The organism is Ruegeria sp. H9 (genome assembly GCF_056532915.1).
The window spans coordinates 168,704-226,374 of the sequence record NZ_JBQFNX010000005.1 but is presented as its reverse complement, the minus strand read 5'-3'; the positions used below and the strand labels follow the sequence as shown (position 1 = coordinate 226,374).

General features: G+C 55.3%; 52 protein-coding genes and 1 tRNA gene (2 of these 53 running past the window's edge). 12 read left to right on the top strand and 41 right to left on the bottom strand.

Going from position 1 to position 57,671, the window contains the following annotated elements; translation table 11 throughout:
• The 5 genes from ACR0CZ_RS18775 to ACR0CZ_RS18755 all read right to left on the bottom strand — a co-directional run.
• Positions 1 to 1,913, bottom strand: partial view of an arsenate reductase (azurin) large subunit gene (locus ACR0CZ_RS18775; protein ID WP_170466556.1) — the 5' portion only. It extends 769 nt beyond the left edge of the window; only the first 1,913 of its 2,682 coding nucleotides appear in the window; it begins with the start codon at positions 1,911 to 1,913; its stop codon lies off the left edge, out of view.
• 13 nt (positions 1,914 to 1,926) lie between these two features.
• Positions 1,927 to 2,496, bottom strand: a complete 570-nt coding sequence (locus tag ACR0CZ_RS18770; RefSeq protein ID WP_480537270.1) for an arsenate reductase (azurin) small subunit — start codon at positions 2,494 to 2,496, stop codon at positions 1,927 to 1,929.
• Between the two features lie 5 nt (positions 2,497 to 2,501).
• Entirely contained in the window at positions 2,502 to 3,686 is a 1,185-nt protein-coding gene (locus tag ACR0CZ_RS18765) for a cytochrome-c peroxidase (protein ID WP_480504086.1), read from the bottom strand.
• An 11-nt stretch (positions 3,687 to 3,697) separates the two neighbouring features.
• A complete protein-coding gene (locus tag ACR0CZ_RS18760) occupies positions 3,698 to 4,801 on the bottom strand; it encodes a cytochrome c peroxidase (RefSeq protein ID WP_170398482.1) in 1,104 nt (367 codons plus the stop codon).
• Between the two features lie 162 nt (positions 4,802 to 4,963).
• The gene (locus tag ACR0CZ_RS18755; protein WP_170398480.1) at positions 4,964 to 5,218 is read right to left on the bottom strand and encodes a BolA family protein; all 255 of its coding nucleotides are present in this window, start codon (positions 5,216 to 5,218) and stop codon (positions 4,964 to 4,966) included.
• Positions 5,219 to 5,325: 107 nt separating this feature from the next.
• Here ACR0CZ_RS18755 and ACR0CZ_RS18750 point away from each other — a divergent pair, with 107 nt between their 5' ends.
• The gene (locus tag ACR0CZ_RS18750) at positions 5,326 to 5,949 is read left to right on the top strand and encodes a DnaJ domain-containing protein (RefSeq protein WP_170398478.1); all 624 of its coding nucleotides are present in this window, start codon (positions 5,326 to 5,328) and stop codon (positions 5,947 to 5,949) included.
• Between the two features lie 33 nt (positions 5,950 to 5,982).
• On the opposite strand, the gene dld is transcribed toward ACR0CZ_RS18750, so the two are convergent.
• The 3 genes from dld to ACR0CZ_RS18735 form a co-directional block, all read right to left on the bottom strand.
• Positions 5,983 to 7,665 (bottom strand): D-lactate dehydrogenase, encoded by a 1,683-nt coding sequence (gene dld, locus ACR0CZ_RS18745; RefSeq protein ID WP_170398477.1) that lies wholly within the window; start codon positions 7,663 to 7,665, stop codon positions 5,983 to 5,985.
• Between the two features lie 14 nt (positions 7,666 to 7,679).
• Positions 7,680 to 9,746 carry a TRAP transporter large permease subunit gene (locus tag ACR0CZ_RS18740; RefSeq protein WP_170398475.1) on the bottom strand — a complete coding sequence of 689 codons (2,067 nt, stop codon included), beginning with the start codon at positions 9,744 to 9,746 and terminating at the stop codon, positions 7,680 to 7,682.
• Between the two features lie 128 nt (positions 9,747 to 9,874).
• The gene (locus ACR0CZ_RS18735; RefSeq protein ID WP_170398473.1) at positions 9,875 to 10,927 is read right to left on the bottom strand and encodes a TRAP transporter substrate-binding protein; all 1,053 of its coding nucleotides are present in this window, start codon (positions 10,925 to 10,927) and stop codon (positions 9,875 to 9,877) included.
• A 330-nt stretch (positions 10,928 to 11,257) separates the two neighbouring features.
• Here ACR0CZ_RS18735 and ACR0CZ_RS18730 point away from each other — a divergent pair, with 330 nt between their 5' ends.
• Positions 11,258 to 12,031: a FadR/GntR family transcriptional regulator gene (locus tag ACR0CZ_RS18730; RefSeq protein ID WP_480537269.1), complete on the top strand. Its 774-nt coding sequence runs from the start codon at positions 11,258 to 11,260 to the stop codon at positions 12,029 to 12,031.
• Positions 12,032 to 12,099: 68 nt separating this feature from the next.
• On the opposite strand, the gene ACR0CZ_RS18725 is transcribed toward ACR0CZ_RS18730, so the two are convergent.
• The 10 genes from ACR0CZ_RS18725 to ACR0CZ_RS18680 all read right to left on the bottom strand — a co-directional run bounded on the left by ACR0CZ_RS18725 (position 12,100) and on the right by ACR0CZ_RS18680 (position 18,798).
• A complete protein-coding gene (locus ACR0CZ_RS18725; protein ID WP_170398468.1) occupies positions 12,100 to 12,849 on the bottom strand; it encodes a hypothetical protein in 750 nt (249 codons plus the stop codon).
• 144 nt (positions 12,850 to 12,993) lie between these two features.
• Entirely contained in the window at positions 12,994 to 13,587 is a 594-nt protein-coding gene (locus tag ACR0CZ_RS18720; protein WP_170398465.1) for a GNAT family N-acetyltransferase, read from the bottom strand.
• Positions 13,580 to 13,978, bottom strand: coding sequence for a ketosteroid isomerase-related protein (locus ACR0CZ_RS18715; RefSeq protein WP_170398462.1), 399 nt, complete (start codon positions 13,976 to 13,978; stop codon positions 13,580 to 13,582). Before ACR0CZ_RS18715 ends, ACR0CZ_RS18720 begins: the two co-directional genes overlap by 8 nt.
• A 2-nt stretch (positions 13,979 to 13,980) precedes the next feature.
• Complete coding sequence (locus ACR0CZ_RS18710) at positions 13,981 to 14,433, bottom strand: arsenate-mycothiol transferase ArsC (protein ID WP_170398460.1); 453 nt, start codon at positions 14,431 to 14,433, stop codon at positions 13,981 to 13,983.
• A 3-nt stretch (positions 14,434 to 14,436) separates the two neighbouring features.
• Complete coding sequence (locus tag ACR0CZ_RS18705; RefSeq protein ID WP_170398457.1) at positions 14,437 to 14,916, bottom strand: UPF0262 family protein; 480 nt, start codon at positions 14,914 to 14,916, stop codon at positions 14,437 to 14,439.
• Between the two features lie 98 nt (positions 14,917 to 15,014).
• The gene (hisD, locus tag ACR0CZ_RS18700; protein WP_170398454.1) at positions 15,015 to 16,316 is read right to left on the bottom strand and encodes a histidinol dehydrogenase; all 1,302 of its coding nucleotides are present in this window, start codon (positions 16,314 to 16,316) and stop codon (positions 15,015 to 15,017) included.
• 60 nt (positions 16,317 to 16,376) lie between these two features.
• Entirely contained in the window at positions 16,377 to 16,898 is a 522-nt protein-coding gene (locus ACR0CZ_RS18695) for a GNAT family N-acetyltransferase (RefSeq protein WP_170398452.1), read from the bottom strand.
• Positions 16,895 to 17,371 (bottom strand): DUF2948 family protein, encoded by a 477-nt coding sequence (locus ACR0CZ_RS18690; protein WP_170398450.1) that lies wholly within the window; start codon positions 17,369 to 17,371, stop codon positions 16,895 to 16,897. The genes ACR0CZ_RS18695 and ACR0CZ_RS18690 overlap by 4 nt, the downstream gene beginning before the upstream one ends.
• Positions 17,368 to 18,636, bottom strand: coding sequence for a UDP-N-acetylglucosamine 1-carboxyvinyltransferase (gene murA, locus ACR0CZ_RS18685; RefSeq protein WP_170398447.1), 1,269 nt, complete (start codon positions 18,634 to 18,636; stop codon positions 17,368 to 17,370). Before murA ends, ACR0CZ_RS18690 begins: the two co-directional genes overlap by 4 nt.
• A gap of 6 nt (positions 18,637 to 18,642) precedes the next feature.
• Entirely contained in the window at positions 18,643 to 18,798 is a 156-nt protein-coding gene (locus ACR0CZ_RS18680; RefSeq protein WP_170398444.1) for a hypothetical protein, read from the bottom strand.
• 83 nt (positions 18,799 to 18,881) lie between these two features.
• On the opposite strand from ACR0CZ_RS18680, the gene ACR0CZ_RS18675 reads away from it, so the two are divergent.
• Positions 18,882 to 18,956, top strand: a tRNA-Thr gene (locus ACR0CZ_RS18675).
• A 144-nt stretch (positions 18,957 to 19,100) separates the two neighbouring features.
• Here the strand turns inward: ACR0CZ_RS18675 and ACR0CZ_RS18670 are convergent.
• From ACR0CZ_RS18670 to ACR0CZ_RS18650, 5 genes are all read right to left on the bottom strand, one after another.
• Complete coding sequence (locus ACR0CZ_RS18670; protein ID WP_480537268.1) at positions 19,101 to 20,471, bottom strand: DUF6161 domain-containing protein; 1,371 nt, start codon at positions 20,469 to 20,471, stop codon at positions 19,101 to 19,103.
• A gap of 16 nt (positions 20,472 to 20,487) precedes the next feature.
• Positions 20,488 to 21,540 carry a hypothetical protein gene (locus tag ACR0CZ_RS18665; protein ID WP_480537267.1) on the bottom strand — a complete coding sequence of 351 codons (1,053 nt, stop codon included), beginning with the start codon at positions 21,538 to 21,540 and terminating at the stop codon, positions 20,488 to 20,490.
• A gap of 96 nt (positions 21,541 to 21,636) precedes the next feature.
• Positions 21,637 to 22,161, bottom strand: a complete 525-nt coding sequence (locus ACR0CZ_RS18660; protein ID WP_480537266.1) for a hypothetical protein — start codon at positions 22,159 to 22,161, stop codon at positions 21,637 to 21,639.
• Between the two features lie 393 nt (positions 22,162 to 22,554).
• Entirely contained in the window at positions 22,555 to 23,877 is a 1,323-nt protein-coding gene (gene mauJ, locus ACR0CZ_RS18655) for a methylamine utilization protein MauJ (RefSeq protein WP_480537265.1), read from the bottom strand.
• Between the two features lie 781 nt (positions 23,878 to 24,658).
• Positions 24,659 to 24,907, bottom strand: a complete 249-nt coding sequence (locus tag ACR0CZ_RS18650; RefSeq protein ID WP_480537264.1) for a hypothetical protein — start codon at positions 24,905 to 24,907, stop codon at positions 24,659 to 24,661.
• Positions 24,908 to 25,290: 383 nt separating this feature from the next.
• Between ACR0CZ_RS18650 and ACR0CZ_RS18645 the strand changes: the two genes are divergently transcribed.
• From ACR0CZ_RS18645 to ACR0CZ_RS18635, 3 genes are all read left to right on the top strand, one after another.
• Positions 25,291 to 25,842 carry a recombinase family protein gene (locus ACR0CZ_RS18645; RefSeq protein ID WP_480537262.1) on the top strand — a complete coding sequence of 184 codons (552 nt, stop codon included), beginning with the start codon at positions 25,291 to 25,293 and terminating at the stop codon, positions 25,840 to 25,842.
• Between the two features lie 306 nt (positions 25,843 to 26,148).
• Positions 26,149 to 27,408, top strand: coding sequence for an ImmA/IrrE family metallo-endopeptidase (locus tag ACR0CZ_RS18640; protein ID WP_480537261.1), 1,260 nt, complete (start codon positions 26,149 to 26,151; stop codon positions 27,406 to 27,408).
• Positions 27,408 to 27,899 (top strand): DUF4411 family protein, encoded by a 492-nt coding sequence (locus ACR0CZ_RS18635; protein WP_480537260.1) that lies wholly within the window; start codon positions 27,408 to 27,410, stop codon positions 27,897 to 27,899. Before ACR0CZ_RS18640 ends, ACR0CZ_RS18635 begins: the two co-directional genes overlap by 1 nt.
• A 225-nt stretch (positions 27,900 to 28,124) precedes the next feature.
• On the opposite strand, the gene ACR0CZ_RS18630 is transcribed toward ACR0CZ_RS18635, so the two are convergent.
• The 8 genes from ACR0CZ_RS18630 to ACR0CZ_RS18595 form a co-directional block, all read right to left on the bottom strand.
• Positions 28,125 to 28,457, bottom strand: coding sequence for a hypothetical protein (locus ACR0CZ_RS18630; protein ID WP_480537259.1), 333 nt, complete (start codon positions 28,455 to 28,457; stop codon positions 28,125 to 28,127).
• Positions 28,458 to 28,829: 372 nt separating this feature from the next.
• Entirely contained in the window at positions 28,830 to 29,144 is a 315-nt protein-coding gene (locus ACR0CZ_RS18625; RefSeq protein WP_480537258.1) for a hypothetical protein, read from the bottom strand.
• Positions 29,141 to 29,713 (bottom strand): HGGxSTG domain-containing protein, encoded by a 573-nt coding sequence (locus tag ACR0CZ_RS18620; RefSeq protein WP_480537257.1) that lies wholly within the window; start codon positions 29,711 to 29,713, stop codon positions 29,141 to 29,143. Before ACR0CZ_RS18620 ends, ACR0CZ_RS18625 begins: the two co-directional genes overlap by 4 nt.
• Before the next feature lie 256 nt (positions 29,714 to 29,969).
• Positions 29,970 to 32,252, bottom strand: a complete 2,283-nt coding sequence (locus ACR0CZ_RS18615) for an AAA family ATPase (protein ID WP_480537256.1) — start codon at positions 32,250 to 32,252, stop codon at positions 29,970 to 29,972.
• A 354-nt stretch (positions 32,253 to 32,606) separates the two neighbouring features.
• A complete protein-coding gene (locus tag ACR0CZ_RS18610; RefSeq protein ID WP_480537255.1) occupies positions 32,607 to 33,308 on the bottom strand; it encodes a hypothetical protein in 702 nt (233 codons plus the stop codon).
• Entirely contained in the window at positions 33,271 to 36,462 is a 3,192-nt protein-coding gene (locus ACR0CZ_RS18605; protein WP_480537254.1) for a hypothetical protein, read from the bottom strand. The genes ACR0CZ_RS18610 and ACR0CZ_RS18605 overlap by 38 nt, the downstream gene beginning before the upstream one ends.
• 3 nt (positions 36,463 to 36,465) lie before the next feature.
• Positions 36,466 to 37,863, bottom strand: a complete 1,398-nt coding sequence (locus tag ACR0CZ_RS18600; protein ID WP_480537253.1) for a hypothetical protein — start codon at positions 37,861 to 37,863, stop codon at positions 36,466 to 36,468.
• Positions 37,864 to 38,326: 463 nt separating this feature from the next.
• Positions 38,327 to 39,583 carry a tyrosine-type recombinase/integrase gene (locus tag ACR0CZ_RS18595; protein ID WP_480537252.1) on the bottom strand — a complete coding sequence of 419 codons (1,257 nt, stop codon included), beginning with the start codon at positions 39,581 to 39,583 and terminating at the stop codon, positions 38,327 to 38,329.
• 320 nt (positions 39,584 to 39,903) lie between these two features.
• Here ACR0CZ_RS18595 and ACR0CZ_RS18590 point away from each other — a divergent pair, with 320 nt between their 5' ends.
• The 5 genes from ACR0CZ_RS18590 to ACR0CZ_RS18570 all read left to right on the top strand — a co-directional run bounded on the left by ACR0CZ_RS18590 (position 39,904) and on the right by ACR0CZ_RS18570 (position 45,076).
• On the top strand, positions 39,904 to 40,242 hold the full coding sequence (locus ACR0CZ_RS18590) for a DUF6538 domain-containing protein (RefSeq protein WP_480504104.1): 339 nt from the start codon (positions 39,904 to 39,906) through the stop codon (positions 40,240 to 40,242).
• Positions 40,243 to 41,283: 1,041 nt separating this feature from the next.
• Complete coding sequence (locus tag ACR0CZ_RS18585) at positions 41,284 to 42,780, top strand: alkaline phosphatase family protein (RefSeq protein WP_170398441.1); 1,497 nt, start codon at positions 41,284 to 41,286, stop codon at positions 42,778 to 42,780.
• Complete coding sequence (locus tag ACR0CZ_RS18580; RefSeq protein WP_170398438.1) at positions 42,773 to 43,000, top strand: hypothetical protein; 228 nt, start codon at positions 42,773 to 42,775, stop codon at positions 42,998 to 43,000. The genes ACR0CZ_RS18585 and ACR0CZ_RS18580 overlap by 8 nt, the downstream gene beginning before the upstream one ends.
• Positions 42,969 to 44,417, top strand: coding sequence for a hypothetical protein (locus tag ACR0CZ_RS18575; RefSeq protein WP_170398436.1), 1,449 nt, complete (start codon positions 42,969 to 42,971; stop codon positions 44,415 to 44,417). Before ACR0CZ_RS18580 ends, ACR0CZ_RS18575 begins: the two co-directional genes overlap by 32 nt.
• Before the next feature lie 44 nt (positions 44,418 to 44,461).
• Positions 44,462 to 45,076, top strand: a complete 615-nt coding sequence (locus tag ACR0CZ_RS18570) for a YidC/Oxa1 family membrane protein insertase (protein ID WP_170398434.1) — start codon at positions 44,462 to 44,464, stop codon at positions 45,074 to 45,076.
• Between the two features lie 621 nt (positions 45,077 to 45,697).
• Here ACR0CZ_RS18570 and ACR0CZ_RS18565 read toward each other — a convergent pair.
• From ACR0CZ_RS18565 to ACR0CZ_RS18540, 6 genes are all read right to left on the bottom strand, one after another.
• Entirely contained in the window at positions 45,698 to 47,515 is a 1,818-nt protein-coding gene (locus ACR0CZ_RS18565) for a BCCT family transporter (protein ID WP_170398432.1), read from the bottom strand.
• A 77-nt stretch (positions 47,516 to 47,592) separates the two neighbouring features.
• Entirely contained in the window at positions 47,593 to 48,603 is a 1,011-nt protein-coding gene (locus ACR0CZ_RS18560) for an Ldh family oxidoreductase (protein ID WP_170398430.1), read from the bottom strand.
• 13 nt (positions 48,604 to 48,616) lie between these two features.
• Positions 48,617 to 49,246: a DUF3726 domain-containing protein gene (locus ACR0CZ_RS18555; protein ID WP_170398426.1), complete on the bottom strand. Its 630-nt coding sequence runs from the start codon at positions 49,244 to 49,246 to the stop codon at positions 48,617 to 48,619.
• Positions 49,243 to 50,925, bottom strand: a complete 1,683-nt coding sequence (locus tag ACR0CZ_RS18550) for a hypothetical protein (protein WP_480537272.1) — start codon at positions 50,923 to 50,925, stop codon at positions 49,243 to 49,245. Before ACR0CZ_RS18550 ends, ACR0CZ_RS18555 begins: the two co-directional genes overlap by 4 nt.
• Positions 50,925 to 51,902 (bottom strand): membrane dipeptidase, encoded by a 978-nt coding sequence (locus ACR0CZ_RS18545; RefSeq protein ID WP_170398420.1) that lies wholly within the window; start codon positions 51,900 to 51,902, stop codon positions 50,925 to 50,927. The genes ACR0CZ_RS18550 and ACR0CZ_RS18545 overlap by 1 nt, the downstream gene beginning before the upstream one ends.
• Positions 51,902 to 53,344 (bottom strand): aldehyde dehydrogenase family protein, encoded by a 1,443-nt coding sequence (locus ACR0CZ_RS18540; protein ID WP_170398417.1) that lies wholly within the window; start codon positions 53,342 to 53,344, stop codon positions 51,902 to 51,904. The genes ACR0CZ_RS18545 and ACR0CZ_RS18540 overlap by 1 nt, the downstream gene beginning before the upstream one ends.
• Positions 53,345 to 53,443: 99 nt before the next feature.
• Here ACR0CZ_RS18540 and ACR0CZ_RS18535 point away from each other — a divergent pair, with 99 nt between their 5' ends.
• On the top strand, positions 53,444 to 54,316 hold the full coding sequence (locus tag ACR0CZ_RS18535; RefSeq protein ID WP_170398414.1) for a LysR family transcriptional regulator: 873 nt from the start codon (positions 53,444 to 53,446) through the stop codon (positions 54,314 to 54,316).
• A 28-nt stretch (positions 54,317 to 54,344) separates the two neighbouring features.
• Here the strand turns inward: ACR0CZ_RS18535 and ACR0CZ_RS18530 are convergent, their stop codons facing one another.
• The 4 genes in view from ACR0CZ_RS18530 to ACR0CZ_RS18515 are tightly spaced (each overlapping or abutting the next) and all read right to left on the bottom strand, a layout consistent with a single transcriptional unit that may run on beyond the window.
• On the bottom strand, positions 54,345 to 54,590 hold the full coding sequence (locus ACR0CZ_RS18530; RefSeq protein WP_170398411.1) for a MoaD/ThiS family protein: 246 nt from the start codon (positions 54,588 to 54,590) through the stop codon (positions 54,345 to 54,347).
• The gene (locus ACR0CZ_RS18525) at positions 54,583 to 56,838 is read right to left on the bottom strand and encodes a xanthine dehydrogenase family protein molybdopterin-binding subunit (RefSeq protein ID WP_480537251.1); all 2,256 of its coding nucleotides are present in this window, start codon (positions 56,836 to 56,838) and stop codon (positions 54,583 to 54,585) included. The genes ACR0CZ_RS18530 and ACR0CZ_RS18525 overlap by 8 nt, the downstream gene beginning before the upstream one ends.
• Positions 56,838 to 57,317, bottom strand: coding sequence for a (2Fe-2S)-binding protein (locus ACR0CZ_RS18520; protein ID WP_170408211.1), 480 nt, complete (start codon positions 57,315 to 57,317; stop codon positions 56,838 to 56,840). The genes ACR0CZ_RS18525 and ACR0CZ_RS18520 overlap by 1 nt, the downstream gene beginning before the upstream one ends.
• A protein-coding gene (locus ACR0CZ_RS18515; RefSeq protein ID WP_170398402.1) for an FAD binding domain-containing protein crosses the window boundary here: on the bottom strand, positions 57,314 to 57,671 show its 3' portion. The gene runs 509 nt beyond the window's last position; 358 of the gene's 867 nt are visible here — the last part of the coding sequence; the start codon falls outside the window, past its right edge — the gene reads right to left on this strand; it ends in the stop codon at positions 57,314 to 57,316. The genes ACR0CZ_RS18520 and ACR0CZ_RS18515 overlap by 4 nt, the downstream gene beginning before the upstream one ends.

Below are 57,671 nucleotides of genomic sequence, written 5' to 3'. Positions count from 1 at the left end.
CCCTCTTTCTTTGCCAGACGGTAGACCGCGTGGAAGTCCTTGCGCGACCCGCGCGTAAAGCGCACGGCCTCTTCGGCAACCTCGTTCGAGTTCTGCCAGTCGAACCCGTCAAAGCCCATCCGCTGTGCCAGTTGCGCAATGATCCACCAGTCGGGCTTGGCCGCACCGGGCGCATCATAGAACTTCTGATACAGGCGCAGGCGGCGTTCGCCGTTGGCGCGCAGAAAGTCCTCTTCGCCCCAGGTCGCTGCAGGGAACACGATGTCGGCATAGCGGTTGCCGATCGGATCCTGCAGATAGATGTCCTGGTTGATGACCACCATACCGCCGCTGTCGGCGCGGGCCTTCAGCGTGTCGATCATTTCTTGCTTGTCGAAAGACGCAATCTGATGCGGGTTGCGGACGGTCAGTTCCTCGAACTTGTCAGCTAACTGTTGCGAACCACACATCGCCTGAATCCATGTGGTGCCGATCACATGGGCCATACGGGTATGACCTGCAATCAGATACCGGTCCGTATCCATGGCGCGGCGACGGCGACCCGGCAGTTTCTCGGGCGACTTGTTGCGCGGGTATTTCCCGCCCTTCACGCCGCCCCGCTGGTGACCACCGGCCCGGCCAATCACCTGACCCGGACGACCACCACAGCCGCAGATGATGCCCAGAGCCGAGATCGCCTGCGTGTTGCCGGTGTTGTTCGACCAGTAGAACCCTTTCTCGATCATGACCGAGGTCTTGGGCCGGGTGCCATCCGCCTTGGGCTTGGCAAGCCATTCGGCGGCAGTATAGATTTTCTGCACGTCGATCTCGGCCATGGCTGCAGCGGTTTCAGGCGCGAATTCGTCCTGCGACAGCAGCCATTCTTTCCAATCCTCAAAGCCTTTGGTCTGGAACTTGCCCCAGGTCGTGCGCCACTGCCATGGCGTGTTGCGCGTACCCTGACCGAAGCCCGACGAGCTTTCCCATTTGTTGTTGACCCATTTCTTGATCCAGTCGCTGTCTTCCCAGCCATTTTCCACGATGACGCGGGCGATGGCGTTGACGACCAGAAGGTCGGTGCCGGGCAGAACGTCGATATGCAGGCCACCCATCTTTTCAGCATGGGCCACACCGGCAGACCGGCGCGGAATCAGATAGATCTCTTTCTGACCGTTCTGCATCCCCTTCATCATCCACTGGGTATATAGGATAGTCTTGGTCTCATACGGGTCGGTGCCACAGACCAGAAGGGTTTCCGCATCCCGCCAGTCCTCGTACGAGGGACCAAAGTTGTCGAAACCCGCGTCCCGGAAACCGGGGGTCGAGGTCACGTCGGACGGCGTGTCGTGGAAGGTGAAATTTGCGGTGTTGATATGGCGCAGCGCGTATTTCGAGATCGCATAGGTGTTCTCGATATATTGATAGCTGAAAGTCTTCACACCATAGGCATTGGTGCCGAGTTTGGCGATCACGTGGTTGCCCACCTCAGCCGCAACATCCAGCGCCAGATCCCACGGAACCGGCATCAAGGTGCCATAGATCCGCATCAGCGGCGTCTTAAGGCGGTCGCGTGTTGGCGTCTGAGGGTTATAGCATTTCTGCGCGATACATCCGCCCCGCAAGGAACTGTCGCCGTCGGTGTTGACGTATTGCGTGTCCTTGTCAGGGATGATCACCACGTGGTGCGGCTGACCTTTGTGCAGTACGATATTGTGCTGGTTCGGCGCGACCCAGGCACCCAACGGTGCAACGGGGAAATCCTCGCCAAAGGCGTTCTCGTCCGCAGTTGGGCCCCCGGGTTTGGCCGTCACGGGCCAGCGGTAGACTTTGTAACCACAAGCCACGATGCAGTAGTCGCAGGCGGTCGAGATGACCTCGGCTCCTTTGGGCGGCAGCGGGACGTTGGTTTCGGGTACGTAATACGGGGTTGCCATGATTCCGCTTCCCTTATGCAATGAGGTTGTCGTAACGGCCGTAGATCAGGCCGAACATGCCAACGGCGTAGATATCGTCACCATCCAGTTCCAAAAGGACCTGTGGCAACGATTGGTAGGCCTGCCCCGAGACGAGGATGCCGTGCAGTGTCACGTCATAGGTGGACAGGTGCAACGGGCACGGGCCCAGCACCTTATGTTCAGGCTTGTAGCTGTCATACATCGACCCGCCCTGATGGGTGCAGGTGAGGTTGAAGGCCACAACATCCTTTTGCGGACCAATGCCGCCGCCGCTTTCCACACCGGTTTTCACAAGGATCGAGTCCGAATAGTCGCCCTCGTCCGGGTAGTAGAACTCGACCGGCACATCCTGTTCCAGTTCGGACAGTTTGCCGATCAGCTTGCGCGGATAGGTCGATACCAAAGCGGGCACCTGTTCCGCCTGGCCATGGCGGGTGGGCATGGTCACCATCACGGCAAAGGTGGTGGCACCCGAGGCGAACAGGAACTGGCGGCGGTTCACGGTGCAGGCCTTTTTGGCCTCGCCCGAACAGCTGCATCCGGTTGCGTTATGATCTTTCATGACGCTTACTCCTCTGCTGCCGCGGGAAGCGGCTGGTAATCCGGCAGATCAGGTTCTTCGACCAGAATCTCGTCACCGGACAGGGATTTCAGGAAGGCCACCAGATCCGCTTTTTCCTGATCATTCAGGCCAAGGGGTTGGATCAGCGGAGATTTATTGGCCGAGAACTCATTCTCGCCGCCGCCCTGGTTGTAGAACTCGACCACATCCACAAGCGTCTCCAACATGCCGTTATGCATGTAGGGTTCGGTATAAAGGGTGTAGCGCAGGCTTGGCGTGCGGAACTTCCCCTTGTCGGCCTTTTCCTTGGTACGGAAATAGAAGCCGGGGTCGTCCTTGGTGTGGCGGTACATTTCTTCGGTCGAGCCTTTGGCGTAAAGCTCATACCGGAAGGTCACTTGCGCCAGACCATCGTCCTGCCAACCGTCATAGGCGGGCACACCGGTGTTGTAGTATTTTTCATCCGACAGCAACGCACCGTTATGGCATTCGGAACATTGCGCCTTGCCGGTAAACAGTTCCAGCCCGCGTTTCTGTTCGTCGGTTAGCGCCGCATCATCCCCGCGCAGATAGTTGTCGAAGGGCGTGTCGGTCTGAACGATGGTCCGTTCAAACGCTGCGATGGCGCGCCATGCGTTGCTGATGCGCGGCCATTGATCGCCGAAGACATCGTTAAAGCGTTCGACATATTCGGGGACAAAGGCCAGACGGGCCTCCATCATGTCGGCCTCGCCGTTGCCGGCGACCGCACCGCCTGCGGCGGATTTGGCCTGGCTCTCAAGGCTTTTCGAGGAACCTGCCCAGAACAGCTTGCCGTAATAGGCCGAGTTCACGATGGTCTGGCTGTTGCGCCAGTGGGTCGTGCCCGGATAGCCGAACGAGATCGGTGCCTCGACGTCCCAGCCGACATCTGGCATGTGACAGGCCGAACAGGGCGTCGACGGATTCCCGCCAAGACGGGCATCAAAGAACAGCATCTTGCCCAGTTCGATCTTGGCGTCGGTTTGCGGGTTGTCCAGCGGGATCGGCGGCTCGCCCAGCGCCACCAGCGGCGAGTCTACATCGGGGTCTGCGCCGCCGATACCGGCCTCAATCTCCATACTGGTTTCCGCAATGGCCTGCGAACCAAGAACGGCAAACAGGGCAGCGGTGGCGATTGTGCCTGACAGGTAAGACTTAAGGTCTTTCATGGGTCCACTCCTCAGTTTGTCGCGTCTTGCCAGTTTTCGATCGGCGCATAGTCCGTATCGATATCCTCGGCGACGAAGTCGGGGCCGGTCAGCGGGTCGCCGGACAATGTCTTCAGGAAGGCCACCAGCTGCGCTTGCTCGGTCTCGTTCAGGTTCAGCGGCTTGATGCGCGGATCCTTGTTTTCATCGTCGCCGCCACCGGCGTTGTAGAAGGCCACCACGTCTTCGAGCGTCGCAATCGAGCCGTTATGCATATATGGCGCGGTATAGGTCAGCTCACGCAGCGTGGGGGTCATGAACGTGCCGAAGGTATCGGCGGTGTGAGTGCGGATATACGCACCGGGGTCGGCGCGCAGGTTCATGTAATTCTCGACGCCGAGGAACTTCATCATGGTCACAAAGGTGATGTGACGTTCCGGGGTCGCCCAGATATCGGGGTTGTCGCCCACGCCGATATTGTGCGGCAGATCATCCGTGAACCGCTCGCCCGAGTGGCAGGAATTGCAGCCGCTGGCATTGAACAGCTCATAACCCGCCTTGGCTTCTTCCGACATCTCGCCTGTATCGAACGGCGCGCCGCGCGAAATCAGCGTTTTCAGATATTCCGGGATGGCGTTACGGACCCCGCCGTTCGACGGCTCGCCAAATCCGGCGGCTTCGAACATCTCGACATAAACCGGATCTTGCTTGATGCGTTCCTGCATCAAACGCATATCCATGTTCATCGAATATGTCTCGGTGATGCTTTCGCGGGTCGCGTCGTTGAGGTTGGTGCCAATGCGCCCGTCATGGAACCACGCGGCGCGCTTGGCGCTGTTAATCAGCGTCGGCACGTTGCGGAAATGCAGGCTGCCTGCATAGGCATCCGATAGGGCCTGCCCGTCGGTAAAGCCGTTTTCCGGCTGGTGGCAGCTGGCGCAGGACAGTTCGGTGTCGCCAGACAGGCGCGGGTCAAAAAACAAACGTTTGCCAAGTGCCGCCTTGGCTTGGTCGAACTCAATGGCTTCTACCGGGCCCGGCTGTTCCGCCTGAGCATGGTGAACCGGGAACGCAACACCCACCGAAAGCAATGAAACTGTCGACAGTGCCGAGAACCACGTTCTGGCTTTGGTCATCATTTAAAAAGCCCTCATTATCCGCAAATCTGATCGCTCCGGTTAACCGGAGATCGACGAGGCGAATATTAGAGGGTCATGTATCGCGATGCCTTGATCGAGATTAAATCCGCAGAGAATTGGCGACGTGATCGTCGCTTATCTGAACCAAGGCCGCGACTGTCAGACGTCGATATCCAAAGCAAGCGCATGGATACGGGGGACTATATCCCCCAATGCCGTATGTACTGCGCGATGGCGAGCAACGCGGGATTGCCCCTCGAAAGCCGCAGAACGAATAAGGACGTTGAAATGACTCTCACCGCCCTCCTGATATCCAGCGTGACCACGATGGCTCTCGCTGTCGTCAACCACCTCCAGCTCACGCGGGTTAAATGCTGCCTGCAATCGTTCACGGATTTCGTCGGTCACGCTCATTTTTATGCTCAACGGCAAATAAATTGCCGTCCCCCTCTTCTACTTTCGGCTGCTTAGATTAAACTGCTGCCTCCGAGTCGAAAAGATGCCTTCGTGAGGTTGTGCAGATGGTAAAGTCAGATCCCTTCGGATTCGATATGTCCGTGTCGAGCGCTAAGAAAAAGAAGCCGCGCGGCCGTCGGGGTATGTCAGGTGCGTCCGAAACTTCGGTGCGAATCTGTGATCATGAGGGCTGTGAAGAACCCGGTAAGTTTCGCGCGCCCAAAGCTCCGGACGTGCTGGATGATTTTTTCTGGTTCTGCCAGCAACATGTGCGCGAATATAACCAGAAGTGGAATTTCTTCGACGGCACCACCGAGGCCGAACTGAACGCGCAGCGTTCGAAGGACAAAGTGTGGGAGCGTGAGACCAAACCGATGGGCGATCCCGAGGCCCGTGCCTGGGCACGTCTGGGGATCGAGGACCCGCATCAGGTTCTAGGCGAAAACGCCACCAAAAATCCCGGCCGCGCCAATTCCGGCGGTCGACGCCTGCCGCCGACTGAGCGCCGCGCGATTGAGATCCTCGAAGCGCAAGATAGCTGGTCGAAGGCAGAGATTCGCAAAGCCTACAAGAAGCTGATCAAGGTGCTGCACCCGGATATGAACGGTGGTGACCGATCTCAGGAAGAGCAGTTGCAAGAGGTCGTCTGGGCCTGGGATCAGATCAAGGACAGCCGCAGCTTCAAGTAGTATCCAACGGATACGGGTCAGCAGCGTTCCGTCTCACGAATAGTGCTTGTTGCGGGACATCTTTCCGATTCCCGGGTTCATACTGTTCGTGGGATCGATCGACTTGTAGAAAGCTGCCAGATCGGGTTTGGCTGCATAGAGATGGCCAACATTATGTTCCGCCGGGTATTCAGCGCCGCGTTTGTCCAGCAACTTTAGCATTGCGGCCTTCAACGCGTTCGGGTCTGCGCCTTTCTTGACGATGTAATCCTGATGCAGAACATGACACATGAAGTGGCCATAGTAGAGTTTGCCGACCAGTTGATCCGCGATCTCAACTGGCAAGTCTTCGAACCAGTCGACATCATTGCGGCGCAGCGCGATATCTAGGGCGATGATATCTTCCACTTCGGCTGCATGAACCTTCATATAACGAATGGCTGCACCTGCGGCAGCAAAACGATGTAGCCCGGCGATCTTTGCCTCACGCAGGTCGCATTCAAAGAAATCCAGCTTGTCTTCGGCAGTCATGTCATTGAGTAGATCGCGCGCTTCATCGATACCGCCATCGCGCATTTTGAGTATCAGGTGATGCGGATACCGATCCCGATAGGCCCGCATCCGGCGCGGCAAGATATCGGGCCAAAGTCGCATCGCGAACTGCATGAAACGATCGGTAAAATTGCCGAGAACCGGTATGCCTTCCAAACGCGCGTCCACCGCGCCCTTCAGCGCAAAGAAAGTGGGCAAACGATCGGTGCCCAACTTGTCAATCATCACCATGGTGTCTTTGCCATAGCGGTCAGAGATATCGAATACCTCCTCATGCATGTATTCAGCGCTGACCGGCAGGGTTTTGAAGTTGGACAGGATGCGACGGCGCAATTCCGTGAATGCCTCGGTGTCATGCGCCCCGACGTAGAAAGTACGCTCTGCTTCGTTCTTGGCATATGTATCCAGCCGAACCGCAAAAACCGCCAGTTTACCCGCGCAGCCCGCTGCTTCGTATAGACGCGACTTGTCAGCGTTAAAGCGTGCTGGCGTTTCAGCATCTACATTACGCACCCGACGGGCGTAATCGGTGTCAGAGGCTTTGCGATTGTCGGTCTCGATATCAGTTGCTGAGAAATCACCGTTCTGCAGCCGGGTCAGGATTTCTTCGGGCGTATCACCCAACTGCATGCCCAGATGATTGACCAACTCAAGCTCGCCGTCCTGAGTGATCCGCGCGTACAGTGACAGCTCGGTATAGGAGGGGCCGCGCTCGACCAGCGAACCGCCCGAGTTGTTGCACACCCCGCCAACGACTGAGGCACCGATGCACGAAGATCCGATCACCGAATGCGGCTGGCGGCCAATCGGGTCCAGCAGCTTTTCCAGCGCAAACAGTGTGCTGCCCGGAAAGCTGATGACCTGTTTGCCTTCATTGATCAGATGCAGATCGTCCATCCGCCGCGTGTTGATCAACACTACATCACGATCGTAGCTACCCTTGGGCGTAGACCCTTCGGTCAGGCCGGTATTGGCGGCTTGCATGATGACGATTTTGTCGGCGGCAACGCAGGCTTGAAGCACCTGCCATTGTTCCAGCAGCGTGGCGGGTTGAGCCACCGCGAGCGCGTCCCCTTCACCTGATCTGAACCCCCGGCGAAAGCGGCGGGTGCTGCGCGACGAAGTCAAAACGCGCCGCCGCCCACAAATGGCCTGAAGACGCTTGATCAGATCGGCATCGTTCATCCCGCTACCCTCCGTTAATACGCGACCGAGGGCAACCACGTGGCCAGTTGCGGCCACAAGAAGACAAAGAACAGGCCGGTCAGCTGCAGGATCACGAATGGGATAATCCCTTTGTAGATGTCAGTCAGCTTGATCTCGGGCGGGCAGACCCCTTTCAGATAGAAAAGCGCAAATCCAACCGGAGGTGTCAGGAAAGAGGTCTGCAACGTCACCGCCACAAGGATTACGAACCACACCAGCGCAGGTTCATCGATGACACCGAAGCCGTCGATATCCAGGCCCAGCCCGTTCACGATGGGGCGCATCAAGGGCAGAACGATGAGCGTGATCTCGATCCAGTCCAGCACGAAGCCCAGCAGGAAGACGATGAACAGGATCATGAAGACAGTGCCATTTGGGCCGAGCCCGGTACCGTGGATCATATCCTCGATCAGCGCGTCGCCGCCCAGTTCGCGCAAGACATAGGAGAACACCGTCGCACCAAGGAAGATCGCGAAGATATAGGCGGTGGTGTTGAACGTTGCTTTCAGCACATTCACCAGCTTGGCCAGCGTCAGCTTGCGATATCCCAGCGCCAGCAGAGTGGCTCCCAACGCGCCCACGCCCGAGGCTTCGGTCGGTGTGGTCAAACCCGCGAAGATCGAGCCCAGCACGGCGAGGATCAGGGCCAGCGTCGGCAAGACTGCAATCAGCACGTCCTTGACTGCGTTCCAGTCAGGACGGGTTGCGCCTTCGGGTACTGGGGCCACGTCGCGTTTGATCAGGGCGATGACAAAAATATAGGTCAGGTAGAGCGCGCCAATGATCACGCCGGGGAACACTGCAGCCATAAATAGGTCGCCGACCGATAGCGCCATCTGGTCCGCCATGATGACAAGCATGATCGACGGCGGGATGAGGATGCCCAGCGTGCCCGAAGCGCTGACCACACCGGCGGCCAATGAGGGGCTGTATTTCTGCTCCATCATCGACGGCAGCGAAAGCACGCCCAACAGAACCACAGACGCCCCAATGATCCCGGTCGAGGCGGCCAGAATGATGCCGATCATCGTTACCGTGATCGCCAGCCCGCCGCGCACCGTGCCGAACAGGCGCTGCATCGAGGACATCAAACGCTCGGCCACGCCGGATTCGTCCAGCATCAGGCCCATGAAGATGAACATTGGCAGCGCGACCAGAACCGCATTCGACATGGTGGCATAGACCCGGTTCACCACCGCGCCCAGCGTCAGATAGTCCAGACCGGTCAGCGTTTCCTCAAGCCCGGTCCAGTTCATCAGGCCGTTGTCGAACAGATAGGCCAGACCGCAATAGGCAACACCAACCCCGGCCAGCGTCCATGCCACCGGGAAGCCGGTGAAAAGCAGCGCGATGAAGGTCAAGAACATCGCGATGACCAGTTTTTCCTCGGTCGTTTCCACCAGGAAGGTCAGCGCGGTCGCCACCAGAGCAAAGCACACCAGCGCCCAGACGATCAGACGCAGGCCCTTGCCCTGCCGTTCCTCGTCGAGATTGACGAACAGGGCGTGCACATCGTGGATCAGCCGTGCCGCCGCAGCCAATGCCAGCAATACAAAACTGGCCGGGATCACACCTTTCAAAGCCCAACGCGCGGGCAGGCCGGTGGGGCTGTCCGAGGATTCGTTGACCCTCCAGCTTTCGTAGAAATAGTCATAGCCCTGATCGATCATCAGATAGATGAACGGCACGAGCAGGGTGAAAATTCCGATGATCTCGATGATCCGGCGCGCGCGCTGGCTGAGCTGCATGTGCAGCAAGTCCACCCGCACATGACTGTCAGTAACCAAGGCATACGAGATACCGACCATCGTCACCAGACCATAGAAATGCCACTGAATCTCATCCAGCTTGGGATAGTTCTGGTTCAGAAGATAGCGCATCGCCACCTGTGAAACGATGGCCCCAACCAGCAACAGGTTGGCCCACATGACCACATGACCTACCGCTTTGACACCGTTGTCGATCGCTACTGCCAGCTTTTGACGGTCGGGCTCACCATGCTCAAGGATACTTTCATAGACTTCAATCGGGTCGTCCTGATGACGCTGTGTCTCAGCCATGGTCTCCTCCTCAAGAGTTTGGCGGCGGGGTCGTTAATGCGCGCGGGTTGTTGGGGAAAATAAAGAAAATCAGAAGGATCCGAGGGCGGCGGAAGGAAGCCGCCCCCGGATAATCGCAAGTGGCAAATTTACTTGCGGGGGAGGAATGCGTTCTCTTTCCAGACCGCATAACCGTCACGGAATTCGTTCATGTCGGCCAGAACCTTGGCAAAGAATTCGTCGTTGGCGGCCTGTTCTGCGGCAACCTCTTCCCAGGTCGCGCGGAAGGTCGACAGCATCTCGTCGTTCCACTGCTTGATCTGAACACCATTGTTTTCAACGTTGTCCAGCAGCGCAGCGTGTTGGATCGCCTCACCTTCGGCAAAGCTGTCAGCCATCGAAGCCTTACAGGCATTTTCGATGATCGCTTTGTGCTGATCGCTGGCTTCGTTCCAGACGTCCTTGTTGATCATCAGTTCAAACACCGTCGCTTGCTGGTGCCAGCCGGGGAAGTAGTTGTACTTGACCAACTTGTGGAAGCCGAGACGCGCATCGATCGCAGGCATCGAGAATTCGGTCGCATCAATTGCGCCTTTTTCCAGTGCCGGGAAGATTTCGCCGCCGGGCAGCAGTGACGTCGCCACACCCAGCTTCTGCATCACTTCACCGCCCAGACCGAAAAAGCGCATCTTCAGGCCGTTCAGGTCTTCGGGGCTGTTGATCTCATTCGCGAACCAGCCCGAGGTTTCGGGGGCGATGATTGCGCAGGGAATGACATGGACGTTGAAACCGGCCTGATCATACATCTCCTGATACAAGCTCATGCCGTTGCCATAGTAGAGCCACGCCATGTATTCGCCCGCCTCAGGGCCAAACGGAACGGCCGAGAACAACGGTGCAGCCGGGATCTTACCCGCCCAGTAGCCGGCAGTGGTATAGCCCGAATTGATCTTGCCTGAGGACACCGCATCCAGAATTTCAAACGGCGGGACCAGCTTGCCCGGTTCGTAAACCTTCATCTTCAGCGTGCCGCCGGACATCAGGTCCAGCTGTTCGGCCACGCGCGGGATCGGCGAGCCGAGGCCCGGTAGAGCGGTTGAAAACGCGATTGGGGTCTTCAGCAGCATCTTATCCGCCGCATGGGCAACCGGGGCTGCCAGCAGCGAGGCCGCAACGGCAAGCGATGTCAGGGTGGTCTTCATGGGTTCTCCTCCAAGGTAAAGATCAGCCGGTGGTCTGGCTGTCACTCTCGCCGCGAGCACGGCTTAAGTGGTAAATATTGTTTACCTTGTAATTCAGTCAACGATTTTATTTACCAATTTGGCTACACCGCGGTGGTGTGGCTCTTAACCAAGATTGACCTTTCATAACCTAGAATTTTCGAATAATTTTGCGATACTCAATAAAAACAAATGCTTATACGCGCAGCGAGTATCCGTATTTTTGGGTAGTTTTTCTTGCAATGTCGAAAGCTAGTGGTAAATATTATAAACAACTTCGACGATCTTTAATCTAACTACCGGACAGGAATTATGAGCACGAACAGCCTCTTTGATCCCGTTGGTCACGAATCAATTGCCGATGCTGTCGTTGCACAAATCGAGACAATGATTGTTGATGGAATCCTGAAAGAGGGTCGCAAAATCCCGTCTGAACGGGAGCTTGCGGAAGCCCTAGGCGTTTCACGCCCCAAGCTGCGCGAAGCACTCCAAATCCTCGAAAATCGCGGCTTGGTGACCGTGCGACATGGCGAGGGCACCTTTATCGCCCCACTGACCGGTCGTGCCATGTCGCCCGCCCTTCTGTCTCTCTATGCCCGACACGGCAGTGCTTTCTACGATTATCTTGAATACCGGCGCGAGCAAGAGGCCTTTGCCAGCCGCCTCGCCGCACAGCGCGCTACACAATCCGACAAGGAACGGATTGCTGAAATCATCGATGAAATGCAGCGAGCCTGGAAGAATGATGATCAGGATGCCAGTGAAGAGGCTGATTTTCGACTGCACGCCGCCGTTGTCGATGCGAGCCAAAACACGACCCTTATCCACATGATGGCATCCATCTATGACCTCACGCGCCAAGGCGTGTTCTACAACCGCCGCTTCCTGCGCTCGATGGACGGCACGGGTGAAGCACTGCTTGATCAGCACAAGGCAATCGCGCAGGCCATCATCGACGGCGACCCGGACCGCGCAGAAACCGCTGCACGCACGCATATGGATTTCGTCGAGGATTCATTTCGCGTTGGACAAGAACAACATGCTCGTGAGATCCGCGCAGCAAAACGGCGGCAGTTTTCGGATTGAAGTCAAAAACAGAGGCGTATTTTTTTGTTCTACGGAAAAGTCCCCCGCACGACGTACAGAGCCTTGGCTTAACCTTTCTCGACCGGTTCTCGCCTCAGGCACTTTTCCAAGTCTTCTTCCAATGCACTAAGGTTTATGTCTCCAGCTCGCAGAGCGTCCACGTCATTGGCTCCTTGCCTCGTCAAACCAAGGTTTTTGAGCAACGTGTTCCAGTCCGGTACGTCCCGCTTCAATCCCGCGCGCAGCAAAACCTCAATTTTTCGAATGTACCAAAGGGTCAGAGAAGACACACGAATGTCAGGTGGAGTGTCCACGGGCACATGGGCGGCAATCGCAGCGCTTGCGCACGCCATTGACTCGGATGCCACGTAGAAAGCCTGCGCCGCGCTGTTAGGGTTTACGTACTTGACGCCTTCATTGATCAAAGCTCCACCGGCCAAGACCAAGGCCAGGTCTTTCCCTGAGATCGAGGCCGCACTTCCAAGCGCGGCACCGCCTGCTACAGTGATCAGTGCCGCCGCTGTCAGGTCCCGATTGCGCGCTGCTTCGTCGCCCAGCCTTTTGTAGGCATCTGAAAGTTGCAGCGCATAATACGACGTACGAATAGGACCGCGTTCAAGCAACAGGCTGGTGGACTGAAATGTTTTTGGTGCCGTTTCAAACGCACCCCCGATCCCTACAATGTGCTCGATAACGTCTCCCGATGTATTCGACAACACGGTTTGCTCGGCATTAAAGGCCCTGTTCTCGTAGGCGCAACCGGTGATCAAGGTCAGCGGCACCAAGGCCGGAATCAGGCGATTGAAAACGGACTTCATCAAATTTCCCCATGAAAACGCGCAATTGAATAAGTGAAACTATACAATCACAGGGTGTTTCAGGCAAATTCGGCCGCACATGTCATCGCCAACTCACAATGCCACAACCCGTTTCAAACACCCGGCGCGACGCGCATGGATGGCTTATAAATCCCGAATCCAGAATTGAAGCGGCTTTTGGGTTTCGCAATCGTCGCCTCGATCCTTCCACGAGAATAGCGCCACCACGCCAGGAAGCGGCGCATATCCCCGCGCGCGCCAGAAGGCATCCAACGGGCGGAAATGATCTGGTCGCATGGGGTGGTCGTCAGGGCGTACTACACTGCAGAAGGCGCTTTTGGTGAATCCCATCGCATGGGCGTGGGCTTCGCGCAGATCAAAGAACGTATGGCCTGCGCCCTGCCCGCGATACTCAGGCAGCAGAACCGATTCTGCGCAATAGAAGATATCGCCCAGCGACAGGCCCGAGCCTTCGAACGCGGCCGCGAAATCGTCGGCGTGATCCGTCAAGGGCGCACCCGTCGAAGCACCCACCAAAGTATCACCGTCGAACGCTCCGACAACGATGGCCCTGGCGCTATCGACGTAAGACTGCAGGTATTTCCGCTCATACTTCAGATCGCCATCATAGAGATATGGCCAGGCGTGAAATACGTCGATCCGCAGGCGCGCGACTTCATCCAACGCGTCGACCAATGTCGATCCGGTCATTGCGCGGACCTGCGAAATCTCAGCCATTCGAGACCTGTTTGGTCCAGTCCGCAAGGTTGTAAAACGTGGTCACGCGGGTGATCTTGCCGTCGTTAAGGTCAAAAAACGAACCCGCAGGCAAGCGGTAGGTCTGCCCATACGCTTCTGGCAGACCTTCATCAGTTTCCAGATAGGTTCCGTTGACGATGAACTCAGCCGCAGCACGGGTACCGCCTTCGGCCTCGAAGATCACGATATCCGTCAGGTTCTCGCGGTAACAGCGGTTCATATGCGCGCAGAAGGCGGCAAATTTCTCTTTGCCGACGCGAATCTGACCTTCGTTGACATGATGGGCCACGTCATCCGACAGGCAGGCCAGCATGCCATCTACATCACCGGCATTGAAGGCATCAAAATAAGTTTTCACGGTCGGGTTCATGGTCACTCCGTCGGTTCGCCCCAGCGGTCTTTCAGATGCGCGATGATCTGATCTCGGGTTTGTCGATAATGACGTAGCTTGTCCTCGCGGGTTTCACCTAGTCCGGTAGGGTCCATAATTGGCCAATAATCGACATCCAGGTGAAAAAACCGCGTCAGTTCCAGCGCCTTTCGCTGACTGGCGGGTGACAGGGCCACGATCAGATCAAATGAACTGAGGTCATCGCCCCATTGCTCCATTTCGTCAAAAGAACGCGAGCGGTGACGGGACAGCTCAACGCCAATCTCCTGACAGGCTGCGATGCAGAACCCATCGATCTCCAGATCGTTATGCACGCCAGCAGATTGCACATAGGTGCCGGTGCCGTAAAACTTCTTCATGATGCCTTCGGCCATGGGTGACCGAACCGAATTGTGGTCGCAACAGAACAGAATGGACTGCGGCAGAGGCGTCACCCGTTAGCCTCCAAAATGAAGGACGCAGATGAGCGTAAAGAGGCGGCGGGCAGTATCAGTATCAACCTCAGCTTTGCCTTCCAGCCTTTCCTGTAACACGCGGCTGCCTTCGTTGTGGATGCCGCGCCGAGCCATATCGATCGTTTCGATCTGGCTGGGCGGCAGTGTTTTCACCGCATCGAAATAGCTCTCGCAGATCTGAAAATAGTCTTTTACGACCTGCCGGAATGGACCAAGCGACAGATGAAACTCAGCCGCCTTCTCGCTGGCTTCGGTGGCGATATCGAAAACCAGTCGCTTATCACGGATTGATAGCTGCACATGGTAGGGCCCGTCGGGGATCATCCGATCGTCGCGCGCTGGCAGCGTGAACGAGTTATCTTCAAGCAAATCATATATGGCGACCTTCCGCTCCTGCTCGATCTCCGGTGTCGGCGGGGGCAGATTTCGGTCGTCCAGTTCGATATGCGAAATACGGGTCATCTTAACGGTCACAATCCTTACGTCTGCACAGACCTATAACAACGAATTTCAATGGGCAACGCACAGAAACGCCATGCGCGCCGGGTCTTTGCGTCACTTCAGTCATTCAGCCGGTTCAGGCGCGCTGAAACGGACAGGCCATGCGCTTCGAGGCTTTCGGATCGCGCAAGCGTTTCCGCCGCCGGGCCGATGGCGCGCAGGGCCTCGGGCGTCATCTGGCTGAGCGTGGTGCGTTTGAGGAAATCCATAACGCTGAGGCCGGACGAAAAGCGCGCCGAACGCGCGGTGGGCAGCACGTGATTGGGGCCGCCGACATAATCGCCAATGGCTTCGGGCGTGTACTGGCCAAGGAAAATGGCACCGGCATGGATCGTTTGCTGGCTTAACGCCACCGGGTCGGCCACGCAGAGTTCCAGATGTTCGGGCGCGATGCGGTTGGACAACGCGGCAGCCTCGTCCAGATCGCGCGCAGTGATTACGGCACCAAAGTCGCGCCAGCTGGCCCGGGCGATGGCGCGGCGTTGCAGGGTCTCAAGACGTTTTTCCACCGCTTGCGTCACGGCTTGACCAAATTCTGCGTCATCCGTGATCAAAATGGATTGGGCGCTTTCGTCATGCTCGGCCTGGCTGAGCAGGTCCAGCGCGATCCAGTCGGGGTCGTTGTCCTTGTCTGCAATGACCAGAATTTCCGAGGGGCCCGCGATCATGTCGATGCCGACTTTGCCGAATACACGGCGTTTCGCGGCGGCCACGAAGGCGTTGCCCGGGCCGGTGATCTTATCGACCGGCGCAATGGTTTCGGTGCCATAAGCCAGCGCGGCCACAGCTTGCGCGCCGCCGATGCGATAAATCTCATCCACGCCCGACAGTTGTGCCGCCAGCAGGACCAGCGGGTTTGCCTGACCCTCAGGTGTGGGGACGACAATGGCCAACCGGTCTACGCCCGCCACCTTCGCAGGTATTGCGTTCATCAAAACCGACGACGGGTATGAAGCCAATCCGCCCGGCACATAAAGCCCCGCAGCCGACACCGCCGACCAGCGCCAGCCGAGTGTTGCGCCTGCCTCATCGGTCCACTGATGATCCTCGGGCATCTGCTTTTCGTGATATGCACGAATGCGTTCTGCTGCCAGTTCCAACGCGGCGCGGTCCTGGGGCGTGACCTGCGCGACGGCCTCGGCGATCTCATTGGATGAAAAGGCCATGGTCTCGGGCGTCAGCTCCAGCCGGTCGAATTTCGCGGTAAGTTCGATCACCGAAGCATCACCACGGGTCCGCACATCATCGATGATCTGCGCCACGACCGCATCCACATCGGGGCTGTCCTCGCGCTTGGCGGACAACAGCGCCTGAAATGCAGGTTCGAAATCGGCGGAGGTCGTATCGAGGAAAGCGGGCATGTGAGAGACTCCGGAAGCGTTTCAACGGGTCTTATCGCCCGGGCCGGGTGGCCTCAACCCTTAGGCCGCTGGGTGCAGCGATTTGCGCATCGGGAATTGGGGGATGCCGTGCCATTCCGTCGGGTCGCCGACATCATGCCAGCCGTGCGCCAGATAGAACGAATGTGCCGTTTTGGTCGCGTGCAGATGCGCCTCAGAGGCGCCACGTGCTTGCAGTTCCTCTTCCAACCGGTGCAGCAGCGCTGCTCCGAGCCCGCGCCCTGCGTGATCGGGATCGACATAGAGCAGAGATATCTCACCCTCGCCACTTAAACCGCCCACTGCAGTAACCACTCCCACTTGCGTAGCGACCCAAAGGATTGCTCCACTATCGATCCAGTTTCGGACCGAAGCCGGATCCTTATTGGCAGACCAGCGGGAAAGGTTTTCGGGATTATCCAGATGATCCGCCCGACAGAGGTCACGGATCGATCGGATCAGAACACGGCTGATGTCGAATACATCAAACACGGTTGCCCGCCGCACCGCGATGCCGCGTGGCGGATTCGGGAAGGCCTGAGCGATGCCACGTTTATTCTTCACTCGGGGTGATGGGGCGCTTGTCCAGAAGGCGCCTTGTAGGGACGCGTCACATCCTTGAGCGTTGCATCGATGGCCTCAACCGACAGGCGGATCGCGCCGTCGCCTGCCAAGGTCAACAGGATTTGCCCCGCACCATCCTCGCTTGGCTCGAATTCGACCGAGAGCAGTGACAGGATCATGTCCTTGTCGCTGCGGTCGATGCCCTGACTGGCTACCGACAGAACCGAGCCGAACATCAAAACGGCCTGCACCCGCTCGTAGGCGCGACCGCGCCGGGCAGCGGCATCCTTGTCTTCCCAGCGAAAGCGATTGAGCAACAGCGCAAAGCGGCGCTGGCCGGGTTGCCATGTCATCTCGGTCACCGGGAAAACCGCATCCTGCGTCAGGGTCGCAATCACCCGCAGGTCATCGGCATCCTCGGCTCCAAGGTTCAGCGGTGCCTCGCGGCCATCTTTGAAACTTGCGTCTGTCATTGACCCTTAATCCGTTCGATCTTTGCGCCCACGCCTTCCAGCTTGCGCACCACATGTTCATATCCGCGGTCCAGATGATAGACCCGGCTGACAACCGTCTCACCTTCCGCCGCCATTCCGGCAAGGATCAGCGAGACTGAGGCCCTCAGGTCTGTCGCCATCACCGGAGCACCTTTCAATCGTTCGACCCCGGTTACGGTGGCCGTGCCGCCATGTACCTCGATATTCGCGCCCATGCGCACCAGTTCGGGCGCATGCATAAAGCGATTCTCGAAAATACGCTCTTCAAGCACGGACACACCTTCGGCAGTGCACATCAGGGCCATCATCTGAGCCTGCAGATCGGTCGGGAAGCCGGGGAAGGGTTCGGTGACCACATCGACCGAGGTCACACGCCCGTTCTTACGAGAAACTTTCAGCCCCTTGTCGGTTTCAGAAACACTGATCCCCGCCGCATCCAGCTTGGCGGCGAAGGATTCGACCAGCGACATGCGTCCGCCCAGCAGCTCAACCTCGCCCCCGCAGATCGCCGGGGCCAGCATATAAGTGCCCAGCTCAATCCGGTCGGTCACCACCTGATGGGTCGCGCCGTGCAGACGATCGACACCCTGAATTTCGATGGTCGAGGTCCCCTCACCCGAAATCTGAGCGCCCATCTTGCGCAAGCATTCGACCAGATCGACAATCTCGGGCTCGCGCGCGGCGTTTTTCAGCACCGTGGTGCCCTTGGCCAGCGTGGCGGCCATGACGATGTTCTCGGTCGCGCCAACCGAGGCAAAGCGCATCTCATGCACAGCACCTTTCAGCCCGCCCGACGCCTTCGCGTGCAAATAGCCATCTTTAAGCTCGATCTCGGCGCCCAGCGCCTCAAGCCCTTCGACATGCAAATCCATCGGGCGCGCGCCAATTGCACATCCACCAGGTAGCGACACCACGGCCTGCCCCAGCCGCGCCAGCATCGGCCCCAACACCAGGTTCGAAGCGCGCATTTTTCGCACGATGTCATAATCCGCCGTGTGGCTGTTCAGGTCATGGCTGGACATCGCAATGACCTGACCATCCTGCAGCGAAGACACCTCGGCCCCCAGCGACCGCAGCAGCGCCGTCATGGTCTTGATGTCACTCAAACGCGGCGCATTGGTCAACGTCAGCGGTTCTTCGCTGAGCAAGGTCGCGGGCATCAGCGTCAGACATGCATTCTTGGCCCCCGCAATGGGAATCTGCCCGTTCAGCGGGCCATTGCCCGTTACCAGAATCGAATCCATTTGCTCTTATCCCTCGTCCTTGCCGGCTTTGTCCCCGGAGGTGGCTCGCGCCTTGGCCTGAGCCTTTCGTCGCGCCATATTCGCTTTTAGCGCCGCCTTTAGACGGTCTTCGCGCGTTTCCTCGGACTTGCCGTGTTTTTTAGGTGAATTTTTGTCTGCCATTGCCTTTCTCTACAGGAGTAGAAAAAAACCGTCCAGACACCCTTGCGCCGCGTTTCGTTTGAGTCTAATCACCCGCCCACAGCGCTGCTGTAGCTCAGAGGTAGAGCACTCCCTTGGTAAGGGAGAGGTCGAGAGTTCAATTCTCTCCAGCAGCACCATATTTACCAATTTAAACCAATACTTTAGACCTAATCAGCCTACGGATTGGATATAGTTTGATTTCGCTGGGCAGCACCCGGGCAGCACGTAACGTTCAGTTAAGCACAGTGACTAAATCCGGCGATTCCTATCTCAACAAACCCTCATTGACCTCTACTGAGCTGCTTTGCCAAAACCGCTGCGGCCGACAAATCGACAGAGCTATCGTCATCTTTAATTATACCATCTTGAGTAGGTCTAAATAGAGCGGCCAGTACAATTGCTTCATTGTCGGTTCCAACTGCTTTACCTTCTGTCATCGCCATATATGCCTCTGAGAATGCTCGCTTCTCATCAGCATCGAGTGAAAGGTGCCGCTCGCTCAAGTATATTCGATATTGAAGACGTATTACCCACAGAACCAACGACATCACGAGAAGCAGGCCTGCCACAGTAAGCGGTCCTTTGGCTGAGAACTCACGGGTGCAGTCTGCAGGATCATTGGAACCACACACCACTGTCACGAAGCTCTGAGAAATGTAGTCGCCATACGCCCAGGGTACTAACCCGGCAACTAAGACAGCAAAAAACGTAACACCACAGAAGGCAAATAGTGATCGCCGGGCGTTCTTGGCGTGTTCTTGGGCGCGCCCTTCCCACAGCTTCACAGGAGCTCTGAGCCTGAGTTGCGAATAAAAAAGCTCCTTCAAGTTATTAAACTCATTTTCATAGGTGCTTTGTTGCTGCTTGTTTGTATGACTGGTTAATGACAAGAGTTCTTTAAATTTTTGAAACGCTTCATCCCGATCTAATTCAAAATCTGAGAGTTGATCTGTGAACTGACGCCTGTTCCGGCGCTCTCGTCTTAAGAAAATACCTTCAATCCTTTTGGCGCGAGCAGAAATGTCCTCTCGACAGCTTTGCAAATCCCGTTCGTGATCTGCATTGAGCTTTTTCGCGGCCTCTACTTCCTCGCGAAGGCTTTCGCTATGGTTTTCCGCACGACGCATGGCGCCAGCTATGCGTTTTGAGGTTTCATTTCGGAACGGAAGAGCTTCCGAAGCCAAAGCTGCAGTTAACAATTTTTGACCATACTCGATCTTGCCGTCGACAACCGCGTTTTTGCGAGAAGATATTACCTTCCGTTTGGCTACGAACCAAAGATAGACGCTTACGGCCTCATTGATACGATTATTGTTGGTTAAGCCTAAAATTAATTGACCTGCCAATGAGGCCGACGAAGGAGGAATCGCGATCGGGTTGACACTGTTTGACGATTGTACACGAGCAAACTGTTCAGGATCATCAATTGCGTCGGTCAATCGCTCGAAAGACGACACGAGTTGTTCACCCGAAACGGCGCCTCCCCTAAGTCTAGGTAGAGATTTTAGGTCCTCTTGCTCGCCAAGGAGTTTGAGAAAGTCTGCATATATTTCGGCCTCAGACTCAAGAAATCGGCGGGCGGCAGGCAGCGATGAAAACACCGCATCCGGTTCGTTGTCAGGATAAAGGACTGAGTATTTTAGTTTGGTCATAAGCTGTTCGTATAAATTAGGACTGTAGTCGAAAGTCGACCCTGGTTATCGCACCAAGGACAAGTCTCTCACTGAACCCAAAAGCAAAGATTATAAGAAAAAGAGCAGACATCTTGTTGCCTATATCGATGAGTCCTAAAGACATGATACAAAGTCCGATGAGACCTGATAACGCGCCGATCAATGGCCTGACGAGTGTCGATGAGAGGCTCGTAAAGAGATCTGGGATTTTTCTGCCCGAGGAAAAACTCATCATAGAACTCAGTGTCGCGCCGAGAGCACCCAATAGCGCGATCATCCACAAAGGTCTAAACACTGCGTCACTACCCGCTTGTGCGATTACCGCGCATTTTGAGAGACGTGTTTCGGCATCCGAAATGTGGGCACAATAATCCTTGAAAAAGTATAATATTGCCACAGTTCCTAGCCCAAGCAGGATAGCCAAAACTGCCAACATGAAGCTTAGCCTAGATTTGCTTATGAATTGGGCTTCTACGTGATTGTCGCGGATCTGCAGAGCGGACTCGAGGTAAGCAACGGACGTCTTCTTGTCACTCTCTTCGAGGGCTTGTTTCGCGATATTCAGATTTTCTGAGATAAACTCTTTGAGCTCTTCAAACTGAGGCGTTTCTATCTCACCTTGCAATACACTAATCTGGGCGGCCATTTCCTCGGGCGACTGCAATCCTACAAAAATCTGTCTTGCATCATGCAAAGCAAACATCGCGTGGTTATTGTTTTCCAGGCTTAGACCGCGCCGGGCTTCATCGATAGCGGCCCTTACAGCCATTATCCTATTCGCAACTTCGGGATTTGCTTGAGGATCTACTTCTGCAAGATCAAGCCGCCCAGCCAGAGTTTCGATCTGATGTGAAAGAAATCTGCGGCGGGGTTTCTCACTGAAATTGAATCGCCGTTTTAGCCAAGTCCAAAAAGCCGTTGCATCTGAATCTTCGTATGGTCGGCGGCAAGTGAAGCGCTTCTGAGCCGGAGGTTTTTCGTTATTCAAATCAGATATCTCACTACTTCGTTGCCCGTTAGAAAAAGGTAATTGCAGGAAGACGGGCATATTCCTCTAGAAACTTATCAATCTAACTGTTGGTAGTATAAGCCAACCCTCCTAGAGGGCCCAATGTTAAAAGGCATTCTCTACTAAAAACTCAACTCAATGCAAATACTTGGACTCCGGATCATGCGTCCGAGCAGATAACGTAGTCTTTGGCCTGGCCAGCGCGCTGTTAAAGTCGAATAGACCGTACATGTGCATGTTATGGATGTTGTGCAAAATGTTTTGTAGAACGTGAGACACAGCCAGCGCGTTAGTAACGTTCCACGGAGCCCGACGGGATTCAACCTTCGTTGAATGGTCCAAAAGACCCTCAAGCGCATCGAAGCCACCGTTCACGAGATGCGTGGCCAGAAGCCTTGGGTATCGTGTCAGAACGTTGCGCCGCGCAAGTGCGACTTCCCGCCTGAGTAACCATTCGTGTGGCACACTTTCTGGGCGCTTAGCCATCATCGTACGGATCTCAAAAAACGCATGTCCGAGATCGTAGATCGAAAGGCTGAACTGCATAGCTCCGCTGGTCTCGTCGATTTCGCTTGCGTTGAACGTGTGAAGCCACATCAATGCAGTCTCTGCCCGTTTCTCTGCTGACCGATTGAACGACTCTTCGTTCGTGAAAAACATCTGCTTGCCCCTTTCGGCTGTTCGCTCTTGGCGAATCATTCGCAGATGAAAATTTGGAGAAAAACAGGGAAATTTGAGGGGGTTTCTCGATAGCTATTTGCAGTTTCGACTGCTTCGGCGGAATGATCTTAAAGGTGCTGAGCGTTTAACTCGCTAACCATGCCGTTCATTTGTCGAATTTTTCAAAGTTAAACCGAATTGGGGCCTGCCGACATTGCTGGCTTATGCAGCGATCAGCAGCAGCAGCAGAGAGCCCGAAAAGACAAATGCTGCGGATCGTCCCAAGGTCGGCGAAGCGCATGAAGCGGGCTTTGCAAAGTCTTACTATCTGCCCTTTTTTTTGCCATTGATCTGGCCAGCAAGTTTCTGCACTGCGGCCCGAGCAACGATGGTTCAGCGTGATCCACTTCCCTCAGATGGCTTGATTATTTCTCGGAACAGATTTTGCCACTCCCCATCCTCCTCCTTATCTATTGCTTGATCGATAGTGGTTCTGTCGGTTGAGAGGACTTGTACAAATATGTGTCCTTGGTGTTCCTGGGCACGGCTTCGCAGCCGCTCGAGCATCTCCCTTTGCTCGCTTTGTCCATATGATAGCTTACAGAGCTTGTCGTATTGGTCTTTCGTCATTCGTACTACAGACGGCAATGCGCTTTGAGGGGGGCCGGGAGGCTTCATCTCCACCTTAATAGAATTAGAATCCAGATCGAAGTAGCCGTCTTTGTCGGCCGGGAAAACCGTTTGAACGTGTGCCACTGCGCTCATTTTGTATTGTACGTATGTTTCTGGTGTTCCCATAACGACTTGTTCTTTGAACAACTCTGTTGGGAACTGCATGATCAGTGCCTTCCACAAGATTCGCCCCAAGACATCGACCACATGGTCGTCTGAATCGGGCAAGGCGTCTTCGATTTCTTTGAGCGTTGAACCATGCATCAAGCTATTTCGCGTCCTGTCGAGGAGATCGAAAGTTCCAGCATCACTGTCGGGCGCAGCTTCCTTAACCAACGCACTGATTGCCTGTTTTGCATATGGCCGATGCATCGGATGTTTTTCACACTTCTCGCAGTACAGTGGTTCTCGACAGTGCGGGCATTTGTCATGCACTTTCTCTGTCGGCTTGTTGAATTCTGCCACGATCTCAAGCGCGAACCAGAAGTAGGTGAATTGGTCGTCAGGCGAAGATGCGTCAACGCCTATCCTGTACCAGCGAAGCGCCCGCTCAACGGCGGGAGGTATATCGTGCTTCAGCAAGAGCTCTATGGAAGCCGCATTTTCATCTCTAAGAAATGGTTGTGGATCATCATATTCAACTTTCTTACTCCACATCAGAGCATCCCTCATCCTCATTTCCGAGGGGTTGCTTCCGTCTATTATCTTGCGAATCCGATGCTTTCGAAATCCAGCACCTGTCGTGAACGCGAGCATATTCAAGCAATGGGCCATAATGTCATCGACGCTCTCTTCTGCGGACTCCAAGTTTGGGGCTTCAAAGTAGATTTGTAACGATAGCAGAAACGGAGTAGTGAACTCTGTCCGTGGGATGTTTTTTATTCGGGCTTTGAAAGCTCCTGCTGGATCGGTGATTGTCAGTACGCGATCATCGGAGATAATCGAAACCTCTGACATAATTTCATAGTGCGCAACACATTCCATAAGCAGAGCCTGTTGTATCAAGTTCTTTTGCTCAGCTATCAATTCAAGGGATCGATACAAGCCTTGCACCTCGAGCCCAACCTCAAGCACATTCTTCGGGAAATCAAGAATGCTGGCTATGCCGCAAATAGTGCTTCCATTGAACTCGGCTTGCTTTGAAATATCGAATGGTCACTTCGGGCGGGCCTGCCGTTATTGCGTGCTATGATGCGGACGGGGGGTTTTTCCCTCGTTGCTGGCTTTCATTGCGGCGAGACGAAGATCTGGACCGGCGCTCAGTATCTCAAAGTTGTTTGCTGGACAAACTGAACGGCAGTAATGGGTTTGGGCAGTTTTTCCCAATGCAGTTGAGCAAGTTGCTTAGCTTTGCTAGGTCTGTGCTGCTGTTTTTCCTAGCCCGCTCTTATTGCGACCCTGACGGTTTCCAGCTGAATTGAGATCCCAATGCGGAGAAAGCAATGTTGAGATCTGCGTCTATAATCGTCCTATTAGCACTCGTAGCCTGTACGGGCACAAATGAGCGGCTAACAAGGGAATATCAAATTGGTGAAGAATTAATGATAGATTGTCGCGATAACGGCAAACGCTGTTCCGAATATCTTGATTTCAAGAAGCGCTTTGAGGAAAGCGTAAATAACATAACCACGTTTGAAAACAGCCTCGCGGTACACAAGGCGAGGGTCGCTAAGGGCGGTGCGGTTTAACGCGCTCAAAAGTTCCAGATCTGTGCATTTTTCTTCGCGACCGGTGCGCAGGCTTTCGGCACAAAATTGGTCTATACCCCAGGGGGCGGGGTCCGAATTTCCCGGGCCCCGCACGCTGTCAGAGAAGCCGGAGCCTCTTAGACTTTGGTCAATTCCAGCGCCAATTCGAGCGCCTCTTTCGCCTTCGCACTGATCTCTTCGTTCTCAGATTTTGCAAGCCTGTCTAGCTCTCTGAAAGATTTGATCATGTATTCGTGGCTCCCGTTGATTGCGATACCTTCTAGATCGTCGATCCACTCTAGCGACGATGCCGTCTCTTCGGTTTCTTTGTAGGCGCGCGCTCCAGCGACTGCCTGGCGGAAATAAGTCTCTTCATTTTCTGGCATTCGGTTCTCCTATTTTGTTGCTGTGCGTGAATCTTAGACAGATGAGAACCTTCAAGTCATGTAGTTTGTTGTTTGCTGACAATGGCTTACAGCGACATACAAAGCAGACATTGTATTGCGTTTGTATCCCACCAAACGGATATACGACTGAATTTAATACTTCGAACCGACCGACAAACCGGACAAATAAATACAAACCAGCAGACAACGCCGTACAAATCGGTGAATTCATCTTTGAAAAAAGTTGCTACGCGCCGGTCTCGTTAGGGTACACCCCACCAAAACGAAGCGATGAGACGCCAAAAACGTCTTAAATAAGTGTCTTGCAATTATCGAGGTGATTCTTATATCGAGTCTAGAGCCAAACGAGACATGGTGAAAAAATGAAAATCGGATATCGCAGAGTCAGCACGACAGATCAAAACTTGGACAGGCAAGAGCTCGACGGGTGTGAAAAGGTTTTTGAAGAGAAACTGAGCGGTGCGAACCGTGATCGGCCAGCGCTTCGAGAATTGATCGACTTCGCCCGAGAGGGAGATGAGGTCATCGTTCACAGCCTCGATCGTTTGGCGCGAGATCTACGCGACCTCAAAGGCATCGTGGACGAACTGAACGATAAGGGCGTCACGGTTGAATTCTTGCAAGAGCGGCTGAGCTTCTCACCCGATGCGGACGATCCGCTCTCAAAGCTGCAACTGCATCTGATGGGCGCGTTCGCTGAATTCGAGCGTTCCATGATCCGCAAGCGACAAGCCGAAGGTATTGCGAGAGCAAAGGCCAAGGGCGTCTACAAGGGTCGCAGAGCGACGATAGATCGCGAAAGGGTCTTAGAATTGCAGGCCCAGGGGCTGGGCGCAACGGAGATAGCCAAGACGCTCGGCATTGGGCGGGCGTCGGTCTATCGGGTTTTGAAGAACGGACAATCGTTGATGTAAAAATGGCGTCTGGGTCAACGTTCGCTGGGCTGGTGGCGCTAAAACCTCAGATGTTTAAAAGGTGCAATGGCGTTGTCTTTTGTAAGCTCAGCGTAGACAAATTACACAAGAAAGACTCGCCCGACACAGTGCAGACATTGGGGCTTCTCACGCAGGCATCAGGGAGTTTCCTTTAGGCTGGGTTCACAATATACCCGATAACGCTAAGCAGTGCTGACTGTGATATCTATACACTAGGCGTCGTCTGTAAAGTGTCCTACATCTCAAGTATTCAAAGAACAAATATCCAACGGCGAAGCATGACTTATGTCCATTAAAGTCAACCCAGATGTCCTGATATGGGCACGCGAGACCGCCGGTTTCGCGTTGGAAGATGCTGCACGCAAGCTGTTTTCCGATGGAGTCCGTGAGACAGCTGACCAGAAGCTGGAGGCACTTGAAAGTGGCGACAGAGAACCATCCCGCGCACAACTGAATAGCTTTGCCAAGTTGTACAAAAGGCCTTTGCTGGCCTTCTACATGGAACAACCGCCACGCACCGGACGTAGGGGGCAAGACTTTCGCCAAAGCCCGGATAGCCGTACAAAGCGCGAAAATGCTATGTTGGACGCTTTGTTGCGTGATGTGAAGGCTCGGCAAGAGGCCGTAAAAGACATCCTCGTGGATGACGAGGATTTTTGGCAGCATGAATTCGTAGGTTCCGTCAATCTAAATACGAGCGTTGAAGCCACAGTAAAATCCATTTCCAACGAACTTGGGTTCGATTACACGGATATGCAATTGCGCCGCGGCGACCCTGACAAGCTGTTTAAACGGCTACGTATGGAGGTGGAAGACATCGGCGTTTTTGTATTGCTGTTGTCCGATCTCGGTTCCCACCACTCTACAATTCCGTCCAGTGTATTTCGAGGTTTTGCAATCGCTGATGATGTCGCCCCGTTCATTGTGATTAACGCAAAAGAGGCCAAACCGTCGCGCTCCTTTACGTTGATGCATGAACTTGCCCATATTTGGCTTGGAACGACCGGAGTAAGTGGTCAAGCCTCCACCGCTACCCCGACGAGCCAATCCGCGAAGATTGAACGGTTTTGCAACGATGTGGCTGGAGAGTTTCTTTTGCCAACGGCGCACTTCCGCAAGGGTATGCCCGACTTTGACCCTGACGATAGCAAGAGTGCGGAGGCCGTGGTCGATGGTATTGCCTATAAATGGTCTGTCAGTGGTCCGATGGTCGCCTACCAACTCTATAGAACAGGTGATCTAAGTAGAGATGCATATGTTCGTCTTCGTGGGGTGTATTCCGCGCGTTGGCAGTCGGCTCTCAAGAACCAAAAAGAAAAGATGAAAGATAGCGACGGACCAAACCCGCACGTTGTGAAATCTCACAATCTGGGCAACGCACTATTGGAGGTCGTCTATCGCTCCGTACGCGGCAATGCGCTTACCTACACAAAGGCGGCAAACCTTTTGGGGTCGAAACCATCTGCGGTAGAGCCGTTGTTAAGAAGGTACGAAGCGAAACGAAAAAAGGGTGATCTGTTCTCCAATGCAAGCGGGGCGCATTGATGTTCCTAATTGATGCCAACGTTTTGATAACTGCGAAGAATACTTACTACCCGTTAGAACACATCCCCCAGTTTTGGGAATGGCTCATTGTTCAAGGTGATGCTGGCAGGATCAAGATGCCGCGCGAGATTTATGAAGAAGTGTCCGGCGGTAGCGATGACTTGGCCGAATGGGTCAAGGGGGAAGACTCAAAGGGAGCGCTACTTTTAGATGAGGACGCGGACCCCGCCTTGGTCCAACAAGCACTACGTGATGGTTATCAAAGCGATGACGCGAAATTCACTGATAGCGAACTGATCAAGGTAGGCCGGGACGCTTTCCTTGTCGCCTACGGTCTTGTCAGTGGCGACAGAACGGTTGTAACGAAAGAAGTCACAAAACGAACCAAGCGCCTCGGCGCGACACGGCTACCAGACGCGTGTGACGACTGCGCCGTGTCTTGGTGTGATGATTTCACGATGTATCGCACGTTGGATTTCAACTTGCGTTGAAAGACCAACCTGGTCGGAGAGCGCAACCAAAGTCTTGGTTCAGTGGCGCCCGGCAATACGTAACGGAAGTTCGGGCACTGCCCCATTCTCGGGTGGAGCATTGGGAATCAAAGCTACCGGTCAACAACAGTATTCGACCGAACCGTCAAAAAGGGCTCACAGTACGCACCAGATGAGCAATCATCTAATGGTTTTGATTGAACATGTCGGGACTGCATTCTGAGACTATCGTGGCATTTGAAGGTATTCGACGAAATCCTCGACCATTTCGTAACGATAAACGTCGTTGTACCGTATATCCAAGAGAGCACCATAATTCACCATTACTTTCAGTTTACCCAACAGTTCTTCGTGGTCTTCGTGGAAATAGATAAAAAATGGGTGTTCTTGCCCACCGTATCCCCACTTCTTGCTGAACGCGATTAGTTCGCGTGTAAACGGGCTGTCCATGATGTCATTTCGCATTTCACCTACCAACTCCGGCACCAGTTTCTCCAGTCGTTCGTAGCTTCTCGATACAGCGACCGAAAACCCACGCAAACCGAGATAGGCTCGCATTTCAGCTAACGTTTTCCACTCGAACAGTTCAGAAGTCGGGTAGCTAGAAATGTCAACGTCAATCAATCTGCTGCATGTCTGACAAAGCCAGATACCATTTTCCGGCGAAGATCGTTCACCAGACGTCAATTTACCATCGTATCTCGGACCACCCTTTGCGGCAGCGGTTATATGCGCAGCGACACCTATACTCGAAGTACTCTTGCCCCCATCCGGCCCAATAGTGGGTCGGAGACAAGTCGGGTTAGAACAACGATAGCCTGCTCTCTGTGCGATTTTCCGAACAACTGACGGCTTAAACTCGTCGCGTGGGCTCATCTACTCAATACCTCTTTTTGAATGACGGTTTTCACAAAGACTAGAAAATCTTCATCAGGAAAACACCCCATCCGCATCCGACCCAGTCGCCGCGGTCCGCATTGACCTCTCCAGCTTGCGGATCTGCCGATCGATCTGCTCAGGCGACATCTCATAAAGCTCTGGCTGCGTTTCGTCGTCTGTGCGGCCAAAGAGGCCCGATGCGCGGTATATGGCGTTAATCGTGGCGCTCTTGGCTTGTGCGGGTGCCTTTGGGTCTCTCAAGAGCAGTAAGGCGGCGTCAGTGGCCGCTTCAAGGCCCTCTGTCTTGATCCTCGCCTGAGTGCGGGTCAGCGCCTCCTCGGGCGTGATGTCGTCTCTGTCGGTCATTTGAACACCTCTGGCAGTTCGTCTTCGTCGTATTGGTCGAGTTGCAGTTTTTGAGCCTGGTCTTCCAGCCTTCGGATCTGTGCGTCCAACGCGCTGATCTCGTCACTGATCGGCTTATCGTCTTTCCGGAGATCCTCGATCAGCTTTTTGGCTTTTCGGCCGTCTCGGGCTTGTTGCCGTTCCGCGGGAGTTCCGGGACGCTTGGCTCTCCGTCTGATCTCATATTGCTCCAGCTCTTCCGACGTCATTTCAGCGATGCGCTCTTTCAGTTTTCTGTCCCGGATCGCCAGGCTCACTTGTTTGACCTTCAACCGAGATGAAGCAGCGCCCTTCTTCGGCCATTGGCGACGATGCCATTCTTTTCCCTTTGGTGTGGCTCCCCCGTGATAGCGGCAACGCAGACCTTCCTCCGACACGGGTTGTTGGCACGGTTGCCCGTCAGTGCGTTTCTTCGCTCCGCATTTTGGGCCATTCGCTCGTTTAGCCAATGCTTTCTGTAGGCCGCGTTTTCGTGCTTCCTTAAAGTAGTCGCTATTAATAAACGCCTGGTGTCTTTTGCTATGCGTCATTCCTAACACGTCCGATTAAGGTTTATTGCATCAGACAGAATGTCCGTAGCTTCAGTTGGCTTGGGCAAATGCGCCAATGAAATTTGCGCCAGTGAAACTAAACCCTCGTGCTCCGCTGCTCCGCCGCTGCCTATAAGGCAGTGGCAGTGGCGGTCAGCGTTCGGAAGAGCCACCAATTGCGCCACTTGCGCCACTGATCCGCCACTGGATTTCTCCACTGGCGTCACATTAACCCCGGACAAAATGTCTGTATTTCTCACCCGAAAATCCCCTCATCAGTCAAATTGCGATCAACCAAAGCCATCGAATTTACAAAGATTCCTTTCCGGGTCTTGTTCTGTTTGACCGATTTGTATTCGCGAACCTCGATGATATTGGCCGACATCCAGCCTTTTAGTATCTCGCTTGCTTGTGCCTTGGTTCGATTGAACGATGAGACGAGAAGGTCACCTGCCCAACGAATTTTGTCCTGGGTTCTGATCGAAAAACGCTCTCCGTCGTCAGTTCCCTTATCAATCAATTTCAAAGCTTCGGCTTCCGCATCGTCGGAAAGACCATCCCACGCTTCGGGCAATTCAAACGGTGTAGCCACTTGGACGCTATCACCTTCCGGATAGTCCTCATCGCCGTTTTGGAGGCGCTGGGATGCAAGCTTGATCCACTCCGCCCGTTGAGCAGGTGGAGCCATGTTGTTTTTGGCATCATCAACTCGCACATAAAGGCGACGTTGTTTTTCGTCGATACCAAGCTTTTTGGCTTCTTCTGCCGACATCTGTGACATCGTCAGCACCGATCGGGCTCCGGCGCCCTGAGCCGAACCGCCGCGAAGACTATCCATATCTCCGGCAACGCCACCTTTCTTCACGTGATGGACGAGGACAACGCCGGCATTGGTCTTCTCAGCGATCTGAGCATAGAGGCGCATGACCTCGTCTTGGGCCTCGTTGTCATTCTCCTTGACGCGATGAGACCGCAGAAACGGGTCGACGATCAGCAAATCGATTTCGTTTCTATTCATTTCAGAGACAACCGCATCGAAGTCTGGTTCTACAACGAAATCGCCATCTCCGTTCTCTTTCACGATCGAGAAGCCGCGGTCCCGGCCGCTGTTTACCCGCAAAGAGTCCAGCACGGTCGAGTCAAGTTCATAGTGTTGCAACGCCGCGCCGATCCGGCGTTTGATTTCCTGCATGTCATCCTCAAGATTCAATATCCAGACCTTGAGAGGTTTGACCGGAATATCCCGAAGGAGCGCTTCGCCAGAGGCGCAGGCAAGGGCCAGCGCGGTGCAGAATGCAGTCTTCCCGGTGCCACCAGGCGATGCAATAAACGTCGTATATTTGCGGCTAATCTTGTACCCATAGAGCCATTGTCTTGGCGGGATATTCGTCAGATCGTCGAGAGTTATCCGCCCAGCAACAAGAGAATTATCGACATCTTCGCCTTCTGTGTTCTGAGGCGCAAACATCTCTCTATGCCTATCTTCGACCCGCTTTTGCTTGGCGATTTCTTCCAGATCTACGGGTTTCAGAAGAGATATCGCGGCATGACGTTTCAATCTCCTGTAGCCGATCCTGATCGGCGGCTTGGCACGAGCGAAGTTACTTTCGACATAGTCAGGATCGTTTTCACCGTCATAGCGGTCGCACCACTCCCGAAATAGCTCCAGTGCGAAATCCTCGTTACCCGGACCCGCGGCGCCTTTGATCGCGTACGCTATCTCGATGAAATCGTCGCGGTCAGGGTATAAGGCATGAGAATTTGGAATCCTGTCGACTGTTTCGCGCAATTCATCAAGACTTGGAGCCATGAGATCTTTGGGATCTGGCGCTGGTCCTTCATAGTTTCTCTGAAACCTATTTGATTTGACCGGGAACTCTTCGAACACGGCATCAAAAAACGCTTCAACGTTCTCTGGGGTAACCTCCGGAAGCTCGTCGCGTGCAGGGAAGCCATTTGGCCACTCATAGGGCTTGCGGGTCTTGGGATGCATGCCATGGATAACGAGGTGCGGATTGTCTGAAATTAGGTCGATCCCAGGCCATTTGCCGTCAACTGGCGCATCATCAAACTTTGCATGTCGTGATGTGATTGGTGCTGACGAACGGTAGGGCAGAGCCACCTTTGGCCATTGCCCAATACGGGGAAAGGACTTTCCGAGATGCAGCTCCGCCAGTTCCTGTAATCGGGATGACTTGTCAGGATCCATGTGATCGATATCGACAAAGAAAAGCGTTTCGTCGCCACGCAAGCCAACACCAGCGCCCCAATCGTTCCACTTGTCCAAGTCTTCTTCTCGAGCCTCAGTTTTATGAAGATTTCGTCCGACCCAGGTTCCATCCTCCAAACGCGAGCCCGGTGATTTTCCCTTCGCTGCGGCACTTATGTTGCTGGAGGTTGAAATTTGCGCGTCGGGTGGAATGACAGGGAGAAGTCGCTCGTAACCTTTGCGGCGAGCATAGCGAAACGGATTATTACCCCAGTCCGAAACGGTCTTTTGGGTTGCTTCGAAGACATCAGTATTGTATTGTTCCTGCACGATAATCTCTTTCTGGCGTGCTCGCGGTAACGACGCGACACGCCTTTTCTTTGTTCCCTAGTTGCTATTGACGACAAGCCTGAAAGGGCGCGTCTTGCTTTGACGCTTTGCCTCTTTTCCGGCGGTCAGTTGGACGGCCTCGGACCGTTCTACCAGACGAGTTACGCTCTCGACTGAGATTACGATTTGCTGACCACCGGGTAGTCTTTTCGCTTCTAGCTCACCCGCTCGAATCCGGTCATTGAGCGCGCCTTGTCGAAGCCCGAGAATGCGGCTCGCATTTCTTGGTGATACAAACTGGCATTCTTGCCAAGGGATAACTGCGTTTCGCACCTCTGCCATTCGAATCTCCATTCATTGTTCCCACCACTGTTTTCGGCGTCCGGAGTTTTGACAAAAAGCACGATCTTCACGGTATTTCTCGGAACTCTTGTGCGCGTTCCAGAACTCGTCGAAAAACGTTTCTCTTAGATGGGCGAGCGCGAGAATTGAGGCGTCGTCTTCGCGTCGGTAGAAAGTGGAATAGACATGGAGGCCGCGCTTATACGCGCCCCGTATCGTGTCCGGTTCGATCCCGGGACCTAATAACTGGGCCAGGTTTGTGAAAACGCGATTGTCGCTGGCTCCTGGGTATAGCTTGCGTTCCTCGACGACCAGAAAGACCACGAACAAGCAGAGCGCGATATCGATGCCGCGTTTACGTTTCCGCCGCGGTTTCTGGCTTTCCCAAGCGAGCCGGAGGCATTCTCCGATGATCGAGACCAACGCTTCATGGCCGAGTTTGTGTAATGGGCCAAGGTCTGCTGTCGGCTTTGCCCCAGACCTTTCCGCCTCACCCCTCAAAGCTATTTCAGCGAACCCGCGCCAAGTCTCAATGCGTGACGCTTCATCATCTGGGCCAAGCTCAAAACGTTCGACGATCTCGGCCAGTGTTGAGCCGCCAATAACCGGGTATTCCATGGGGGAAATCGATAAATGTCCCATAGTCTTCCTTTCCAATCTGTTACCTGGAGTAAACTCAATCCGCGAGGATGAGATCGAGCAGCTCGTCTTCATCGGAGGCGACGTTGTCCGGGTGCGTCTCGTTGATCTGCCGAAGCACTTCGAGAACCTGAGACGCCCGCACACCGTATCTCTGTGTGATCAAGCGGCTCGAATAGGCCATCTCTGCAGGGTTGAATTCTTCCAGGATGTTGGCGAGCAGATCCGGGTCGTTGGCGACTGATGCCGTGAGCTTTTCAAGCGCGATACGACGTGTTTTCACACTCAAATTGCGCAAGCCGTCGGCAACCCATCCAGTGAGTGCGACAGGCACCGCCATACGACCCTGACCAACCGCCCGGATATCTGCAGACGCTCGTCTCGCTGTGGTCGCAGCGCCCCTCTGAGCCTCTAACCGCGCCATAGACTGAGCTGTGCCAGATCGGCCGGCTGCGGCTGTTCGACCGGGTGTTGCGGCCTCCAGTTGCCGGAAAATGTCTTCAATCACTTCGAAAGAGCGGAATTCCTCGCCGGGCCAAAGTTCTTTGGCAACTTCTCTCACCTTCGGGTCATTGAGATTGTTGACCATCGCCTTCGCGTTCCAGCGCGGTTCGCCTTCGAGCGTCGTTGAGAAACGGCCTTTTCCGGAGCCACCGCCGCTGCTGTCGATCCACTGCCAAAAACCGGCTCTGAGGTCCTGACGCGCTGTCTCGGTGCCTCCGGCACGTTGGATCAGCTGGCGCGTTCGATCGGCGACACTGCCGCTGTCAGAGCCGCGGACCAGGTTGTTGATACTGCCAACGGCATCTTCTGGAGCAAAGCGTGTGTATTGACCTTCCGGTCCTTTGCCCCCGGGTGTGATATCGCGCCGAAGCGTTTCGGCATTCTTCGTGGCCGTATCCAGCATACTGCTCGACGCGCCTGCCTCTTCGAGTGCTCGGCGCGTTTCTGGGAATTGCTCAAGCTGTACATTGTAGTCGGCCAAGAACCGAGACAGAGCCTCTGGTGATTTGAACGCACCACGCCGCTGCGCTTCTGCGACGAGTTGATCTTGAATCGCTCGACGTACTTCCGGCGCATCACCGGCTTCTGCCATCAAACGCTGAAAGTCCGTATCGCCCGCATTGGCGCGTACAAACCGGCCGGGCACTGCCTCATCCGGAAGCTGGTAGCCCCGCAGATCCGTTGCGCTCGTGCCGCGGCCTGTTTCCGCCAGTGTGCGCCCGATTGCATCCGGTTCTTCAAAACGGCGCCCGGCATCGGCCCGCAAACGCCGTGCGTCGTCGAGCGCCTCCATGCTCTCGCCGCTAAGCTCATCCCGCAGGAAATTCTCTGTTTCGTTCTCATAGGTAGAAAGCAGGCGTTTCTGCTGCGGGGTAGCGGATGGGCTGCGCCTTGCTTCAGCCAATCCTGAACGGACGCTGCCAACCTGAGAGGCCGGACCCATGACCGGCGATCCGTCCGCACCGTCTGACATGATCAACTCGACCAATTCATCCGTTTCATCCGCGGAAGGCGGTGCCAGTTCGTGAACCGTCTGCACCTCATCCGGCATGAAACGGCGAGCCGCGTTCAGTTCTTCGCTTTCTAGCCGCGCTGTTAGATCATCAAATCGTTGCCGCAGCCTCGAAAGATTCACCAGTTCCCCGGAACTCTCGGCCCTTTGCATCAGATCAGAAACCTCCTGCAAAGCGGCGTCACGGGCGTTTTGAAGTTCGGCTCGGATAGCGGCTCCACGACCCGCAGCGGTCATTTCAGGAGTAATAGCCTGCAGCGCTTCGTCGAAACGGCGCTGTGCATTTTCGGCGGCTTGCGTGGAATCTATTAGTGCCGCCTCGATGCCTTGATCCAAATTGGTTCGGAAGCGCGCGGGATCGCCGGTTGGCGCCAGTTCATCGACCCGAGCGTTCACAGCTGCGTTGTTCTCTCGCAGACGGCGGTTCTGGGCCCCGGCATAGTTCGCGGACGTATCCTCCGCGAAAGTCTGGAGGCCGATATCACCAGTGCGCTCCCCGATACTTGCCTGATAGCCCGGAACGATCTTTTCCAGATCGGTTCTGGTTCGCAGCCTGTCGACCAGATCCGACGTATCGACGGGTTGTCCAGTATGGTTGACGGAAGTAGCGGCGTCTATCACGTCTTCGGCTATCATTTGGCGTGCTGCATCGTCTGCAACCCGTGGGCTGGTTACACTGGCGGCAATTCTCCGGAGTGGTTTGATTATGGCGTTGGCCAACGGAACTCCCGCCGAACCGGCAAAGGAACCAGCTAAGTCGGACGCCGATGTGCCCTTTCCATCCGAAGTGGCAAGCTCGTTGGCGGTCTGCGCGCCGACGCCAGCTGTCGCCGCCATCGCGACTTCCTTGTTTGCCACTTTCGAAGCGGCACGGCTGATCGCGCCGGTTCCACGTTTCGCCAGTTGCGTGCCGAGAGCAAGTGGACCGGCAGAGGTGCCTATCTCTTCAAATGTTCTTCGCGTAAAGCGCTCACCGCGATTGCGCGGTTCAAGTGGACCGTTACGATCGATTCCAAAGAGTGATCCAAGCGCAGTATCGACAGTTTCTCCTGCTACATGATTGATATTCTGACCACCGCCACGGGGCACGATTGTGCCCTCGTCTGTCTCTACCGGGTCAGTCAGATAATCAATCGCGTGCCCAATTCCAGGCAAAAAGGTTAAGCTACTGACATACCCTTGCTCGAACGCGGACGCATCCGGATCGCTTTTGATCTGCGATACGGGACGGATACCTTGAGATCCAGGTGCCAGGTTAGCCAACATTGGCGAGGCGTTCAGCGCGTCGCCAGTTGCTCCCAGCAAGTTGCCCAGGCCCTCGGCAGCACCTTCAATTGCCAACGTCGGATAGCGCACAATTGGTTCGACATAGTCGGCCATGATCGCTTCGAGTGTGCCTCGATCGACACCTGCGGGTTGACCTTCAAGGATCTCGCCAACCTTCACCGGGTCGATGGTCGAATATGCAGGGGATGTGTACCCACGGTTCCCGTTTGGCGTCTCGTAGACGACACCATTCTTGTCATCTTCCATAAGGATTGTGCTGCCTTCTGGAAGACGTCGCTTTGGCGGTGCTGATTGCGGTAATGCGGGCGTTGTGTCGCTTGATCCGGACATCGAACCGGCAATTTCAAGGAGCCTTTTCGCCCCTTCGCCATCCCCGGCCACATCTGCTTGACGGGCCGCTTGCATCAGCTGCTCATAGGTAGCCATATCTCACTCCAAGCCGTATTTTCGGAATAGTTCGGCGTCACTCAAAGACTGAGGTGCACCCGTGTCGGCTGGCGCTGGGGACGTTTCACCGCGTAGCTGCGCGCCGTATGCCATCCGGTCATGCAATTGCGGCTCCAGAGCATCTAGCACTGCGAGAACTTTTGAGTTGCCAGCTATGCCGCCGTCATAAAGGCCAATTTGCCGCTCCAATTCCCGGACGTTAACCTCGCCTCCCGGATCTTGAGCCTTGGCCTGTAGATAGGCCATCTCCAACGCATAGGCGGCTGCCTGTGCGAAGGCCGGATCGTAGTCACCCGAAGCCCCAATTCGAGCGGCTAGCGCTCGGGCCTCCTCGACGGAATCGATCGTTCCAAACGCTGCACCGGCTTCGTCCGCCGCGGCGACCACATCCTGTGCAAGACCACGGATCATGCCAGGAATCCCCATAATCCCGGGGTTCTGTTCCAAGAGTTCACGGAACGCGCTAACTCTTTCGAGCCCATATTGGGCCTCTGCAATGATCGCATTCCCTCGCGTGACGTTCGAGGTTGTCGCTCCGAAACCTTCTGACGTATCGCTGATTTTTCCCGTTACTGTTCCCGCAGGTAGAACTTTCCGAGTTTGCGTATCGACCCACACCCGCTGTTCAACGTCGAATTCAGCCGTACCGGTCTGACCGTCCGGGGTGCGATAGGTCTCCAATTCCGGAGCGGCTTGTGCGCCTCGGTTAATGTATGGGGTTTGGCCGATCGCATCTGTCCGGGTCGCGATGCGCGGCCCATCGGGTGTCTCGATCGTTTCGACGTTCACTTCGCTTTTACGTGCGTTCGCCAAATCCTCTGCACCATAGTGATTGCCCTCAATCGCTTCGAGTAGCAGTTGCGCTTCGACCTCATCTTCCGAAGGCAAGGGAGCTGGCGCGCCGAGGTCTGCACCTGATTGAGACGGGAACGACGGGACATTCAGAGCCTCTGCGATCTCCCGAGATATTCCGGGCATGACTTCACCGTGTTTCAACACCGTATCGCCCATATCGAATATCGCGTCCAACACAGCTTGGTTGTAGGCCGCTGCGTTATCCGCCTCATTGTTCAGTCGAGACATTTCGGCAGCGACGTCCTGGCCACGGCGAGCTGTGGCGTCCGCTGTATCTACGGCATAATAAGATTGGTTCGGACTCCACTGGCCAACGGCTATTCCTTGCTTGTCGAAATCATCCCCCGCGGCGTCCCACAGCTGGCTCAGACGTTGCCCTTCGGCGCGCGCGTTGTTGGCGCGTGCAAACGCGTATTGTTCGCTTGCGGAGGGGGGTGCAAACACTTCGGCAAGGGACGATACCGAAGCTGCGAGGTTCGGATCATTAAAGTATCGACCGGCGAGTGGGTTGATGCGAGTACTCATTCCTGGCCACCCTCAATCCATGCCAAGACATCGCTGACACGATAGCGAGGCCTGTTTTCCAGATAGGTGATGCGTGGCCCTCTACCCTCTACCGGCCACCTTTTTAGGGTCCGCTGTGAAAAGCCCAGAATAGGCGCAAGTTGTGCGCGCGTTAGGAAAGCCGAGGGCGGCAATGAGTGTAGGTCAATGATTTCGGTGTTGCGGGCACAGTTGGCCGTTCCGTCGAGCATACGGTCTCCCCTCTCTGACCACAGAGTTTGCAGCCATTTCTGGTAAGACCTCGCTACTGCATCCCATCCGTTCCGCCGTTTCGTCCGTTCCATTGCAGCGGGGCAAGGCTATGTCACGGAAAGGGTACGCAGCGTGCTTTGAAATGTCAATCAGGGATTCAAATATAGTTGTTTAATATCAATGGTTTATGTATGTCACTTGTATGGCAATCAATGTGGTTAACTGGCTGAATTCATTCAGCTCTTGCCGCAAGACTCACAACGTGATTTCCCCAAACCTGGAACGCACTTCTTAAGCCTGCTTCGCAATCATCTCGATTATATCGGGCTTCCAAGTCTGAACGCGCATGGCCTAATGCCAACTCGGCGATTTCAGTATCAATTCCCAGTCGCGACAAACCAGTTCGAAAAGTCCGCCGCAGATCGTGAAATGTGAATTGGACACCGCAGTTTTTCACAAATCCCGGGGTGCCGGGTTTCCTGCCGCCAGCGGTTCGCTTGTCGCTCGGGTCCATTATTTTGCTCCAGCCAGACATCGGGCCGCCAGTACGCGTTGATGGAAATACATAATCCGAAACCAGTCTTTCTTTCCTTAATGGTTCGAGCATCGCAGCCAACTCATCTGATATGTAGATCGTGTGACCCCTTGCTTGTTTTGTGAACGTAGCAGGCAGTTCAATTTTACCCGCGTCCAGATCAACCATTGACCAGAGAAGCTTTGCACCTTCGTTTCTACGGCAACCTGTTAGTATCAAATAACGCACTAGACGCCCGAATGAGGTTTCTGGCTCTGCGCACGACCAAATGGCGCGAAGATCTTCGTCAGTGAGAGCGCGGCCCATCTCCGATTTCTTGACACGTTCTGACCTAGTGTCCCGACGGCGCCGATATCCAGCTAGCGGGTTGACCTCCAGAACACGCGCATCGAATGTGCACCAGTTTAGGAATGTAGAACATTTCGCTCGAAACGAGCCACCGGCAGTGCCCCCGCTTTCGCGATCAAGTCGTTCTATTATTTCAGCGTACTCCCAAGCCTTGATAGTGCCTATCTCACGCCCCATCCTTGATCTTAGGCGGCGTCTTAAGAGGCTCATCACTTCCTTACGCTTCACATATTCGCGGCTTTCCAAATTCGTTTCATAGCGATTCAACATTTCTTTTACAGTTGATCGTGTGCGCCGCTTTTCTTCCGCGCGCTCCTCGTTCGGGTCCACCCCCGAAGCGACCCTACCCAGAACTGCGAGAGCCATCCTTCGCGCATCTTTCACTTTTGCGATTGAACTTGGTGATCCCAGTTTGAACCGCTTAGTGTTGGCCGCGCGCCCAAGCCCAACAGGGCGGTAGGCCACAACATAGGACATGCTTTTACCCCGAACCCTAAGACCGAAGCCCGTGACATCGGTATCCCAAATGACGAACTCTGAATTGGTCTCCAGTGGGTTAATCGAACGCACGAAGGCGTCGGTTAGTTTTCGCTTTTCGGTTTCCATGTTTCTCTCTCGGGCAGCACCGGGGCAGCACCGATCATGGCACGCCTTGTCCCCTCAGTGAACCGAGCGCGTATTTATTGTCAAGAAAAACAAATAGTTGATGACCCGCATGGCATTTTACGGAACTTCCCGTCACCCCAGAGCACTCCCTTGGTAAGGGAGAGGTCGAGAGTTCAATTCTCTCCAGCAGCACCATGATTTCCTTATTTACATCAGAAACTTACGATAAAACAGCGGCTTGCGCTTGCAGTCTCCTACATAGGAGTTCTACACAGTGACGCTTATCATGCCTACACCAGGCAAAAACAAAAAACAGCGGAATATACTACATCAGGGTGCGAGTTCCGGCGGACCTTAAGGGAATCGTCGACCGTGCCGAGGTGTCAAAGTCACTCCGCACCAGAGACCCTGCAGAGGCCAAAGAGAGAGATGCGGCTGAATACGCCAAAATCCAAAAGCAGTGGGCGTGCCCGCGGTCAAAGCCTGAAACCCTCCCTTTGAAAAAGATCGTTGCTCTTTCTGGTCGCGTGTATTTCCGCCTGATGGAAATGCTAGATAGTGAACCGGGTGAACCTGAGATATGGAACCGTGTACTGCACCTGAGCCAACAAGCGGAAGCTACCGAAGGCGGCACTAAAATGGTACGGAGATGTCGCTGACGAGATCCTGGCGGAAGAAGGTATTGCTGTAGACGAACCGACGCGTGCGCGATTACTACGTGAAGTCCACAGGTCTTGGATGCAGGCGGCTAGCCAGCAGTTGAAGAGAACGGAAGGCGATTTCACCCCGGACCCTCAGGTCATGCGTTTCCCCGAATGGGAACCCGAAGGCGTATCAAAAAGAGGCGGCAGAAGGCCCAGCACTCACCCATCTCACGGAGCGGTGACAGAAAGATCACCTGAGCAACGGGAATGTATGCAACGATTGAGACTTCGCTCATAAGAAAGACACGTTGGCTGCCTATCCGGAGCACGAGGATATCTCTCGAGTAAGGCCTAAGGACATTGCAGATTAGTGTGACTACCTTCGAGACGAAAAAGGATTGAAGCTACCGATGGACGATCAATAAGCGCTCTTTAGGTACCGACGAGGTGCAGTTCTGTCTTTGCACTAATGCATGCCGCTGCCGCTTCATGGAACTAAAGCGGTACGTCCACATGGGTGATGACGTGGTGGACGATTATGACGACTTTGAACCAGCTGCGGAATGGCCAGGGCCTGGGCTGAGATCTCCCGTCAAGGTGCCAGACCGGTCTATTTCAATGTGATCCCTACGGGACCTTTTGGTCACCATCGAGACGGGTGGCTCTGACGTGCAATGCTCCTCACGTTAGGCAAAGTGGTACCTCTTTCCCTGCCAGAACTTCAATCTGTCGCAATTTCGTGACTGCCTCCCCGGGCTTCGATCGCCTGTCTGCCATGTGCCTCCTCCGGTTTCCTAAACATAGTGGAGGACCAGTCCAACGGAAGAAAACCAAATCACTAGAGCCCGCGAGCCAGTTCCAATCAGATTGCATCGAAGACCGATCTGCAAAACACGTTAAAAATCTCTCGGAACTGTCTCTAGCTACTTTTCAAAAGCCCTAGTGTGTAGTACCGGTCCCTCTCGAGCTCTCAACCAGCCTTAACCACCCGCAATTGAAGAAAATGGTACTTTTCTCTAAACACTCGTCTGAAGACCGAAAGCTGATTTCTCTGCAATGAATAATCGCAAAAGACTCCTGGGTATTTTCTTAAGCGCATTCATATTAGTTGTAGCGCTATCGATTTTTACGCTGGATACAGTTTTCAGCGCTAGAAATGAATTTCGCCCCGTTGAGTTGGACTACATCAGAACAGCCTTTCTGGCCTGTTCTTCCGCCCTTATTGCAATGGTTGTCGTTGCAAATTTGTTGCCTTCAAAGCTTGCAATAGCGGCCCGAGCTCTGACGGGTGTGCTTTTCGCTGCCGCTGTTTTTTCGATTAATTGGTCGATGGTCGAAGCATTCGTATTGCTTCCGATGATAGCAATGGCTGGCCTTTGCCTCCTTGCGATCTATTTGACTTACATCGTTCTGAGCTTGGGTGTTCGGGGCCGGGCAATAGTTGCTGTAATCGTGGCTGTGATTTTCATCCTTGTCCCTGGGCGGGACATGCTGGATGCGAATGAAGAGGCTGAAAACACAGAGTTTCCAGGCATCGAAGATATCACGTTTGATACAAAACCAAATGTCTATCTTATCTCGTTTGACTCAATTCACCCCAAAAGCCTGACATCTCGCTACATGGGCATTGAAGAGACAGCTTTCCACGAACCGGTTTATACCAGAATGGACAGGTTCGAGAATCTGTTTTCGGTCCGTGTCCCCACAAAATATGCGATGAATCTGATGCTACGGATGGAGGTTGATGAATTTGATCGCGGCAAACGTAAAAGTTTTGAACTCTATACGGGTAAGTACGACGGTCGACTAAACGCAATTTTCCGCAACAATGGTTACGAAATCAACACGGCCTATGCCGGAAAATACTTTGGGACCGAACAGGGCAGCTATGTGGATCGGTATCATATTCCGTCGCGAACAGCGGGCGCGTGCGAATTCAATGATAGCAAGTTTCGACAGGTGTCGTTGTTTGGTCTCTGCCGATTCATCGACAAAAACAAGTCCGATACAAAGGTCGACAAAGCAGCACATGTACTTGATTTCGTGTCTTATCTGTCACGTCAAAAGGAGCCGCAATTCTTGCTCGCTTCGATCTACTCCCCCGGCCACACCGGCAAAGACTTTTTGATCGAAGACGAAGAAGCCGATGCCGCTTACAATGACTTCTACCTGGAGCGTTCTTTGGAAGCACAGCAAACGTTGAACCAGCTTCTGGACCAGCTTGAGCGGGAAGATCCCACGGCGATTCTTTATATCTTCGGTGATCACGGCCCTTGGCGGAGCCGGGGAACTTGGGAGACCCGTTTTGCGAAAGATCCAGAGTTCTTTGTACATGACCGTTTTGGGATATTAGGGGGCGTTTTTCCGAAGGGACGTTGTAAAACCTATGTGGACCTGAGAAATGAGCAGACGTATACGACGAGCGTTCAAGGTGCGGAAGCAATCTTAAAGTGCCTGACCGAGGGTCGCTATCAGGAACTGGATCAAGTCTATAGAATCAACCAAAGCGTTGACGGCGTAAGTGATAAATTCGAGGACTATGTATATGAATAGCCGCAAGAAATTGGCATTGCTCATCATTGCCGCTGCCATTGTGCACCCATCCGTTGCTCTGGCATACGTGGATCCAGGTTCGGGGAGCGTCATTGTAACCACAATTCTCGGGTTCTTCGCAGCGATTGCTTACACGTTCCGCAAATACTTCTATAAGCTGAAGCGAAAGATATTTGGCACAAAAAGCGATGAAGAAGACAGTCGAGCGCTCGATGACTAAGGCAAACAGCGGCTCCTTTCGTGACCCCAGCAGCCGTGTATATACAATTGACTTACCCGAAAATGGCAGTTCTGCGATTTTTCGAGGCGTCGACAATAAAACGCTTGAGAACTTCAAAAAGCTCCAGACTGAGCCCTTCTACCAACAACTTGAAATCGAAAATCGCGTTGTAAAAACCAAGCTTTGCGCGCCTGACGATCCTGTTGCAAAGGAAATCCTAGAAGCCGGATGGGCAGGTGTGATGCAGCATGAGCCTGTCTCGATCGTTTCTTACTCTTACGAATGGTCGTTCGCCATGCTAAGACGAGCGGCTCTATTGCATCTGCGTATCTTGACCGACGCGCTGGAAGCTGGGTGGACCATTAAGGACTCAACACCTTTTAACATCCAGTTTGAAGGTACGGCACCAGTCTTTATTGACATCCCATCGTTTGTGCCTTGGCAGGAAGGCGAACCCTGGTTGGCATACCGACAGTTTTGTTGCTGTTTTCTGACGCCGTTGATGATGCGTAGTCATCTGGGCATCAATCACCTTCCATTATTACGGTCCTACTTGGACGGTATACCTCCGGTTGAGGCTGCGAACTTTTTCAGAGGTTTCTCCCGTTTCAAGCGCGGTGTCGCTAGCCACATCATGCTACCTGCTCGCGTAGAAAAGCGGATTGAGGCGCGTGAACGCGATGCCGTTCCCGCTCAGGACCGAAGTCAGCGCAAAGTCAGTCGAAAATACGTACTGGCACTTGTTGAAAGTGTAACGCGACTGGTCAAGTCGCTCTCTGTGAACATCGAGCACACGGACTGGTCGGAATACGACAAAACCCACACTTACGATGACGAGGAACTCCAAGCGAAAAAAGGTTTCGTACAAAAGTTCGTACAAGAAAAGAAACCTTATTGCCTAATGGATATCGGCTGCAACACAGGCACTTTTTCAAAAATTGCTGCGGAACATGCAGACTTGGTCATTGCAGCTGATGGCGACCACGATGCGGTCCAGAAACTGTTTATGCATGAATCCAGTCACTCGGTGCACAACAACATCTTGCCGTTAGTGCTGGATTTGTCCAACGTCTCCCCCAATCAGGGATGGGCAGGCAAGGAACGCTCTTCATTCGACAGTCGCGCCAATCCAGATGCAATTCTGGTTCTGGCCCTTGTCCACCACATTCGGATTTCTGCCAATATCCCGATGGCATTATTCCTAGACTGGTTGCGGTCTTTCAATTGCGACATCGTTATTGAGTTCGTTGATCGGCACGACGAGATGGTCGTCAAATTGCTGCAGAACAAAACGGAACAGTATCTGGATTACGACCGCGTGGCCTTCGAGCACGAGCTAAAAGAGCGCTTTAAAGTGCGTACTTCCAAAGACCTCAAAGGCGGTAAGCGCGTGATTTACCATATTGAGCCACAGTGATAGGGGATGTTGTTTATACGGTCCTGTTGCCGGTTATATATCCGATGGACTTGCTGTTCGATTTGATGTGGACTGCAACGAATTCTGCTGGGCTATCGATAATTCTGCTTGCAATGGTGATCTCGATTTTGACCATCCCGCTTAAGAAGTGGGCGAAAAAGTCCGAGGATAAATTTCTCGCGGTCAAGCAGTTGGTCGACATCGATATCGCAAAGCAAGCTGCTGGACTAAAAGGCGAAAAACGATTCGAAGTAGTTGAAAAAGTTTATGAAAAACACGGCTATCATCCAATCAAATCGATCGTCGCCGGAACATCGTTCGTTGTTATGCTTCCATTTCTGATTTCGGCGATCTTTATTTTTGGAGGCTCGGATGAATTGAAAGGCGTTAGCTTTTTGTTAATTAGTGATCTTTCGGAACAAGATCATCTGTTTTTTGGATTAAATTTACTCCCTATCTTAATGTTGCTCCTTGGAATTAGCGAGGCCCTATTGCGCTGGCATAACCAAAAGGATCAATTGATCCGTTACTTAATCGTGTCGGTTGTTCTTTTTGCGTTGGTCTATTCACTTGCATCTGCACTAATACTCTACTGGATTAGCATGAACATTTGTGCCGGGATCATCTTTTTTGCGGCGAGAAGCCAGAATCCTCGTTAGAGGTGAACTTTCGGTTGGCGACAACCTGTGTCTCGCGCCAGATTGCCTCTCCCGTTTTAGGAGACAGCTCCAGTGTCGTCCGGCAGCGAATTCACGGTTACAGGAGGCAGCTATTATTTAGCTGACCAATAAAGTTCGCTGTAGAAACGGTGGCGAAATGATGTTTGGTGCGTATCTGAGAATCTGCAAAGTTTGTAGAGTAACTTTGCTCTGAGCTGAAGGCTGCCCGGTGCATTCACGATATCCTGACTAAATGCGAGGACGCGTAGGTGCAAGTGTTCGGCTATCGAGAAGCTTGCGAAGGATATGCCTTCAACAATTGCCGAAGTTACATTGTAGCTTATGTTAGTCATGATATTGGCCAATTCGCCTCCGCAGGACCGCCACACATAGCTGCTCTACGTATGGTTTTATATCATTAAATCAATGTATTGGCACTCCCTCATCCAAATTCAATTCCCTCCGGGCACACCATCTTCATGTCCGACATAATGCTTCGAATGGTGCACGATCACGTGGCGTCTCTGCCACTGGAATTTTCATTGAATTGAGTTGAAGTTGACGCGCGCAAAAGCGCCTGACGACAGCGGGCGGTTGCATCACAACCGCCCGTGCCTAGGTTTATTCCGCAGGTGCTGTGGTCTGCTTTTGCCTCAGACCATCGCGATAAAGCGCCTTGGCAAGCGCTATACACATCAGGCCCATGACCATCGTAAAGGGTAGCGCACCGATGATCATCGCATTTCGCAAGGCGTCCATCGGATTGTTTTCACCCGCAGCGAGGATCAGAGCGCCAATCACCGCTGTCAGGATAAGGCCCCAGACGATCTTGTGCTTGTTGCCGATGTTCTGATCTCCGCCAGACATGATGGTGTTCATCACCAGAATGCCCGAGTCCGCCGAGGTGACCAGGAAGGTCATGATCAGGACGACGCACATCACGGTGATGCCAGACAACAGCCCACCGGTGATCATCTCTTGCAAGGTGACAAACAGCTTGGCGGTGTTCGACGCCCCGATGATGGCGCCTTCGGCGGTGCCATTCAGTTCGAGATCGATCGCGGTGCCACCCAGAATGGTCATCCACGCAAAGCAGACCAGCGCAGGGGCAAAGACACAACCGATGATGAACTCACGCACCGAGCGTCCCTTGGAAATGCGCGCCAGGAACAGGCCGACGAAAGGCGAAAACGCGATCCACCAGGCCCAGTAGAACGTGGTCCAGCCCGCTTGCCAGCCAAACTGCCGACCCGGATCACCTGCGGCGTAGACCGAAGCCAGAACAGATTCCGGCAGCGCGGCGGCGTCGCCTTCCAGGCCAGATTTGAACCCGTCAAACGATCCCCAAGGATTGGTCGCACCGGCATAAAGCGCATCGGCAAACGGCGCTGCTTCACTCGGCAGGGCGGCATCAAACGCCGCCGCCGATTGCGGATTGAAAGCACCAAAGCTGAGCGAAATGAAGTGCTGGATGTAATCGACAAATGCAGTTGCGTAAGTCGTCATCGCGAACAGGAACGACCCAAAGACAACAAAGACCAGCAACAGGATCAGCGACAACACCAGGTTCAGGTTAGACAGGTACTTGACGCCGCGACCAACACCAGAGACAGCCGAGATGATCGAGAGGCCCATGATCACGATGAGGCCAGCCAGCAGACCAACAGTGCTGGGGGCCGGTGCGTCACCGGTCAGATCCATCATCCATTCCATACCCGAAATGGCGTAAAGGCCGTCGATGAACTGCGAAACCCCGTACCCGATGGTAACTGAAACACCCAAAATGGTTGCCACCACGCCCAGCACATCCACGACGTGGCCCAGGAAGCCGTTCATCAGCTTGCCGAACAGAGGTGTCAGCGCGGTGCGAATAGTCAGGGGCATGTTGCGCGTGTAGGCGTAATAGGCCAGCGACAGACCGGTCACCACATAGATCGCCCAGGCGTGAAACCCGTAATGCAGGAAAGTGTAGCGATATCCCGACTGCAATGCGTCTTCGCTATTGCCGACGACATCGCCCGCGATGACAACCGGGTTCGATCCCCACAGCCCTAAAGGCTCAGCGGTAGCGAACACCATGAGACCGACGCCCAAGCCCGCGCCAAACATCATCGAAAACCATGAGAAATCCGAGAATTCTGGTTTTTCACCCTCTGGGCCCATAAGCCGCTTGCCGGTTTGCGGCAGCGCCGCCACGACAAACAGGAAAAAGACAAAAAAGCCGACAATAATGATATAGAAGGCGTTGAAATCTTCCAGCAGACGCGAGTTCAGGCTTCCAAGAACTCCGTTTGCATTTGCGGGCCAGACAAGCGCCCAGATAACCAGCGCGACCATGATTGACTTGCTCAGCAAGGCAATCTCAACACTGTGCCCTTCATAAAACCCGCCCGAAGATCGCTTGATCTCCAGATCGGTAAAAGGTTCCTTCATAGACATGTGTTTCCTCCCTATTCGCACGTGTCCTGATTTCCAGAAAGATCTTCATGAGCGTCCCGGAGCTTCGCCATCGAGCCCTACGTCAGCAGAGCTTCTATTTTTTCGAGGGTCGCTACACTGACAGCCACACCATCGTTCTTGGCCACCAAACGCTTTGCCTGGCGGCCGTCACCGGGCAAATGTGCGCCGTTCTGAGATCGGATCGCTTCGACAAGATCGACAATTCTGGAAGAAAATGCGTCATCCGCAGTCGCAGAAGCGTCAATTGCAATAAAGAACTGGCCTGTTTTCGGAGGCCCACCGGCGGTTCCCGAAAAAGGTGAGGCGTGTATCCCAAGCGTGGCACCGGTCAGCGCTGCAGCCAAAACCTCGGTCATCAGGGCAACGCCAACCCCCTTGTACCCACCCGATGGGGCCATGGAACCCTTAAGCCCAACATTCGGGTCGGTCGTAGGGTTGCCATCTGCGTCCAACGCCCAGCCAACCGGGATTGGTTTGCCTTCGCGCGCGTGTTTCATGACCTCGCTTTTGGCGATGGTGCTGGCGCTTTGATCGATCAGTAATGCGGGTTGGCCGTCGTTTCCAGGGACCGCGATTGAAAATGGGTTGGTTCCGACCACCGGTTTGGCACCACCGGACGGCGCGATGGAGGCGGGCGCGTTGGTGAACCCAAGTCCCACAAAACCAGCCTGCGCCAGCCGGTAGGTGTGATAACCCAGAACGCCGCAGTTATAGCTGTTGCGGATCGCCAGCACCGCAACGCCCTGCGTGCGCGCCGCAGCGATCAATGCCTCGAACCCCGCGTCGATCGCCGTGTGGGCGAACCCGGTCGCGGCGTCGACCGTCACTACGCCGGGGCGCGGCTGGGACAGCTGAGGGGTGGCCTGCCCATCTACCTTGCCGCACTGAACATGTTCGCAATAGATCGGGATATAGGCCAGACCATGGCTCGCCACCCCGTCCGCCTCGGTTGCGGCGGTTGCAATTGCCAATGGGCGCGCGTTTTCTTCGCTGGTGCCCGCGGACACCAACGCACGGAAAGAAAGATCCTCGATTTCAGCTAGGCTAAGGGTACGGGTTTCGATCATGTCGCTCTCTCATTCAGTCATTGTCGGACAGGCCAGCGCCGGCACCCAACAGTCGGGATTCTTCGGTAGCAGGCGCGTAGGTGCGATGGGCAAATCGGTTGAGGGTGTCCCAGCAAACCGGGTCCGGGGATGCGCGGGTCACGTGCGGTCGAGGGGTGGTAAGTTGGCCGCCCAGCGTGATCTGGGTGTGATCAGAAAACGATGGCCAATCCTGCCCCGCCTCCAGACGACCGCCATCCGTTGCGGCCCTGAACAGATCGCACGTATGCGTGATCACGTTATTCTGGGCGCGCGCTGCCGAGGCTACGAAGGGCAGCAAAAAGACAGGTACTGCGAGCTTCTGGATACGTATGGGACCTGCGTGCAGCAGGTCAGACCGATCAGAAAGCAACGCGCCCGTGATGATCGGGCAAAGCACGCCTTGCCCCGCCCAAGCCGACTGCATCTCAACCGGGCGGTGATTCTTGAGCGAGGCCGCCAGACCTTGCTCCAACAATTGCGCAAGGGAATTCGTGCCATCAATCCCGTGTGCGCATAGCCAACGTGTGGCTTTGCCGACCTCTTCCGCCAGTCCCCAGGGGTATCCGGCTCCGCGCGCGGCGCGTTTGGCCGTGGCTTCGACCTCATTCAGCGATACGTTCACGGTCCAAGCTCCGGATAGACCCACAGATCAGCAGTCTTGCTGCTTAACTCTTCGGGATAAGGCGCGCCAGCATACATGCAGATACGTACCCAGCGGTCTGAACGAGGATCGAAATGCGTGGCACCAAAGAACGAGAGTTTGGCACGCAGCATGTCGATCGGCAGAACATCCGCGCTGATCGTGTTGTCGCGAATTTCGCCGTAAGGCGCGACGCGGCTCATTTGCGCGCGACGGATCGTGTGGCGGTGTTCAGGGTGTTCAAGTAGGAACTCGGCGATGGGTGCACCATCCGCCCATTCCGAAAGCGCGCTTTCGGCCAGAGCCGCGTCGCGCGCCGGGGCTAGCGGCTGTTCGTAGTCTGCAATCGGTTCGTCAAACCGCTCACCCAGCCGGGGCTCGAGCTTTTCCTCGGACACATACCAAGCGCGCGCGCAGTGTTCGGGCGCGTTCCAGTCCAGATCCATTGCCCAGCCAAAGCTGGCGCGGATCAGGTCGCGCACCTTGCCAACGGTCATCGTGCCATCAATCACATGCGCCGCACCGTTGCTGTCTGCCATACAGCTGGTCAGCCCATCGACCAGTTCTCCGTAGGGTTCAAGGATCAGCGAGGCCAACAACTCCTGCCCTTCTTCGCTGAGCGCAGCCTGAGACCACTGTATCAAGCGGTCCCAGGGCTGATTGCCCGTCAGATCGGTCTTGTCGAGATGGTCCGATATTGCGCACAAGTCAGCATTCAGCGCCGCGAGCTTTTCGATCTGGATTGGATGCTCGGACTTCCACCACGAGATCGACAATCTGCTACGGGCGAAGATGTTGCGAAACTTGGCCGCTTCTGCCTCTGTTGCGGTCTCAATGGACCGAACCCGCGAGATCGCCTCTTCCCGGACCATGATCCAGTTGTTGAACAGGATCGGGTGATTGACGATGAAAGGCGCCATACCTAGCCCGGTCGAATTGCCTATACCCAGCCAACGCGCGATTTCCGGGTTCAACTCTGCGGTCTGGTCGCCACCCTTGGTGCGGGCCACATGTTGCACCAGATCGCGCACGAAGGTCCGCGTCAGGTAGACCGAAAGCATCTCGGCCTGAAATGGCGCGCTGACTTCGTCTCGGTCTGCAATCCTCTCACGATCTGCCGCGCCGAACTTGCCCGAGCCATACACGGCGGTTGTCCGCATCAGGTAACCGACCTTGTAAATCTGTTCGAGGTCGGGCTGCTGACCGGTGGCAAGACGATCCACGACATGTGCCCACAGACGCACCGAGCGGTTGGCCCGTGACAAGGACAGCTCGCTTTCGCTTACACGCCCGGCCTCTTGCAGAGGTACGTTTTGCGAAAGCCGCTCAATGTCTTCCGGGTCAGGAATTCCGTCAAACAACGCAAAGGTCGCGTCCCATGCCTCGGCGATCACACGATCCGAGCGTTGCTCGGGTGGCAGATCATGGGCAAACGCCACTAACGAATAAGCGCGTTCCGGACCTTGTGCAGTGTAGACCGCGTGACCGACGCCCTTTTCATCAATCTGGAAGACTGGGCGGGTGAACGTCCAGTTTTCGGCAGCCATCCGACGGGTCAATTGCCGCATGAAACTTAGACGGCATTGATGCAACGATCCTAGACGGGACAGGCGCATCACAGTGGCCGGGTCGCGGCGTGCGATATGCGGGTTTTGGTCCATCATGTGCCTTGTGGCCCAAAATTATCGGCAAAGAAGCGGTACCAGTTGCCGCCCATGATCCCCGCGACCTCGTCGGAGTTCATGCCAGTGGAGCGCAAGCCGGACTCGATGTTGCCGAAGTCGCGATTGTCCCGAAACCAGCCCGGCATTGGCGGGAAACCGGGGGCCGAGGCCGAACCCTCGCCATAGTCGATCTGTTTTGTCCAGCGCCCCACGCGCATCCATTCAACCACACTGTCGGGCTGATCTTGACACAGGTCGGTGCCAATCCCCAGATGCTGGACGCCATATGTATCTGCCGTGCGGGCGATCATCTCGCAGAAACTCTCCAACGTGCAGTCGGACTTGTCCTTCAGGTGATGAGGATAGACCGAAAAGCCCAGCATCCCACCATTTTCCGTCACCGCCCGGATCACCGCATCGCGCTTGTTGCGCAAAGCAGGTGACCATTCGTGCGGATTGGCATGGGTGATGGCAATGGGGCGCTCGGACAATTCCGCCGCTTCGATGGTCGACCGATCCGCCGAATGGCTCATGTCGACAACAAGGCCCACGCGGTTCATCTCTTTGATCACCTGCTTGCCCATGCGGGTGATGCCGGTGTCTTCGGCCTCGTAACAGCCGGTCGCCAGCAGCGACTGGTTGTTATAGGTCAGCTGCATGAAGCGGGCGCCCAGATCATGCAGAACCTCAACCAGACCGATATCGTCTTCGATCGGGGATGGGTTCTGAAACCCGAAGAACACAGCCGTCCGCCCCGTTTCGCGCGCGATGTCGATGTCGCTGGCCCAACGGCCTTTCATGATCAGATCTGGGTATTGCTCGAACCAGCGATTCCACTTTTCAAAGTTCAGAACGGTTTCGCGGAAATTCTCATGATAAGCGATGGTGACGTGGATCGCATCCACGCCGCCTTCGCGCAGTTGGCGGAAAATCTTCTCCGACCAGTTGGCATATTGCAGCGCGTCGATACGCATCAGACGGGGCCTGCGCTGATATAGGCGGTCTTGACGGTGGTATAGAACTCTGCCGCTGCTTTGCCTTGTTCGCGCGGCCCGTACGAGCTGTCGCCGCGACCGCCAAAGGGTACGTGATAATCGGTGCCTGCCGTAGGCAGATTCACCGTCACCACACCAGTTCGCGCATTGCGTCGGAAATGGGTGGCACGGGCCAGCGATTTAGTCACGATGCCCGAGGTCAGGCCGAAATTGGTGTCGTTCACCACACTCAGCGCCTCGTCATAGCTGCCAACCTTGATGACGCTGGTCAGCGGCGCGAACATTTCCTCGCGGTTTATGCGCATGTCGTTGGTGGTGTTCAGGAACACGCCCGGCGACATGTAGAAGCCCTCATGCGGCATCTCTAGGCGCTGTCCACCGCAGGCCAGTTCGGCCCCTTCAGATTTACCCAGATCGACATAGGCGAGGTTCTCGCCTAGTTGCTGCTGGCTTACGACGGGGCCCATCTGAACACCTTCTTCCAGCGCGTGGCCAACTTTCATCGCCTGCGCGCCTGCGACGAGTTTCTCGACAAAAGCATCATGGATGCCTGCATGCACCACCAGCCGCGACGAGGCGGTGCATTTCTGACCGGTGCCGCCAAACGCGCCGCCCAATGCCAGCGAAACCGCCAGATCCAAATCCGCGTCGTCCATCACGGCCAGCGCGTTCTTGGACCCCATCTCCATCTGAACTTTGGTCAGGTTCTGGATCGCCGCCGCCGCGATGCCCTTGCCAACTGGAACCGAGCCGGTGAAAGAAATCGCGTTGACTTTAGGACTTTCGACCAAACGCTGCCCGATACTGCGGCCTGAGCCCATAACGAGGCTGAACAGACCTTTGGGAATGTCCTGCCGTTCGATGATTTCGGTCAGTGCCACGGCCGAGGCCGGGGTGATGTTCGCCGGTTTCCACACCACAGCGTTGCCATAGCACAGCGCGGGCGCAATCTTCCACGAAGCGGTCGCAGTGGGAAAGTTCCACGGGCTGATAATGGCGACAACACCCACCGCTTCGCGGCGCACGTCAATCTCGATGTCGGGGCGAACGGAGTCGGCGTTTTCCCCAATCTGACGAAGACATTCAGCGGCGTAGTAGGTAAAGAACTGACCCGCTCGATAGACCTCGCCCTTACCTTCGGCCAGCGGTTTGCCCTCTTCCCGGCTGAGCAACGTGCCCAGTTCCTCGGCGCGGGTCATCAGCTCGTTACCGATGGCGTTCAGAACTGCCTGCTTACGTTCCAGCCCATAGGCAGCCCATTCAGCTTGCGCGACACGTGCCTGATCCAGCGTCGCTTCAAGTTGGTCGCTGCTGGCTTGCGCGAACATACCAACCAGGTCAGTCAGATCAGAAGGGTTGCGGTTTTCGATTTCGCTTTCGCCTGCCAGCCATTCGCCAGCGATCAGGTTCAGTTTGGTCACAATGCGCCCCAGAGTCAGAATTCGTTTGTCACAGGATGGATTTTCCGATGCACATCAGTCAAACTCAAATAACTTAAACAAACTTCAAGGAACCTGAAGTTGGCAATCAAGATTGAGATGCTGCGTTGCTTTTGCACGGTGGCCCAGACCGGGAACCTGTCCGAGGCCGCCGACCGCCTTGGTCGAACGCAATCAGCCGTCTCGATGACATTGAAGCAGCTCGAAGACCATCTGGGCAAAAAGCTGTTCGAAGGCGAGCGCAAGAACCAGCTTTCCCCGCTGGGTGAGCAGGTACTCGATCTGGGCTTGCGGCAAGTGCGCCAATTCGATCAGACCGTCCAGAATATCGAGGCCGCCGCGCTGGCTGAACAGGGATTGATCCGGATCGTATCCGTCCCGTCGGTTGGCGCGTTGATCTTTCCACCACTATTGCACCACATGAGCAGCGAATCCCCCGGGGTGAAGATCGAGCTGCGCGACACCGACACGCAGCAGGTGTTGGATGCCATCGCTCAGGATCAGGCAGATATCGGAATTGCATCCGGGTATCACGCCCTGAACGGCATCCAAACCATTCCACTATTTCAGGACTCCTTTGGATTGGTCGCGGCCTCGGATCATCCTCTGATCACACGCGCAGAACCGCTGAATATCCCCGACATCGCCAGCGCACCCTTTGTCCGAAACACGTTGTGCGATCTGATTCAAACGCCGGCTTTCCATACGGCAATCAAAAACGCCGAGATCACAATTCACAACACGCATTCATTGATCACGCTGGTGCGATCGGGCGAGTGGATCACAGTGCTTCCTCAAACCGTTGCCGAATTCTTGCCGGAGGCGGTGTCTTACCGCCCGATCACGGACCTTCACGACAAAAGGCAAGTGTATCTCTATGTCCGCGAGCGTTCGCGCTTCCAATATCTGACCGAGCAGTGTTGCGCGTTCATCCTGTCCCGTGATTTCGCGTGACGGCGGGGCCCAACTAGACCTTTCGCCTTCAACCGCCCCTGAGACGCTGCATTAAATAAACTTCGGCACCTTCCGGAATCGGCTCGGACAGTCCGGTCGCGATGATGCGCCCGTCCAACGCCACCGAGACCCCCGCATCGATCGGTGCCTGCAGCCGGGGATGTACACGCACCAGTTCCTGCAGCAATTCGCCCGTGGTGGCGGCCTCAACCTCGACCACCTCGCGACCCCCGGTCAAAGACCGGAGGCTGGACCAGAGGTGGACCTCAACCATTGTCCTTGAGCGCGGCAAGAATGCGCGGCGGGGACATTGGCAGTTGCTTCAGGCGTACACCGGCCGCGTTGGAGACCGCGTTGGCGATGGCGGCCAAGGGCGGCACGATGCCGGTCTCTCCCACGCCGCGTACACCGAACGGGTGGCCGGGGTTGGGCACTTCGACAATCACCGTGTCGATCATCGGCAGATCGCTGGCGACCGGGATGCGGTAATCGAGGAAAATCGAGTTCTGCAAGCGGCCATCCTCACCATAGATATATTCCTCGTTCAGCGCCCAGCCGATGCCCTGCGCAGCTCCGCCCTGATACTGGCCTTCGACATAGGTCGGGTGGATTGCCTTGCCCGCGTCCTGAATGACCGTGTAGCGGGTGATGCTGGTCTTGCCGGTTTCCGGGTCGACCTCGGCATCCACGATATGGGTGCCAAAGGATACACCCGCGCCTTCCGGCGTGGCCTCGAAATGGCCCGAGATCGGGCCGCCGGTCGCGCCCATATGGGCGGTGATATCGGCCAGCGGGCGCGGATCGAAGTCACCGGCATTGGGGCCTGAGGGCACGGCACAGCCGTTCTCCCATTTCACCGCATCAACCGGGATTCCCCAACTGGCCGCTGCGCGGGCGCATAGCTGCTCGACCGCGTGGCGCGCCGCCTTGATTGTCGCCAGACCCGAGGCATAGGTCACGCGGCTGCCGTGGCTCACATCATTGTAACCCAGCGTTGCCGTATCGGCGACGGTGACGCGAATGTTCTCGTAGGGAATGCCCAGAACCTCGGCCGCCATCAGCGCCATTGACGCGCGTGATCCGCCGATATCCGGCGTACCGACCATGACTTGGGCCGAGCCGTCCTCGGACAGCGCCAGAGATACCGAGGTCTCACCACCATGGTTGAACCAGAACCCACAGGAAATCCCGCGCCCTTGCCCCGGCTTCAACGGGGCCGAGTAATGCGGATGCGCCTTGGCGGCCTCAAGCGTTTCGACAAGACCTATGCGCTCATAGGTCGGGCCATAGCTGGCTTTGGTGCCTTCATGCGCGGCGTTTTTTAGGCGCACATCCACCGGGTCGAGGCCGAGTTGATTGCACAGCTCATCCAGAACGGATTCGACCGCGAACGCACCCATCGGAGCGCCTGGCGCGCGATAGGCGGCCTGTTTCGGGCGGTTGGCCATTACGTCATAACCGACCTGGCGAACGTTGGTCAGGTTGTAGGGCGCAAAGGCACACATGGCGGTCATTTCGCCCGGCGCACCCGGGAAGGCACCGCCCTGCAGGCGGAAGATGCCTTCGGCTGCCGTGATGGTGCCGTCCTTCTTCATACCGATCTTGATATCCATCGACGCCGATGAGGTCGGGCCGGTCGCACGGAACACCTCGGACCGGGTCATCACGATCTTTACGGGGCGGTTGGCCTTGCGGCTGAGCGCCAAAGCAACCGGTTCGATGAACACAGTGGTCTTACCACCAAAGCCGCCCCCGATCTCAGACGCGGTCACACGCAGTTGTGAGGTTTCGATGCCCAGCAACGCCGCGCAGGTTTTCTGTGCGATCCAATGGCCTTGGGTGGTGCACCAAAGCTCACCTTTGCCGTCAGTACCCAGAGACCCCATGCAGGCATGAGGTTCAATGTAACCCTGATGGGTTGCCTCGGTAACGAAGCTGTCCTCAATTACCAGATCCGCCTCGGCAAATCCGGCTTCGACATCTCCGTGGCCGCTTTCGTGATAGCGCACCACGTTGGGGTGCATCCCCTCAGGCACCGAATAATCTGCCGCACCTTCGCGGATGACAGGCGCGTCCGGTGCCATCGCCTTGTCCACATCTGTGACGTGGAGCAAAACTTCATATTCAACCTCGATCAGCTTCAGCGCATCGCGCGCCGCCAAGGCTGATGTCGCTGCAACTGCTGCAATCGCGTGGCCGTCATACAGAGCCTTTTCGCCCGCCATGACATTTTCCAGCACGTTCCAGAATTCGCCTTCCAGCCCCGGCTTGAAGGGGACATCGGCGAAATCGGCGCGGGTAACAACGGCTTTGACGTCTTTGTGGGCCTCGGCCTTTGAAGCATCAATCTTGACGATCCGCGCATGGGCATGGGGTGAACGCAGGATAGCGCCATGCAACATGCCGGGGGCTGAGATATCCGCACCGAACTTGGCGCGGCCCGTCACCTTGTCCAGACCGTCAGGGCGGTCAGGGCGGGTGCCGACAAACGTGAAGTCAGATTTGCGATCGTCCAGTGCCATTACGAAGCCTCCCGCATCTCAGCCGCCGTATCCATCACGGCGCGAATAATCTTGTCATAGCCAGTGCAGCGGCAGAGATTGCCTGCCAGCCAGTACCGGGTTTCCTCTTCGGTGGGATTGGGGTTCTTTTCCAGCAGCGACTTGGCCGCCACCAGAATGCCCGGGGTACAGATGCCGCATTGCAGGGCGGCATACTCGATCATCTTCTTTTGCAGCGGATGCAGGACGTCGCCGTCCGCGATCCCTTCAACCGTTTCGATCTGCTTACCTTCAGCCTCGACGCCCAACATCAGGCATGAACACACAAGACGGCCATCGACGCTGACCGAACAAGCACCGCAATCGCCGGTGCCGCAGCCCTCTTTCGCGCCGGTCAGGTTCAGCTTGTCGCGCAGACAGTCCAGCAGGGTTTCGCGTGGGTCGCAGAGGTATTCAACCGCGTCCCCATTTACGGTGGTGGATACGTGGAACTTACTCATACGTCTTCTCCCTTTGCGCGGGCATAGGCGATTTTTGCGGCGCGCTTGGCCAGAACGCCAGCAACTTCGGTGCGGAATGCAATAGTGCCGCGTTTGTCATCAATGGGGTTGCAGGCAGCCGAGGCCGCTGCAGCGAGCGCGTCCAGCGCCGCGTCATCCAACGCGCTGCCAATCAGCGCTTTGGCGCAGTCTTCAACCAGCAAGACGGTTGGTGCGACAGCCCCCAGTGAGACGCGCGCCTCGGTGATGGTATCGCCATCCAGTCGTAAGTTTACGCCCACACCAACCACCGCGATATCCATCTCGGTGCGCGGGATAAAGCGCAGATAGGCGTCACCGGCGTTGTCGCCACGC

Bases quoted from the DNA above. Each gene is read 5' to 3' on its own strand.
- murA (WP_170398447.1), bottom strand. From the start codon at position 18,636: ATGGATTCGATTCTGGTAACGGGCAATGGCCCGCTGAACGGGCAGATT.
- ACR0CZ_RS18570 (WP_170398434.1), top strand. From the start codon at position 44,462: ATGGACTTGCTGTTCGATTTGATGTGGACTGCAACGAATTCTGCTGGG.
- ACR0CZ_RS18565 (WP_170398432.1), bottom strand. From the start codon at position 47,515: ATGTCTATGAAGGAACCTTTTACCGATCTGGAGATCAAGCGATCTTCG.
- ACR0CZ_RS18645 (WP_480537262.1), top strand. From the start codon at position 25,291: ATGAAAATCGGATATCGCAGAGTCAGCACGACAGATCAAAACTTGGAC.
- ACR0CZ_RS18640 (WP_480537261.1), top strand. From the start codon at position 26,149: ATGTCCATTAAAGTCAACCCAGATGTCCTGATATGGGCACGCGAGACC.
- ACR0CZ_RS18750 (WP_170398478.1), top strand. From the start codon at position 5,326: ATGGTAAAGTCAGATCCCTTCGGATTCGATATGTCCGTGTCGAGCGCT.
- ACR0CZ_RS18585 (WP_170398441.1), top strand. From the start codon at position 41,284: ATGAATAATCGCAAAAGACTCCTGGGTATTTTCTTAAGCGCATTCATA.
- ACR0CZ_RS18720 (WP_170398465.1), bottom strand. From the start codon at position 13,587: ATGGCTGAGATTTCGCAGGTCCGCGCAATGACCGGATCGACATTGGTC.
- ACR0CZ_RS18530 (WP_170398411.1), bottom strand. From the start codon at position 54,590: ATGGTTGAGGTCCACCTCTGGTCCAGCCTCCGGTCTTTGACCGGGGGT.
- ACR0CZ_RS18600 (WP_480537253.1), bottom strand. From the start codon at position 37,863: ATGAGTACTCGCATCAACCCACTCGCCGGTCGATACTTTAATGATCCG.
- ACR0CZ_RS18630 (WP_480537259.1), bottom strand. From the start codon at position 28,457: ATGCGAGCCTATCTCGGTTTGCGTGGGTTTTCGGTCGCTGTATCGAGA.
- ACR0CZ_RS18525 (WP_480537251.1), bottom strand. From the start codon at position 56,838: ATGGCACTGGACGATCGCAAATCTGACTTCACGTTTGTCGGCACCCGC.
- ACR0CZ_RS18635 (WP_480537260.1), top strand. From the start codon at position 27,408: ATGTTCCTAATTGATGCCAACGTTTTGATAACTGCGAAGAATACTTAC.
- ACR0CZ_RS18560 (WP_170398430.1), bottom strand. From the start codon at position 48,603: ATGATCGAAACCCGTACCCTTAGCCTAGCTGAAATCGAGGATCTTTCT.
- ACR0CZ_RS18705 (WP_170398457.1), bottom strand. From the start codon at position 14,916: ATGACCCGTATTTCGCATATCGAACTGGACGACCGAAATCTGCCCCCG.
- ACR0CZ_RS18680 (WP_170398444.1), bottom strand. From the start codon at position 18,798: ATGGCAGACAAAAATTCACCTAAAAAACACGGCAAGTCCGAGGAAACG.
- hisD (WP_170398454.1), bottom strand. From the start codon at position 16,316: ATGCCCGCTTTCCTCGATACGACCTCCGCCGATTTCGAACCTGCATTT.
- ACR0CZ_RS18760 (WP_170398482.1), bottom strand. From the start codon at position 4,801: ATGACCAAAGCCAGAACGTGGTTCTCGGCACTGTCGACAGTTTCATTG.
- ACR0CZ_RS18625 (WP_480537258.1), bottom strand. From the start codon at position 29,144: ATGACCGACAGAGACGACATCACGCCCGAGGAGGCGCTGACCCGCACT.
- ACR0CZ_RS18610 (WP_480537255.1), bottom strand. From the start codon at position 33,308: ATGAAGACGAGCTGCTCGATCTCATCCTCGCGGATTGAGTTTACTCCA.
- ACR0CZ_RS18765 (WP_480504086.1), bottom strand. From the start codon at position 3,686: ATGAAAGACCTTAAGTCTTACCTGTCAGGCACAATCGCCACCGCTGCC.
- ACR0CZ_RS18575 (WP_170398436.1), top strand. From the start codon at position 42,969: ATGAAGAAGACAGTCGAGCGCTCGATGACTAAGGCAAACAGCGGCTCC.
- ACR0CZ_RS18735 (WP_170398473.1), bottom strand. From the start codon at position 10,927: ATGAAGACCACCCTGACATCGCTTGCCGTTGCGGCCTCGCTGCTGGCA.
- ACR0CZ_RS18595 (WP_480537252.1), bottom strand. From the start codon at position 39,583: ATGGAAACCGAAAAGCGAAAACTAACCGACGCCTTCGTGCGTTCGATT.
- ACR0CZ_RS18550 (WP_480537272.1), bottom strand. From the start codon at position 50,925: ATGGACCAAAACCCGCATATCGCACGCCGCGACCCGGCCACTGTGATG.
- ACR0CZ_RS18770 (WP_480537270.1), bottom strand. From the start codon at position 2,496: ATGAAAGATCATAACGCAACCGGATGCAGCTGTTCGGGCGAGGCCAAA.
- ACR0CZ_RS18740 (WP_170398475.1), bottom strand. From the start codon at position 9,746: ATGGCTGAGACACAGCGTCATCAGGACGACCCGATTGAAGTCTATGAA.
- ACR0CZ_RS18715 (WP_170398462.1), bottom strand. From the start codon at position 13,978: ATGAACCCGACCGTGAAAACTTATTTTGATGCCTTCAATGCCGGTGAT.
- ACR0CZ_RS18690 (WP_170398450.1), bottom strand. From the start codon at position 17,371: ATGACAGACGCAAGTTTCAAAGATGGCCGCGAGGCACCGCTGAACCTT.
- ACR0CZ_RS18545 (WP_170398420.1), bottom strand. From the start codon at position 51,902: ATGCGTATCGACGCGCTGCAATATGCCAACTGGTCGGAGAAGATTTTC.
- ACR0CZ_RS18605 (WP_480537254.1), bottom strand. From the start codon at position 36,462: ATGGCTACCTATGAGCAGCTGATGCAAGCGGCCCGTCAAGCAGATGTG.
- ACR0CZ_RS18725 (WP_170398468.1), bottom strand. From the start codon at position 12,849: ATGAAGTCCGTTTTCAATCGCCTGATTCCGGCCTTGGTGCCGCTGACC.
- ACR0CZ_RS18755 (WP_170398480.1), bottom strand. From the start codon at position 5,218: ATGAGCGTGACCGACGAAATCCGTGAACGATTGCAGGCAGCATTTAAC.
- ACR0CZ_RS18650 (WP_480537264.1), bottom strand. From the start codon at position 24,907: ATGCCAGAAAATGAAGAGACTTATTTCCGCCAGGCAGTCGCTGGAGCG.
- dld (WP_170398477.1), bottom strand. From the start codon at position 7,665: ATGAACGATGCCGATCTGATCAAGCGTCTTCAGGCCATTTGTGGGCGG.
- ACR0CZ_RS18730 (WP_480537269.1), top strand. From the start codon at position 11,258: ATGAGCACGAACAGCCTCTTTGATCCCGTTGGTCACGAATCAATTGCC.
- ACR0CZ_RS18660 (WP_480537266.1), bottom strand. From the start codon at position 22,161: ATGTTTTTCACGAACGAAGAGTCGTTCAATCGGTCAGCAGAGAAACGG.
- ACR0CZ_RS18520 (WP_170408211.1), bottom strand. From the start codon at position 57,317: ATGAGTAAGTTCCACGTATCCACCACCGTAAATGGGGACGCGGTTGAA.
- ACR0CZ_RS18670 (WP_480537268.1), bottom strand. From the start codon at position 20,471: ATGACCAAACTAAAATACTCAGTCCTTTATCCTGACAACGAACCGGAT.
- ACR0CZ_RS18580 (WP_170398438.1), top strand. From the start codon at position 42,773: ATGAATAGCCGCAAGAAATTGGCATTGCTCATCATTGCCGCTGCCATT.
- ACR0CZ_RS18665 (WP_480537267.1), bottom strand. From the start codon at position 21,540: ATGCCCGTCTTCCTGCAATTACCTTTTTCTAACGGGCAACGAAGTAGT.
- ACR0CZ_RS18620 (WP_480537257.1), bottom strand. From the start codon at position 29,713: ATGACGCATAGCAAAAGACACCAGGCGTTTATTAATAGCGACTACTTT.